The organism is Streptomyces sp. NPDC000075, assembly GCF_040301925.1.
Lineage (GTDB): Bacteria > Actinomycetota > Actinomycetes > Streptomycetales > Streptomycetaceae > Streptomyces > Streptomyces polychromogenes.
Genome location: NZ_JBEPFL010000012.1, coordinates 112731 through 169619 on the forward strand (window position 1 = coordinate 112731; position 56889 = coordinate 169619).

58 protein-coding genes (2 of these 58 running past the window's edge) are annotated in these 56889 nt (G+C 72.0%); 12 read left to right on the forward strand and 46 right to left on the reverse strand.

What is annotated here, in order from left to right:
- Both ABT403_RS16655 and ABT403_RS16660 read right to left on the reverse strand, forming a co-directional pair.
- Positions 1-250, reverse strand: partial view of a thiamine pyrophosphate-binding protein gene (locus ABT403_RS16655; RefSeq protein WP_344159495.1) — the beginning only. 1397 nt of this gene lie to the left of the window's left edge; the window shows 250 of its 1647 coding nt (coding positions 1-250); it begins with the start codon at positions 248-250; its stop codon lies off the left edge, out of view.
- A 19-nt stretch (positions 251-269) separates the two neighbouring features.
- The gene (locus tag ABT403_RS16660) at positions 270-1094 is read right to left on the reverse strand and encodes a type 1 glutamine amidotransferase domain-containing protein (RefSeq protein WP_344159492.1); all 825 of its coding nucleotides are present in this window, start codon (positions 1092-1094) and stop codon (positions 270-272) included.
- 276 nt (positions 1095-1370) lie between these two features.
- On the opposite strand from ABT403_RS16660, the gene ABT403_RS16665 reads away from it, so the two are divergent.
- The 5 genes from ABT403_RS16665 to ABT403_RS16685 all read left to right on the forward strand — a co-directional run bounded on the left by ABT403_RS16665 (position 1371) and on the right by ABT403_RS16685 (position 4819).
- Positions 1371-1643, forward strand: a complete 273-nt coding sequence (locus tag ABT403_RS16665; RefSeq protein WP_344159489.1) for a UBP-type zinc finger domain-containing protein — start codon at positions 1371-1373, stop codon at positions 1641-1643.
- Positions 1644-1738: 95 nt separating this feature from the next.
- The gene (locus tag ABT403_RS16670; protein ID WP_344159807.1) at positions 1739-3388 is read left to right on the forward strand and encodes an FAD-dependent oxidoreductase; all 1650 of its coding nucleotides are present in this window, start codon (positions 1739-1741) and stop codon (positions 3386-3388) included.
- A gap of 60 nt (positions 3389-3448) precedes the next feature.
- The gene (gene abmR / locus ABT403_RS16675) at positions 3449-3940 is read left to right on the forward strand and encodes an ATP-binding transcription factor AbmR (RefSeq protein WP_344159486.1); all 492 of its coding nucleotides are present in this window, start codon (positions 3449-3451) and stop codon (positions 3938-3940) included.
- 76 nt (positions 3941-4016) lie between these two features.
- A complete protein-coding gene (locus ABT403_RS16680) occupies positions 4017-4346 on the forward strand; it encodes a putative quinol monooxygenase (protein WP_344159483.1) in 330 nt (109 codons plus the stop codon).
- Entirely contained in the window at positions 4343-4819 is a 477-nt protein-coding gene (locus ABT403_RS16685) for a group II truncated hemoglobin (protein WP_344159480.1), read from the forward strand. The genes ABT403_RS16680 and ABT403_RS16685 overlap by 4 nt, the downstream gene beginning before the upstream one ends.
- Before the next feature lie 40 nt (positions 4820-4859).
- Here the strand turns inward: ABT403_RS16685 and ABT403_RS16690 are convergent, their stop codons facing one another.
- The 5 genes from ABT403_RS16690 to rpe form a co-directional block, all read right to left on the reverse strand.
- Complete coding sequence (locus ABT403_RS16690) at positions 4860-5222, reverse strand: barstar family protein (protein ID WP_344159477.1); 363 nt, start codon at positions 5220-5222, stop codon at positions 4860-4862.
- Positions 5219-5638 (reverse strand): guanyl-specific ribonuclease, encoded by a 420-nt coding sequence (locus ABT403_RS16695; RefSeq protein WP_344159474.1) that lies wholly within the window; start codon positions 5636-5638, stop codon positions 5219-5221. The genes ABT403_RS16690 and ABT403_RS16695 overlap by 4 nt, the downstream gene beginning before the upstream one ends.
- 49 nt (positions 5639-5687) lie before the next feature.
- Positions 5688-5909 carry a hypothetical protein gene (locus ABT403_RS16700; RefSeq protein WP_344159471.1) on the reverse strand — a complete coding sequence of 74 codons (222 nt, stop codon included), beginning with the start codon at positions 5907-5909 and terminating at the stop codon, positions 5688-5690.
- 97 nt (positions 5910-6006) lie between these two features.
- Positions 6007-7020, reverse strand: coding sequence for a sugar-binding transcriptional regulator (locus ABT403_RS16705; protein ID WP_344159804.1), 1014 nt, complete (start codon positions 7018-7020; stop codon positions 6007-6009).
- Between the two features lie 138 nt (positions 7021-7158).
- Positions 7159-7845, reverse strand: coding sequence for a ribulose-phosphate 3-epimerase (gene rpe / locus ABT403_RS16710; RefSeq protein WP_344159468.1), 687 nt, complete (start codon positions 7843-7845; stop codon positions 7159-7161).
- A gap of 133 nt (positions 7846-7978) precedes the next feature.
- Here rpe and ABT403_RS16715 point away from each other — a divergent pair, with 133 nt between their 5' ends.
- Positions 7979-9043, forward strand: coding sequence for an amidohydrolase family protein (locus tag ABT403_RS16715; protein ID WP_344159465.1), 1065 nt, complete (start codon positions 7979-7981; stop codon positions 9041-9043).
- A 10-nt stretch (positions 9044-9053) separates the two neighbouring features.
- On the opposite strand, the gene ABT403_RS16720 is transcribed toward ABT403_RS16715, so the two are convergent.
- The gene (locus tag ABT403_RS16720) at positions 9054-10520 is read right to left on the reverse strand and encodes an RsmB/NOP family class I SAM-dependent RNA methyltransferase (RefSeq protein WP_344159462.1); all 1467 of its coding nucleotides are present in this window, start codon (positions 10518-10520) and stop codon (positions 9054-9056) included.
- A 93-nt stretch (positions 10521-10613) separates the two neighbouring features.
- Positions 10614-11558 carry a methionyl-tRNA formyltransferase gene (gene fmt / locus ABT403_RS16725; RefSeq protein ID WP_344159459.1) on the reverse strand — a complete coding sequence of 315 codons (945 nt, stop codon included), beginning with the start codon at positions 11556-11558 and terminating at the stop codon, positions 10614-10616.
- A gap of 248 nt (positions 11559-11806) precedes the next feature.
- On the opposite strand from fmt, the gene ABT403_RS16730 reads away from it, so the two are divergent.
- A complete protein-coding gene (locus ABT403_RS16730) occupies positions 11807-12325 on the forward strand; it encodes a hypothetical protein (RefSeq protein WP_344159455.1) in 519 nt (172 codons plus the stop codon).
- Positions 12326-12546: 221 nt separating this feature from the next.
- Here ABT403_RS16730 and ABT403_RS16735 read toward each other — a convergent pair whose 3' ends face one another.
- The 14 genes from ABT403_RS16735 to pyrR all read right to left on the reverse strand — a co-directional run bounded on the left by ABT403_RS16735 (position 12547) and on the right by pyrR (position 29103).
- Positions 12547-14667: a primosomal protein N' gene (locus tag ABT403_RS16735; protein WP_344159452.1), complete on the reverse strand. Its 2121-nt coding sequence runs from the start codon at positions 14665-14667 to the stop codon at positions 12547-12549.
- A 104-nt stretch (positions 14668-14771) separates the two neighbouring features.
- Entirely contained in the window at positions 14772-15980 is a 1209-nt protein-coding gene (metK, locus tag ABT403_RS16740; RefSeq protein ID WP_079425003.1) for a methionine adenosyltransferase, read from the reverse strand.
- A gap of 194 nt (positions 15981-16174) precedes the next feature.
- Positions 16175-17401 (reverse strand): bifunctional phosphopantothenoylcysteine decarboxylase/phosphopantothenate--cysteine ligase CoaBC, encoded by a 1227-nt coding sequence (coaBC, locus tag ABT403_RS16745; RefSeq protein ID WP_344159445.1) that lies wholly within the window; start codon positions 17399-17401, stop codon positions 16175-16177.
- Positions 17402-17491: 90 nt separating this feature from the next.
- A complete protein-coding gene (rpoZ, locus tag ABT403_RS16750; protein WP_004948662.1) occupies positions 17492-17764 on the reverse strand; it encodes a DNA-directed RNA polymerase subunit omega in 273 nt (90 codons plus the stop codon).
- Positions 17765-17792: 28 nt separating this feature from the next.
- Complete coding sequence (gene gmk, locus ABT403_RS16755) at positions 17793-18356, reverse strand: guanylate kinase (protein ID WP_344159442.1); 564 nt, start codon at positions 18354-18356, stop codon at positions 17793-17795.
- Between the two features lie 61 nt (positions 18357-18417).
- Positions 18418-18741 carry an integration host factor gene (locus ABT403_RS16760; RefSeq protein ID WP_030234009.1) on the reverse strand — a complete coding sequence of 108 codons (324 nt, stop codon included), beginning with the start codon at positions 18739-18741 and terminating at the stop codon, positions 18418-18420.
- 282 nt (positions 18742-19023) lie between these two features.
- Entirely contained in the window at positions 19024-19875 is an 852-nt protein-coding gene (pyrF, locus tag ABT403_RS16765; protein WP_344159438.1) for an orotidine-5'-phosphate decarboxylase, read from the reverse strand.
- Positions 19872-20981, reverse strand: coding sequence for a quinone-dependent dihydroorotate dehydrogenase (locus ABT403_RS16770; RefSeq protein WP_344159435.1), 1110 nt, complete (start codon positions 20979-20981; stop codon positions 19872-19874). The genes pyrF and ABT403_RS16770 overlap by 4 nt, the downstream gene beginning before the upstream one ends.
- A gap of 81 nt (positions 20982-21062) precedes the next feature.
- Positions 21063-24371 (reverse strand): carbamoyl-phosphate synthase large subunit, encoded by a 3309-nt coding sequence (gene carB, locus ABT403_RS16775; protein WP_344159432.1) that lies wholly within the window; start codon positions 24369-24371, stop codon positions 21063-21065.
- Positions 24364-25533, reverse strand: coding sequence for a glutamine-hydrolyzing carbamoyl-phosphate synthase small subunit (carA, locus tag ABT403_RS16780; RefSeq protein WP_344159429.1), 1170 nt, complete (start codon positions 25531-25533; stop codon positions 24364-24366). The genes carB and carA overlap by 8 nt, the downstream gene beginning before the upstream one ends.
- Positions 25530-26111, reverse strand: coding sequence for a PH-like domain-containing protein (locus tag ABT403_RS16785; RefSeq protein ID WP_344159426.1), 582 nt, complete (start codon positions 26109-26111; stop codon positions 25530-25532). Before ABT403_RS16785 ends, carA begins: the two co-directional genes overlap by 4 nt.
- Positions 26108-27427, reverse strand: a complete 1320-nt coding sequence (locus ABT403_RS16790) for a dihydroorotase (RefSeq protein WP_344159423.1) — start codon at positions 27425-27427, stop codon at positions 26108-26110. Before ABT403_RS16790 ends, ABT403_RS16785 begins: the two co-directional genes overlap by 4 nt.
- A 2-nt stretch (positions 27428-27429) precedes the next feature.
- On the reverse strand, positions 27430-28410 hold the full coding sequence (locus tag ABT403_RS16795; RefSeq protein ID WP_344159420.1) for an aspartate carbamoyltransferase catalytic subunit: 981 nt from the start codon (positions 28408-28410) through the stop codon (positions 27430-27432).
- 105 nt (positions 28411-28515) lie between these two features.
- Positions 28516-29103 carry a bifunctional pyr operon transcriptional regulator/uracil phosphoribosyltransferase PyrR gene (gene pyrR, locus ABT403_RS16800; protein WP_344159416.1) on the reverse strand — a complete coding sequence of 196 codons (588 nt, stop codon included), beginning with the start codon at positions 29101-29103 and terminating at the stop codon, positions 28516-28518.
- Between the two features lie 229 nt (positions 29104-29332).
- Here pyrR and bldD point away from each other — a divergent pair, with 229 nt between their 5' ends.
- Entirely contained in the window at positions 29333-29833 is a 501-nt protein-coding gene (gene bldD / locus ABT403_RS16805; RefSeq protein ID WP_007263032.1) for a transcriptional regulator BldD, read from the forward strand.
- A gap of 171 nt (positions 29834-30004) precedes the next feature.
- Here bldD and nusB read toward each other — a convergent pair whose 3' ends face one another.
- From nusB to rpsD, 16 genes are all read right to left on the reverse strand, one after another.
- Positions 30005-30439, reverse strand: coding sequence for a transcription antitermination factor NusB (gene nusB / locus ABT403_RS16810; RefSeq protein ID WP_045947840.1), 435 nt, complete (start codon positions 30437-30439; stop codon positions 30005-30007).
- Positions 30440-30441: 2 nt separating this feature from the next.
- Positions 30442-31008, reverse strand: coding sequence for an elongation factor P (efp, locus tag ABT403_RS16815; protein WP_344159408.1), 567 nt, complete (start codon positions 31006-31008; stop codon positions 30442-30444).
- A 59-nt stretch (positions 31009-31067) separates the two neighbouring features.
- On the reverse strand, positions 31068-32174 hold the full coding sequence (locus ABT403_RS16820; RefSeq protein ID WP_344159405.1) for an aminopeptidase P family protein: 1107 nt from the start codon (positions 32172-32174) through the stop codon (positions 31068-31070).
- 80 nt (positions 32175-32254) lie between these two features.
- Positions 32255-32989 carry an AAA family ATPase gene (locus tag ABT403_RS16825; protein WP_344159402.1) on the reverse strand — a complete coding sequence of 245 codons (735 nt, stop codon included), beginning with the start codon at positions 32987-32989 and terminating at the stop codon, positions 32255-32257.
- A gap of 46 nt (positions 32990-33035) precedes the next feature.
- Positions 33036-33476: a type II 3-dehydroquinate dehydratase gene (gene aroQ / locus ABT403_RS16830; RefSeq protein ID WP_344159399.1), complete on the reverse strand. Its 441-nt coding sequence runs from the start codon at positions 33474-33476 to the stop codon at positions 33036-33038.
- Entirely contained in the window at positions 33473-34564 is a 1092-nt protein-coding gene (gene aroB, locus ABT403_RS16835; RefSeq protein WP_344159396.1) for a 3-dehydroquinate synthase, read from the reverse strand. Before aroB ends, aroQ begins: the two co-directional genes overlap by 4 nt.
- Positions 34561-35079 (reverse strand): shikimate kinase, encoded by a 519-nt coding sequence (locus ABT403_RS16840; RefSeq protein WP_344159393.1) that lies wholly within the window; start codon positions 35077-35079, stop codon positions 34561-34563. Before ABT403_RS16840 ends, aroB begins: the two co-directional genes overlap by 4 nt.
- Positions 35076-36260 carry a chorismate synthase gene (gene aroC / locus ABT403_RS16845; protein ID WP_344159390.1) on the reverse strand — a complete coding sequence of 395 codons (1185 nt, stop codon included), beginning with the start codon at positions 36258-36260 and terminating at the stop codon, positions 35076-35078. Before aroC ends, ABT403_RS16840 begins: the two co-directional genes overlap by 4 nt.
- A 114-nt stretch (positions 36261-36374) precedes the next feature.
- The gene (locus ABT403_RS16850) at positions 36375-36569 is read right to left on the reverse strand and encodes a hypothetical protein (RefSeq protein WP_344159387.1); all 195 of its coding nucleotides are present in this window, start codon (positions 36567-36569) and stop codon (positions 36375-36377) included.
- A gap of 37 nt (positions 36570-36606) precedes the next feature.
- Positions 36607-37431, reverse strand: a complete 825-nt coding sequence (locus tag ABT403_RS16855) for a shikimate dehydrogenase (RefSeq protein WP_344159384.1) — start codon at positions 37429-37431, stop codon at positions 36607-36609.
- A 6-nt stretch (positions 37432-37437) separates the two neighbouring features.
- Complete coding sequence (gene mltG / locus ABT403_RS16860; RefSeq protein ID WP_344159381.1) at positions 37438-39189, reverse strand: endolytic transglycosylase MltG; 1752 nt, start codon at positions 39187-39189, stop codon at positions 37438-37440.
- A gap of 129 nt (positions 39190-39318) precedes the next feature.
- Positions 39319-39789 (reverse strand): Holliday junction resolvase RuvX, encoded by a 471-nt coding sequence (gene ruvX, locus ABT403_RS16865; RefSeq protein ID WP_344159378.1) that lies wholly within the window; start codon positions 39787-39789, stop codon positions 39319-39321.
- A gap of 2 nt (positions 39790-39791) precedes the next feature.
- Positions 39792-42461 carry an alanine--tRNA ligase gene (gene alaS / locus ABT403_RS16870; RefSeq protein WP_344159375.1) on the reverse strand — a complete coding sequence of 890 codons (2670 nt, stop codon included), beginning with the start codon at positions 42459-42461 and terminating at the stop codon, positions 39792-39794.
- On the reverse strand, positions 42461-42805 hold the full coding sequence (locus ABT403_RS16875; RefSeq protein ID WP_344159372.1) for a DUF6167 family protein: 345 nt from the start codon (positions 42803-42805) through the stop codon (positions 42461-42463). The genes alaS and ABT403_RS16875 overlap by 1 nt, the downstream gene beginning before the upstream one ends.
- Positions 42806-42813: 8 nt before the next feature.
- Positions 42814-43242 carry a DUF948 domain-containing protein gene (locus ABT403_RS16880; RefSeq protein WP_344159369.1) on the reverse strand — a complete coding sequence of 143 codons (429 nt, stop codon included), beginning with the start codon at positions 43240-43242 and terminating at the stop codon, positions 42814-42816.
- Positions 43243-43433: 191 nt separating this feature from the next.
- The gene (gene rpsD, locus ABT403_RS16885) at positions 43434-44045 is read right to left on the reverse strand and encodes a 30S ribosomal protein S4 (RefSeq protein WP_007263048.1); all 612 of its coding nucleotides are present in this window, start codon (positions 44043-44045) and stop codon (positions 43434-43436) included.
- A gap of 259 nt (positions 44046-44304) precedes the next feature.
- Between rpsD and ABT403_RS16890 the strand changes: the two genes are divergently transcribed.
- Positions 44305-45021, forward strand: a complete 717-nt coding sequence (locus tag ABT403_RS16890) for a DUF2470 domain-containing protein (protein WP_425580197.1) — start codon at positions 44305-44307, stop codon at positions 45019-45021.
- Positions 45022-45174: 153 nt separating this feature from the next.
- Here ABT403_RS16890 and ABT403_RS16895 read toward each other — a convergent pair whose 3' ends face one another.
- From ABT403_RS16895 to ABT403_RS16910, 4 genes are all read right to left on the reverse strand, one after another.
- Entirely contained in the window at positions 45175-46527 is a 1353-nt protein-coding gene (locus ABT403_RS16895) for a replication-associated recombination protein A (protein WP_344159359.1), read from the reverse strand.
- Positions 46528-46580: 53 nt separating this feature from the next.
- Complete coding sequence (locus ABT403_RS16900; protein WP_344159356.1) at positions 46581-47195, reverse strand: vitamin K epoxide reductase family protein; 615 nt, start codon at positions 47193-47195, stop codon at positions 46581-46583.
- A gap of 167 nt (positions 47196-47362) precedes the next feature.
- Entirely contained in the window at positions 47363-48622 is a 1260-nt protein-coding gene (gene hisS, locus ABT403_RS16905; RefSeq protein ID WP_344159353.1) for a histidine--tRNA ligase, read from the reverse strand.
- A gap of 8 nt (positions 48623-48630) precedes the next feature.
- The gene (locus ABT403_RS16910; RefSeq protein WP_344159350.1) at positions 48631-49341 is read right to left on the reverse strand and encodes an MBL fold metallo-hydrolase; all 711 of its coding nucleotides are present in this window, start codon (positions 49339-49341) and stop codon (positions 48631-48633) included.
- A 152-nt stretch (positions 49342-49493) separates the two neighbouring features.
- Here ABT403_RS16910 and ABT403_RS16915 point away from each other — a divergent pair, with 152 nt between their 5' ends.
- The 3 genes from ABT403_RS16915 (at position 49494) to ABT403_RS16925 (ending at position 53126) form a co-directional block, all read left to right on the forward strand.
- Positions 49494-50273: a peptidylprolyl isomerase gene (locus tag ABT403_RS16915; RefSeq protein ID WP_344159346.1), complete on the forward strand. Its 780-nt coding sequence runs from the start codon at positions 49494-49496 to the stop codon at positions 50271-50273.
- A 190-nt stretch (positions 50274-50463) separates the two neighbouring features.
- Positions 50464-51693, forward strand: coding sequence for a DUF349 domain-containing protein (locus ABT403_RS16920; protein ID WP_344159343.1), 1230 nt, complete (start codon positions 50464-50466; stop codon positions 51691-51693).
- A gap of 182 nt (positions 51694-51875) precedes the next feature.
- Positions 51876-53126: a glycosyltransferase family protein gene (locus ABT403_RS16925; RefSeq protein ID WP_344159339.1), complete on the forward strand. Its 1251-nt coding sequence runs from the start codon at positions 51876-51878 to the stop codon at positions 53124-53126.
- Between the two features lie 92 nt (positions 53127-53218).
- On the opposite strand, the gene ABT403_RS16930 is transcribed toward ABT403_RS16925, so the two are convergent.
- From ABT403_RS16930 to secF, 3 genes are all read right to left on the reverse strand, one after another.
- A complete protein-coding gene (locus tag ABT403_RS16930) occupies positions 53219-55645 on the reverse strand; it encodes a RelA/SpoT family protein (protein ID WP_425580196.1) in 2427 nt (808 codons plus the stop codon).
- 254 nt (positions 55646-55899) lie between these two features.
- Positions 55900-56457 carry an adenine phosphoribosyltransferase gene (locus ABT403_RS16935; RefSeq protein WP_344159336.1) on the reverse strand — a complete coding sequence of 186 codons (558 nt, stop codon included), beginning with the start codon at positions 56455-56457 and terminating at the stop codon, positions 55900-55902.
- Positions 56454-56889 carry the 3' end of a protein translocase subunit SecF gene (secF, locus tag ABT403_RS16940; RefSeq protein ID WP_344159333.1) on the reverse strand. Its footprint extends 623 nt past the window's final position, so only the last 436 of its 1059 coding nucleotides appear in the window; its start codon lies beyond the right edge, outside the window — the gene reads right to left on this strand; it ends in the stop codon at positions 56454-56456. Before secF ends, ABT403_RS16935 begins: the two co-directional genes overlap by 4 nt.

Sequence of the window (56889 nt, forward strand, 5' to 3'; positions counted from 1 at the left end):
CGTTGCCCAGCCCCACCCCGGAGTGCAGCTGGAGCAGCGCCGCACCCCCGGTGGCCCGGGCGTAGCCGTCGGCGATGCCGGCGGCCACGGTCTCCTGGAGGGCCAGGACGTACTGGAAGTCCGCCGCCGCGTCGACCGCGTCGAGGAATCCCTGTTCCACCGTTCCCGGATTTCCGAACATCACCGTCAGGCCGTCGGCCTTGAACTGCTCGATCAGCCTTTCCCGTCCGGGAGTGGCTTCGGAATTCATCGGACTCCCCCTCATTCCCCTACCACCCGTAACGGGTGAGACCGTTCTCCAGGACTTCCACGATCTTCTGCCCCGTGAGATACGAGTCGGGGGTGGAGCGGCCGGTGACGAAGGGATAGTCGACTATCACCGACAGCGGGTGGCCGAAATTCCCGTGATAGGCGCCGCGCGGGCCGGTCGCGTCGCGCAGGATGTACTCCAGCGGGTACGGCGGCGGTCCCATGTTGAAGTCGGTGCCGAGGAATCCGGTGCCGTCCTTGTAGTCGTACTCCTTGCAGTGACCGGTGACGTGCTTGCCCCAGATGATGCTCCTGCGGTCGCCCCAGTCGCGGGCGAAGGCCAGGCAGGCGACGCCGTAGCACTCGGCGGCGACGACCTTGCCGGCGTTCTTGAAGGCCAGGATCAGGGCGTGGACCCGCTCGTTGTTGGCGAGGTCGACGATGGGACCGCTGCCGCCGACGATGAGGATCGCGTCGTAGCCGGCGATGTCGGCCTCAAGCTTCTCCAGGTCCCGGTGGTACTGCTCCAGCTTGCGCAGGTACTCGCCGTCGCTCGTGTACGGGCGCTCCGGCACCCACGCCTCGATGTCGAGGGGCGTGTCGAGGCGGTTGGACTGCTCGAACTCCCGGCCCAGCCGGGCGTTCTCCTCCGAGGTGACCGAGCGGCCGAGGGGAGGGTCGACGTAGTTCGGGTCGAGGCTCGGCGGAAGCGCGTGGGCGCGCTTTCCGGTCGGCGTGGCGAATGTGATCTCGTAGCCCTGCTCGTCGAACTTCGAAACGGGACCGATCAGTTCCTCGGACCAGTAACCGTGTTCGGAGACAATGACCAGAATCTTTCTGCTCACGGATTCCTCCAGGCGCGGCCTGTTGTCGTTTGCGTCCACCACACTGCGTGCGCCCGGAGCCTGCGTCAAAGGGCTGGAATGCGACTTCGTGAGGTAGCGGGCAAGGTGGTGGCGGCACCTCACCTAGTAGCCCCGGGAGGTCAGGAAGTACGTGCCGGACTTCCTGACCTCGGCCGGATCGCTGAACCATTCCAAGATCCCCGATTTATGGTCTGGACGCGCCGTGCAGGGCGGGCGCGCCGGGTCAGGAGTGCGTGAGGAGAGGGACGGGGAACGATGACGAAGGACCTGCTGTGCACACACGTCGACCAGATACGTGCCGTGAAGCCATCGGCTGACGGCTGCGAGGAGTGCCTGCGCCTGGGGGACGTCTGGGTGCACCTGCGGATGTGCCTGAGCTGCGGGCACGTCGGCTGCTGCGACTCCTCGAAGAACCGGCACGCCACCCGGCACTACCGGGCGACGACCCACCCGATCGCGGCCTCGCACGAGCCCGGTGAGGACTGGGCCTGGTGCTACGCCGACCAGCTGATGCTGGAGCCGGCGTGAGCGCGGCCCAGGGGAGCCCCGCCTCCCCCACCGCCTCCCCCGCCACGAGTGCCGCCGCGTCGGGGAGCCCCGAACGGGCCGAGAGCCGCAAGCCCGTGATCCTGGCCGTGGACGACGACCCGCAGGTGCTGCGGGCGGTCCGCCGGGACCTGCGCAGCGCCTACGGCGACCGCTACCGGGTGCTGGGCGCCTCCTCCGCCGCCGACGCCCTGAAGATCCTGGACTCCCTCGACGAGCGCGGGCACGACCCCGCGCTCTTCCTCGTCGACCAGCGGATGCCCGACGTGACCGGCGTGGAGTTCCTGCTGGAGGCGGTCAGCCGGTTCCCGGACGCCCGCCGGGTGCTGCTGACGGCGTACGCGGAGACGGACGCGGCCATCACCGCCATCAACCGGGTCCGGCTGGACTACTACCTGCTCAAGCCCTGGGACCCGCCGCACGAGCGGCTCTTCCCGGTCCTGGACGACCTGCTCTCGGACTGGCTGGCCACCTACCGTCCGGCCTACGACGGGATCATCGTCGCGGGCCACCTGGTCTCCCCCGGGACCCACGCCGTCCGCGACTTCTTCACCCGCAACGGGCAGCCGTTCCGCTTCCTGAACGTCGAGCGTGACCCCGAGGCGCTGACGGTGATCGCCGACGCGCAGGCCGGGGCGGCGCTGCCGCTGGTGCGCTTCCCCGACGGCTCGGTGCTCACCGCGCCGACCGACGCCGAACTCGCCCGGCACCTGGGCCTGGCCACCACCGCCTCGCGCCCGCACTACGAGTGCGTGATCGTCGGCGCCGGGCCTGCCGGGCTCGCCGCCGGGGTGTACGCGGCCTCCGAGGGCCTGTCCACGCTGATGCTGGACTCCCGCGCCCCGGGCGGCCAGGCCGGCACCTCCAGCCTGATCGAGAACTACCTCGGCTTCCCCTCGGGCCTCTCCGGCGGGGACCTGACCCGCCGGGCCACCATCCAGGCCTCCCGCTTCGGCGCGGAGATCCTGCACCCGGTGGAGGTGGTCTCCCTCACCCGGGACGACCCGGCGAAGATCCTGACCCTCGCGGACGGTACGGAGATCAGCGCCGAGACGGTGCTGCTGGCGACCGGGGTCTCGTACAACCGCCTGGAGGCCCCCGGCGCGGACCGCTTCGAGGGCGCCGGCCTGTACTACGGGGCGGCGACCACGGAGAGTTCGGCCTGCATCTCCCAGCACGTGTTCATCGTGGGCGGCGCCAACTCGGCCGGGCAGGCCGCGGTGCACTTCGCCAAGTACGCGGCCCGGGTGACCATCCTGGTCCGCGCGGCCTCCCTGGACGCGAGCATGTCCCGCTACCTGATCGACGAGATCGAGCGCACCCCGAACATCGAGGTGAAGGTGCGCACGACCGTCACCGCCCTGGACGGCGGGGAGCACCTGGAGCGGATCACCCTGCACGACGCGGACACCGGCGAGGACCGGGAGGTCCCGGCCCGGTTCATGTTCACCTTCATCGGGGCCCGCCCGCACACGGACTGGCTGTCGGGGGTGGTGGAGCGCGACGAGTACGGCTTCGTCCTCACCGGCTCCGACCTGATCGCCAACGGCGGCGAGCTCCCGGCGGAGTGGAGCCTGGAGCGCGCCCCCTACCCGCTGGAGACCAGCGTCCCCGGCGTCTTCGCGGCCGGCGACGTACGGGCCCACTCGGTCAAGCGGGTCGCCTCGGGCGTGGGCGAGGGGGCGATGGCGGTCTCGCTGATCCACCGCTACCGCTCGATGGGCTGAGCTGAGGGCGAACGCCCGGAGCCTTGCGATCAAGAGGAGAGCGGACGCAACGTTGATTACATGATTACAGCCGAACAGAGCGAGAAGCTCCGCGCGTGGTTCGCCGAGCGCCTGCCGGTGGACGTCTACGAGTCCCTCGTCTCGGTCACGGTCGACCGGGAGGAGATCACCGTCGTCGGCGCCGTCCCGGCGTCCGAGTCGGTCAAGGAGTTCCGCGAGCGCACCCGCGAGCAGCGGGTCGAGGTGGCCCGCGAGGCCGAGGAGCTCTACCGCCGCAAGGTCGCCTGGGGCGTGAAGTCGGGTGAGGAGACCGTGCTCTTCACCCACCTCGCCGTCCCCGTCATGACCCGGCTGCGCCAGTCCGAGCGCCAGGTGCTCGACACCCTGGTCGCCGGCGGCGTCGCGCGCAGCCGGGCGGACGCGCTGGCCTGGTGCGTGCGCCTCGTCGGGGAGAACGCCGACGAGTGGCTCCGGGAGCTGCGCGAGTCCCTCGACAAGGTCCGTCAGGTGCGCGCGCAGGGCCCCGACATCCAGAAGTCTCGGCCGGAGTGACGGAAATCCCCACCGGGCACTGAAGATCCCGGAAAGTATCCGGGACGACCTGATCCCAGGGAGAGGCACGCACACCATGACCACCACCGTCGAGTACATCCGCTACCGGATCGCCTCGCAGGACCAGCAGGCCTTCGAGGAGTCGTACGCCCGCGCGGCCGAGGCCCTGGCCGCCTCGCCCGAGTGCATCGACTACGAGCTGGCCCACAACACCGAGGACACCGAGCGCTACATCCTGCGGATCCGCTGGACCTCGGTCGACGCCCACCTCAACGGCTTCCGCAAGGGCGAGCACTTCCCGGCGTTCTTCCAGGCGATCCGTCCGTACGTGACGAACATCGAGGAGATGCAGCACTACTCCGTCACCGACGTCGTCGGCCCGGGAAAGGCCGCCGGACAGTCATGAGCACCACGCCCACGATCTACGAGTGGATGGGCGGCGCGGAGGCGATGGGGCGCCTGACGGACGCCTTCTACGGCCACGCCCTCCAGGACGAGATCCTCGCCCCGGTCTTCGCGGGCATGGACGCGGAGCACCCGCAGCACGTCGCGGTCTGGCTGTCGGAGGTGTTCGGCGGCCCGTCCGACTACTCGGCGCACCACGGCGGCCACATGCACATGGCCACCAAGCACCTGGGGCGCGGTATCACCGAGCGGCAGCGCCGCCGCTGGGTGGACCTGCTGATGGACACCGCCGACGAGGTCGGCCTCCCGGCGGACCCCGAGTTCCGGGCGGTGTTCGCCTACTACATCGAGTGGGGCACCCGGATGGCACTGATCTACTCGGGCCCCAACCCGCCGCCGGTGGACGCGGCCAAGGTCCCGGTCTGGTCCTGGGGCCAGACCCCGCCGTGGATCCCCAAGACGGCGGCCGAATGAGACGAGCGGGCCCCGCGGCCGGGCAGGACGCGGGGCCCGCTCAGCCGGCCACCACCACCGTGAGCGGCGGCGCCCCGTCCTGGCCCCGCCAGAAGTCCACGGCCTCCTCCAGGACCTCCCCGAGCGTCTCCCAGTCCTCGGCCCGCTCCGCGGCGTAGCCCCGCCACGAGGTCACCGCCAGCAGCCGTCCCGGCGCGTCCGGCAGCCAGGACAGGTCGGTCAGCGCGTCGGCGAGCGCGTCCCAGTTGCCGCCGAACCACTCCGGCACCCGCAGGGCCGCCGCGCAGCGCCGCATCAGCGCCGCCTTGCCGCGCACCCCGTCCAGGTCCAGCCGTACGGTCGTCCAGCCCGCCTCCTCGGCGGTGGCCAGGGCGGGGGCGAGCGGCTGCGGGGCGAGGGTCATCGGAGAACCGCCTTGAACGTCTCGTAGTGGTCGTCCGTGTAGTAGAACTCCCCGCTCCCGCCCGTGACGATCCGGCGGGCCCCCCGGTCGCGCTCCCCCGGGGTCCTGACCGTGTACTCGTGGTAGTAGCCGCGCTTCTGCTGCGGCAGGACCTTCTCGAAGTTCCCGAAGACGGTCCCGTCCTGCCGGTACGGGTAGGGCCCGCCCTTGTCGATCAGCGCGAGCACCTCGCGGGCCTGAGGGGGCAGCGCGTCGGCCCGTACGGTGGCCATCCCCTTCGCCCACGCGGGCGTGCTCGCGGCCGGCGCGGCGGACCCGGGCTTCGCCCCGCAACCCACCGCACCGGCCAGCGCGACGCACAGGAACAGGGCGCCCAGCGCGCGGAACAACGACCGGGGCACGTTCCGAAGAATCATGCGCCGATCGTGCCAAACATCCGCTTTGCCCGCGAATCGCCGGGCGGCCTCAGAGCACGGACATCCTGGTGTACGGACTGAGCACGCGCTTGCGTACCGAGCCGAAGTCGACGCAGACGGCCACGCCCTCCTCGACGTCGACCACCCGGCCGAGGCCGTAGGCGTCGTGACTCACCCGGTCGCCCACGCCGAATCGCCGCACGGGCGGCTCCACGGGGGGCGCGAAGGGACTGGACGACAAATGGCGGCGCGACGCCGCGGGTCTGGTCATCGGACTCAGTATGCGCCCTGGGAGCCGTCCCCGGGCCGCAGTTCGGGTCTCGATTGCGGCACGGGCACGCCCGGGGGACCGCCCGGTGCCGCTCCGGTCAGTCGTCCGGGTCCGCCCGCTCCAGCGCCGGCCGCAGCCCCGGGGCGGACTCGGTCAGCAGGTAGTCCGCCACCGCCGTGTCCGTCACCAGGCTGGTCACCAGCCCGGAGCGGAGCACCGCGCCGATCGCCGCGGCCTTGCGCAGCCCGCCCGCGATCGCCACGACCTCGGGGATCCGGCGCAGCCGGTCCGCCTCGACGGTGATGCACCGCTCGCCGAGGTCCCGCCCGACCCGGCGGCCCTCCGCGTCGAAGAGGTGGGCCGACATCTCGGCCGCCACGCCCAGGGAGGCGTAGTGCGCCCGCTCCTCGTCGGTGAGCATGTCGTGGACGGTCGAGATCCCCGGCTCCCAGGAGCCGATGGACACGGCCGCCACCGTGACCTTGTCGAAGTACTCGAAGGCCCGCGCGATGCCCGTCTGGTTGCGCAGCGCCGCCGCCGTGGCCGGGTCGGGCAGCAGCATCGGCGCGTAGATGGGGTGCGCGTCCCCGCCGGAGACCTGCGCGGCGCGCCGTACGGCCTCCACCGACCCGCGCTCGGCCGTCCCGGCGTCGTACACGCCGGTCAGCTGGACGACGGTGCACGGCGGCAGCCGGTGCAGCGAGGCGGCCATGTGGATGGTCGAGCGCCCCCAGGCCAGCCCGAGGACGTCGCCCTCGTTGACCAGCTCGCCCAGCAGGTCGGCCGCGACCGCCCCGAGGTTCTCCGGATCGGGCGCGTCCTCGCTCGCGTCGGCCGGGGACTCGACCACGACGGCGTGCCGCAGCCCGTACCGGGCCCGGAGCGCGTCCGAGCGCTCCGCGTCCAGTTCCGCCGGTACCCGGATCTCGATGCGGACGAGGTCGCGTTCGAGCGCGGTCTCCAGGACCCGGGCCACCTTGAAGCGGCTCACGCCGAACTCCTCGGCGATCTGGATCTTGGACTTGCCCTCCAGGTAGAAGCGGCGCGCCATGGCCGCCGCCTGTACCAGCTCCGCGGGTCCCATCCGCAGGGCTGACCGTCCCGCCGACATTGCAGACACCGCGCTCTCCTCACTGCTCTTCACACTGTCGTGTTCACACTCTCGACTCGCCGTTCATCCTGTCAGATCCGACGGCCGTTGATCAGCCTGGACGACTTCCGTTCACCGAGCCGTTCACCAACGCTCGGCTCAGTGGTCGCAGGCCCAGGGCGCCGCCGCGATCGCCGCACCCGCCTGGTCACGCAGAGTCCGCACCGCGGCGGCCGGGTCGACCGCCCCGTAGACCGCGCTGCCGGCCACGAACACGTCCGCACCGGCCTCCGCGACCCGCTCGATGGTGGTGGCCGAGACCCCGCCGTCGACCTGGAGCCACAGGTCCAGTCCGTGCTTGGCGATCAGCTCCCGGGTCCGGCGGACCTTGGGCAGCATGATGTCGAGGAAGGACTGGCCGCCGAAGCCGGGCTCGACGGTCATGATCAGCACCATGTCGAGCTCGGGGAGGATGTCCTCGTACTGCTCGATCGGGGTGCCGGGCTTGAGCGCCATGGCCGCCCGGGCCCCCTTGGCGCGGATCTCGCGCGCGAGGCGCACCGGGGCCGCGGCGGCCTCGGCGTGGAAGGTCACCGAGCCGGCGCCCGCCTCCACGTACTGGGGCGCCCAGCGGTCGGGGTCCTCGATCATCAGGTGCAGGTCCAGCGGGATGTCCGTGGCACGGCTCAGGGACTCCACGACCGGTACCCCGAGGGTGAGGTTCGGGACGAAGTGGTTGTCCATGACGTCGACGTGCAGCCAGTCGGCCCCCTCGACGGCCCTCGCCTCCTCGGCGAGACGGGCGAAGTCGGCGGACAGGATGCTGGGATTGATCTGAACGGCCATGCCCCAAGCCTGCCATGCCCCCGGCCACTTCAGGCCACGGCCCTGGAACTCCGGCTCCCCGCAGTGCCGCCTGCCGCTCCGGGGCGCCGGGAAGCGCGACAATGGCCCTCCCCGCGCGTGCCTGGAGGACTGTGTGAAGACGGCTCTGACGAACGTCCGGGTCTTCGACGGAAGGCGGCTCCTCGAACCGGCCACGGTCGTCGTCGAGGGAGCCCTCATCGGGACCGGTCCGGACGGCGCCCGGGTGGTCGACGGCGGCGGCGCCGTCCTGCTGCCCGGGCTCATCGACGCCCACGTCCACCTGCACGGCCCCGAGAACCTCCGCCAGCTGCGCGACCACGGGGTCACCACCGCCCTGGACATGGCCACCTGGCCCCCGGCCCTGGTCGACTCGCTGCGCGCGGTCCCCGGGCTCACGGACGTCCGCAGCCCGGGCACCCTCGCCATCGCGGCGGGCGGCCTGCACTCGGGGATGCCCGGGGTGCCCCCGGACAGCGTGGTGACGGGCCCCGGGGACGCGGAGCGGTTCGTCGCGGCGCGGGTGGCGGAGGGCGCGGACTACATCAAGATCGTCGCCGACCGGCCCGGGCCCGGGGCCCTGGACCAGCCCACCCTCGACGCCCTGGTCGCCGCCGCGCACGCGCACGGCAGGCTGGTCGTCGCCCACGCGGCGTCCGTCGGGGCCTACGCCATGGCCCAGGAGGCCGGGGCCGACGTGCTCACCCACGTCCCCGGCGACCGCGCCCTCGACGCGGCCGCCTCGGCCCGTGTGCACGCCGCCGGACGGGCCGTCGTGCCGACGCTGACCATGATGGAGGGGCTGGCCGCGGCCGGGCTGCCGGGTGTGGACTACGCGGCGGCCCGGGGCAGCGTCGCCGCCCTGCACCGGGCGGGGGTCCCGGTCCTCGCCGGAACCGATTCCAACGCCACCCCCGGCGTCCCCTTCACCCCGCCCCACGGCAGCAGCCTCCACCACGAGCTGGAACTGCTCGTGGACGCCGGCCTGTCCCCCCTGGACGCCCTGCGCGCCGCCACCGTCCTGCCCGCCCGCCACTTCGGCCTCACCGACCGGGGTGCGATCCGCCCCGGCCGCCGCGCCGACCTCGTCCTGATCGACGGCGACCCCCTCGCCGACGTCCGCGCCACCCGCAGGATCCTGCGGGTCTGGTGCGGCGGCGCCGAGCACGTCGCCGGCTGAGCCGGGCCCGCTACGCGGTGCGGCGCAGCAGGGCCAGGTACATCGCGTCCGTGCCGTGCAGGTGCGGCCACAGCTGGACGTCCGGGCCGTCGCCGAGGGCCGGGACGCCCTCCATGTACGGGCGGGCGTCGATCAGTTCGGCCGCGACGGGCTGGTTGCCCGCACCCCGGCCCTTGAGGACGTCCTCCACCACGACCCGGGTCTCCGCCAGGTGCGGGGAACAGGTCGCGTAGCCCACGACGCCGCCGACCCGCACCGCGGACAGGGCCTCGCGCAGCAGGGCGCGCTGGAGCGGCGCGAAGCCCTCCAGGTCCTGCGGGCGGCGCCGCCAGCGGGCCTCCGGGCGGCGCCGGAGCGCGCCCAGCCCGGAGCAGGGGACGTCCATGAGCACCCGGTCGAAGGAGCCCGGGCGCCACGGCGGGCGGGTGCCGTCGGCGGCGATGACCTGGTACGGGCCCGGGTTGCCGGCCAGCGCCCGCTCCACCAGGCGCGCCCGGTGCGGCTGCTTCTCGGACGCCAGCAGGAAGGCCCCGCGCTCCGCGGCCAGCGCGCCCAGCAGCGCCGCCTTGCCGCCGGGGCCCGCGCAGCCGTCCAGCCAGCGCTCGTCGCGGCCCTCGACCGGGGCCGCCGCCAGGGCCATGGCCACCAGTTGGCTGCCCTCGTCCTGGACACCGGCGCGCCCCTCGCGGACCGCCTCCAGTGCGCCCGGCTCGCCGCCCTCGGCCATCCGCACCGCGTACGGGGACCAGCGGCCCGGCAGCGCCGACTCCTCGCCGAGCGCCTCCACCAGCTCCTCGGGGGTGGACCGGCCGGGACGGGCCACCAGCGTGACCTCGGGGCGCTCGTTGTCGGCCTCCAGGAGGTCCTCGATCCCGGCGCGGCCGCCGCCCAGGGCGTCCCACAGGGCGCTGACCACCCAGCGGGGGTGGGAGTGGTAGACCGCGAGGTGCTCCTCGGCGTCCTCCTCGTACGGCGGCGCGACCCGCTCCAGCCAGCCGTCCAGGTCATGGGCGGCGATCTTGCGCAGGACGGCGTTGACGAACTTCGCCCGCCCGTCGCCGAGCACCACCCGGGCCAGCTCCACGCTCGCGGAGACCGCGGCGTGGGTGGGGATGCGGGTGCCCAGCAGCTGGTGCGCGCCGAGCGACAGCACGTCCAGGACCGGCGGGTCCACCTCGCGCAGCGGCCGGTCGACGCAGGCGGAGATGATCGCGTCGTACGTGCCCTGGCGGCGCAGGGTCCCGTAGACCAGCTCGGTGGCCAGGGCGGCGTCGCGGGCCTGGAAGGACTCGTTCTGGCGGGCCTTCTTCAGCAGCGGGGGCAGGACGAGGTTCGCGTACGCGTCGCGCTCGTCCACCGCCCGCAGCGCCTCGAAGGCCAGCATCCGGACGGGGTCCTTCTGGGGCCTGCGGTAAGGCTTGGCCGGCCGGCCGCCCGCTGCGGGGCTGCGACGGGGCTGGGGGGACTTTTCGCTCACGTGGAAGGTGCTCCGGAGGTACGAGGTGCTACGGGGGTTCTGCCGTGGACCGGGGTGGTGCGGTGCCCCCGGCGGGCGGGGGCGCGGATGGGATCAGCCTACGTCGGTGCCGCCCAGGCGCTCGCCGGGAGCGATGCGCACCCCGCGCGCCCAGTCGGCGCCCTTCATCGGCTTCTTGCCCTGCGGCTGCACCCAGAGCAGCTCGACGGCGTGCGAGCCGGTGCCGACGTACACGTTGTTCTTGGCCGGGGCCAGGACGCCCGGCGCGAGGTCGGTGCGGTCGGGGACGAGCCCGACGGAGATCAGCTTGAGGCGCTCGCCGCGGAAGACCGTCCACGCGCCCGGCGCCGGGGTGCAGCCGCGCACGACGCGGTCGGCGCGCAGCGCGGGGGCGTTCCAGTCGACCCGGGCGTCCTCGACGGTGATCTTCGGCGCGAGGGAGACCCCGTCGGCGGGCTGCTCGACGGCGCGCAGGGAGCCGTCCTCGATGCCGTCCATGGTCGCGGTCAGCAGCCCGGCGCCGGCGAAGGCGAGGCGGGTCAGCAGGTCGCCGCTGGTGTCGGTCGGGCGGATGTCCTCGGTGAGGACCCCGAAGACGGGGCCGGTGTCGAGCCCCTCCTCGATCCGGAAGGTGGAGGCCCCGGTGACCTGGTCACCCGCCATGATCGACTGCTGGACGGGCGCGGCGCCGCGCCAGGCGGGCAGCAGCGAGAAGTGCAGGTTGACCCAGCCGTGGACGGGGATGTCGAGGGCGCTCTTGGGGATCAGCGCGCCGTACGCGACGACCGGACAGCAGTCCGGGGCGATCTCGCGCAGCCGCTCCTGGAACTCCGGGTCGCGCGGGCGGACCGGCTTGAGGACCTCGATGCCGGCCTCCTCGGCGCGCTCGGCGACGGGGCTGGCGACCAGCCGCCGGCCGCGGCCGGCCGGTGCGTCGGGCCGGGTGACGACGGCCGCGACCTCGTGCCGCCCGGAGGCGATCAGGGCGTCCAGGGCGGGCACGGCGACCTCGGGGGTGCCTGCGAAGACGAGCTTCACTGGGTCCTACCTCGCTATCTCGGCGTCAGCAACGGTCCAGTCTAGGGTGCGTGCTCCCCCGGGCCCACCTGCGGGATCGGGGGCGTACGCACACACGCGCGCCTCTCGCATATGCCGACACGCCCCCAGGGCGTGACCTGGGCGCACGTTGGCGCGTTGGTCAAGAGAGATTGACCGAAACGGGCCGCGATCAAGAACGGTGTCTGCGGCCCGATCCGCTCTTCAGCACCGGTTCGAGAGGCTTCTCCATGGCCGACCACGCCACCCATGACGCCCAAGCACGGGCCAGTCTGCACCTCCTGGTGCGGGACATCGAGCGGGTTCGCCGGCAGGTGGACGCACTGCGTACGCTCACCGCCCAGCTCGGCAACGTGTACCGCCCCCGCCGCTCCGGGCCCTCCACGGGCTTCGTCGTCTACGGCAGGGCGCCCGCGCCCACCGTCCGCCTCGCGCAGGAGCTGCGGGACAGCGTCGAGACGCTCGTCACCGCGGCGGTGGACTTCGACCGCTCCCTGGGCTTCTCCTGGGACGCGGTCGGCTCGGCGCTCGGCGTCACCAAGCAGGCGGTGCACCGCCGCTACGGAGCGCGGCGCGCGCAGGCCGTCGAGGCCGCGGAGCCGGTGGCCGAGGCCGGCGCGACCCGGACGCTGGGGCCGTTGCCGACGATTCCGGCGGCGCGTTCGGTGCCGCCGCAGCCGGTCCGCGAGGACGCCCAGGCCGTCCCGGCGGCCCGCCAGTCGGCGTTCCCCGGCCCCCGCAACGGCTGACCCCGCCCGCCGCCGGGACGCCGACCCCCGACGGCACCGGCCCCGCGGGAGCCGCCCCCTCGTGGCGGCCCTGCGGGGCTTTCCCCTGCCCGCAGGGCAATTCCAGCCCCGCCGGCGTTTGAGGCGCGGGGTCCGGGGGCGGAGCCCCCGGGAAACGGAGAAAGGGCGGGGCGGGGAGACCGGCTCCGCGCAGCGGCACCCGCACCCACCGCCGGACGGCCTCAGCCGATGTCCGGCGGGTCGACGCGGATGCGGACCGCGTCGGCGACCGGCACCCCCCGGGCCATCCGCGCGGCCTGGGCGGACTTGAGCGCGGCGGCCAGCGCCGCCCCGCTGCCGGGCGGTACCCGGATCAGGGCCCGCTCCCCCGCCGAGTCCTCACCCCGCCGCCCCGGCAGCGGCACGGGCCCCAGCACCTCCGCGTCCGCAGGCAGGTCGGCGGCCTCCAGGAAGGCCTCCAGGGCCTCGGCCCGCCCCGCCACCGCCGCCATCCGGGACACCGGCGGGAACCCCAGCTGGGCCCGCTCCGCGAGCTCCCGCAGGGCGTGCCCGACGGGGTCCCACCGCACCAGGGCCTGGACCGGCCGCAGCGTCGGCTCGGCGACGACCACCACCTGGCCCCCGGCCCGGACCAGGGAGGCGGCGCCGATCCAGCGGCGCAGCGCGTCCTCCCCCGCCCGCAGGTCGGGCCGGGTCAGCATCGCCCAGCCGTCCAGCAGCAGCGCCGCCGCGTACCCGGCGCCCGCCGCGACCGGCTCGGCGCCGGGGGTGGAGACCACCAGGGCCGGGCGGTCCGGCACCTCGTCCAGCACGTGGTCGCGCCCCGAGGTCCGCACCGGCACGGCCGGGAAGGCCCGGCCCAGCTCCTCGGCGGTCCGCCGGGCGCCCACCACCCGGGCCCGCAGCCGGAACGACCCGCACTCCTCGCAGTGCCAGGCCGGCTCGCCCCGCCCGCACCAGCCGCAGTGCAGGTCCCGCTCGTCGGGGGCCTCCAGCGGGCCGGCGCACACCCGGCAGCGGGCCGGGGTCCTGCAGCGCTCGCACGCCAGCCTCGGCACGTACCCGCGACGGGGCACCTGGACCAGCACGGGCCCGCTCTTCAGCCCCTCCCGGACGGTCTCCCAGGCCAGGCTCGGCAGCCGCGCGGCGCGGGCGGCCCCGTCGCGCGCCAGCAGTTCGTCGCCGACGGTCCGGATGCGGGGGGCGGCGGCGCGGACCGTCTCGCGGTCGGCGGTCAGCGGCCGGGCCCAGCCCGACTCGACCAGCTGGGCGGCCTCGACGGTGCAGCTGGTGCCGCCGACCAGGAATCCGCACCCGTCCGTGACCGCGCGCAGCTCCAGCACCTCACGGACGTGCGGGAAGGGGGCGTGGTCGGCGCCGTGGCTGGAGTCCCCGTCGTCCCAGACCGCGACCAGCCCGAGGTCCCGTACGGGCGCGAACATGGCGGCCCGGGTGCCGACCACGGCCCGCACGGAGCCCCGGTTGACCGCGAGCCACTCCCGGTAGCGCTTCTCCGGCCCGGAGTCGGCGGTCAGCAGGGCGTGCCGCCCCTCGCCCAGCAGGGCGGTGAGGGCGGCGTCGACGCGGGCGGCGGTGCGCCCGTCGGGCACGACGGCGAGGGCGCCGCGCCCGGAGGAGAGGGTGGCCGCCATGGCCCGGGCCAGCTCGTCGGCCCAGCCGGGGCCCGGCAGGGCGGTCCACACGGCGCGCGGGGTGCCGCCGCCGGCCAGGGCGCGCAGGAAGGCGGGGCCGGCGTCGTACCGGCTCCAGCCGCCCGGCTCGGGCGCGGCGGGCGGGGGCAGCGGATCCGGGGAGGGCCTGGACTCGGCACGGGCGTTGCGCGGGGGCAGGGCCAGCTGGAGGACGTCGGCCAGGCTGCCCGCGTACCGGTCGGCGACGGCGCGGGTGAGGGCGAGCATGCGGGGGCCGAGGACCACCTCGGGCGAGACGACCTGGGCGAGGGCGGCCAGCGCCCCCTCGTAATCGGACTCGGCGCGCCGCTCGACGATGAAACCGTCGATGAGCCCGCCGCCCTCACGCCGGCCTCCGTGCACCCGGTGGGCGCCGGCCCCGAAGCGGACGCGGACGCGGACGCCGGGGCGGGCGGTCTCGGACAGCTCGGCGGGGACGGCGTAGTCGAAGAGCCGGTCGAGGTGGAGCACGCCCTTGTTCACGAGGACGCGGGCCACCGGCAGCTCCTCGGCGAGGGCCGCCCCGCGCCAGGTGCGCGGCTTGGCCTTGGGCGCCTTGGCCTTCGCCTCGGCGACCATCTCCCGGATGAGCGCGAGCTGCTGCGGCGGGCCGCCGGGGCCTTCTGCGTCGGGTGCGTTGTCGCTGCTCACAGCAGCATTCTTACCAAAGGGCACCGACAGGCGGACGCCGCCCGCAACGCGATACCGCCCCGGACCTGCGGGTCCGGGGCGGTATCGGGTGGAACGGGTGCCGTTTACAGACCGGCGGCGGCGCGCAGGGCGTCGACGCGGTCGGTGCGCTCCCAGGTGAAGTCGGGGAGCTCGCGGCCGAAGTGGCCGTACGCGGCGGTCTGGGCGTAGATCGGGCGCAGCAGGTCCAGGTCGCGGATGATCGCGGCCGGGCGGAGGTCGAAGACCTCGCCGATCGCGTCCTCGATCTTCTGGACGTCGACCTTGGCGGTGCCGAAGGTCTCCACGAACAGGCCGACGGGCTCGGCCTTGCCGATCGCGTACGCGACCTGGACCTCGCAGCGGGCCGCGAGGCCGGCGGCGACGACGTTCTTGGCCACCCACCGCATCGCGTACGCGGCGGAGCGGTCCACCTTCGACGGGTCCTTGCCCGAGAACGCGCCGCCGCCGTGGCGGGCCATGCCGCCGTACGTGTCGATGATGATCTTGCGGCCGGTCAGGCCGGCGTCGCCCATCGGGCCGCCGATCTCGAAGCGGCCGGTCGGGTTGACCAGCAGGCGGTAGCCCTCGGTGTCCAGCTTGATGCCGTCCTCGACGAGCTGCGCGAGCACGTGCTCGACGACGAACTCGCGGATGTCGGGGGCGAGCAGCGAGTCCAGGTCGATGTCCGCCGCGTGCTGCGTGGAGACGACGACCGTGTCCAGGCGCACGGCCTTGTCACCGTCGTACTCGATGGTGACCTGGGTCTTGCCGTCGGGGCGCAGGTACGGGATGGTCCCGTTCTTGCGGACCTCGGACAGGCGGCGGGAGAGCCGGTGCGCGATGTGGATCGGCAGCGGCATCAGCTCGGGGGTCTCGTCGCAGGCGTAGCCGAACATCAGGCCCTGGTCGCCGGCGCCCTGCTTGTCGAGCTCGTCCTCGTCGCCCTCGACCCGGGACTCGTAGGCCGTGTCGACACCCTGGGCGATGTCCGGGGACTGGGCGCCGATGGACACCGACACGCCGCAGGAGGCGCCGTCGAAGCCCTTCTTCGAGGAGTCGTAGCCGATCTCGAGGATCTTGTCGCGGACGAGCTGGGCGATCGGGGCGTACGCCTTCGTCGTCACCTCGCCCGCGATGTGCACCAGACCGGTGGTGATGAGGGTCTCCACGGCCACGCGCGAGGTCGGGTCCTCGGTGAGGAGGGCGTCGAGGATCGTGTCGCTGATCTGGTCAGCGATCTTGTCGGGGTGACCCTCGGTCACGGACTCCGAGGTGAACAGACGACGGGACACAATGCTCCCTGGGGTTGCAGCGGCTGCTGGCTGATCATTTGGCGGAACGATACCGGGGGCTGCGCCCGAACACGTTCCAGATGCAGTTTATCGGTCGCCACCGTTTGCCGGACCACCCGTCTCGCCTTATGGGAGCCGTGTGACCTGCGGCACTCCATTCTGACGCACGGATTTCCCGTCGAGAAGGGAAACGCTCAGGCGCGCCGGTGCTCGCTGCGCGGCGCGAGGCGCGGGGCGACCTGGTCCCAAATGACGTCCGCCAGGGCTTCCTTCGGACCATAGGGCACCTGCACCTCGCCGCCATCGGAGGCGAGGATGACGGCCTCGTTCTCCTCGGATCCGAAGGTCTTGCTCTCTCCGACCTCGTTGACGACGAGAAGGTCACAGCCCTTGCGGCGGAGCTTGGCCCGGCCGTTGTCGAGCACGTCGTCCGTCTCGGCGGCGAATCCGACGACGACCTGGCCCTCCAGGGCCCGCTCCGCGGAGATCTCCGCGAGCACGTCGGGGTTGCGCACGAGGACCACCGGATCGGGCTCGCGCCCCTCCTGCTTCTTGATCTTGCCGTCGGCGTACGAGGACGGCCGGAAGTCGGCCACGGCGGCGGCCATCACCACGGCGTCGGCGTCGGCGGCCGCCTTGAGCACCGCCTCGCGCAGCTGGAGGGCGGTGCCCACCCGGACGACGTCCGCCCCGGCCGGGTCGGCCAGCGCGGTGTTCGCGGCCACCAGGGTGACCCGGGCCCCGCGCGCCACGGCGGTGCGGGCCAGCGCGTAGCCCTGCTTGCCGGAGGAGCGGTTGCCGAGGAAGCGGACCGGGTCCAGGGGCTCGCGGGTGCCGCCGGCGCTGATGACCACGTGGCGTCCGGCCAGGTCGGGGGCGGCCGCGCCGCGGGCGAGGACCGCCCGGCAGACCTCGAAGATCTCCTCCGGGTCGGGCAGCCGGCCCTTGCCGGTGTCCTTGCCGGTCAGCCGCCCGACGGCGGGCTCGATGACGACCGCGCCCCGGCGGCGCAGGGTGGCCACGTTCTCCCGCGTGGCGGGGTGCTCCCACATCTCGGTGTGCATCGCGGGCGCGAAGACCACCGGGCAGCGGGCGGTGAGCAGGGTGTTGGTGAGGAGGTCGTCGGCGAGGCCGTGGGCCGCCTTGGCCAGCATGTCGGCGGTGGCCGGGGCGACGACGACGAGGTCGGCGCTCTGGCCGATGCGCACGTGGGGCACCTCGTCGACGCTCTCCCAGACCTCGGTGGAGGCCGGGTTTCCGGAGAGCGCGGCCCAGGTGGCCTCGCCGACGAAGTTCAGGGACGCCGCCGTGGGCACCACCCGCACCTCGTGCCCGGACTCGGTCAGCCGGCGCAGCAGCTCGCACGCCTTGTACGCGGCGATCCCGCCGCTGACCCCCAGCACGACCTTCGGCTTGTCCACTGCTTCTCCCGTGATCGGTTGCGTCGGTACCTATGACACACCACAGGCCCGGCAGCCGTGCTGCCGGGCCTGTGGTGACGATGTCGTGCCTTACTGGGCCGGGGCCTCGATGGCCTCGGAGGTCAGCAGACCCGCGTTGATCTCGCGCAGTGCGATCGAGAGCGGCTTCTCGTGGACGTGGGTGTCCACCAGGGGGCCGACGTACTCCAGCAGGCCCTCACCGAGCTGCGAGTAGTACGCGTTGATCTGACGCGCGCGCTTGGCCGCGTAGATCACGAGGCTGTACTTCGAGTCCGTGGCCTCGAGCAGCTCGTCGATCGGCGGGTTGATGATGCCCTCGGGCGCGGTGATGGAAGAGGACACGCTCTACCTTCCGAAGATGGATAAAAGATCAGACAACTGCCATCAAGGCTAGCAGCTCACGTGCTACGTCCTCGACGGAGGTGTTGACCAGGGTGGTGTCGAACTCGGACTCGGCGGCGAGCTCGACCTTCGCGGTGTCGAGCCGCCGCTCGATGACCTCGGGCGACTCGGTGCCCCGGCCGGTGAGCCGGCGGACCAGCTCGTCCCAGCTCGGCGGGGCCAGGAAGACCAGTTGTGCGTCGGGCATCGACTCGCGGACGAGCCGGGCGCCCTGGAGGTCGATCTCCAGCAGTACCGGCTCGCCGTTGTCGAGGCGTTCCAGCACCGCGCCGCGCGGTGTGCCGTAGCGGTTGCCCGCGAACTCGGCCCACTCCAGCAGCTCGCCGTTGGCGATCAGCTTGTCGAACTCGTCGTCGTTGACGAAGAAGTACTGGACTCCGTGTCGCTCACCGGGCCGCGGCTTGCGGGTGGTGGCCGACACCGAGAGCCAGACCTCGGGGTGGACCTTGCGCATATGCGCGACGACCGTGCTCTTGCCGACCCCCGAGGGGCCGGAGAGCACGGTCAGCCGCGGACGAACCTCTGCTGCCATAGAGCGATTATCCAGGTTCTCGGGACTGCCTGAGAACGCCGGGAGAACTTCGGGCGACGCCTCAGGCGCCGCTACCGCCGAACTCGCGCTCCAGAGAGGCGATCTGGTTGGAGCCGAGACCTCGGACACGCCGGGACTCGGAGATGCCGAGGCGCTCCATGATCTGCTTGGCGCGGACCTTGCCCACGCCGGGCAGCGACTCGAGAAGGGCGGAGACCTTCATCTTGCCGATGACGTCGTTCTCCTGGCCCGTCTTGATGACGTCGTGGAGGGAGGCGCCGGAGTGCTTGAGTCGATTCTTCACCTCGGCCCGCTCCCGGCGAGCCGCGGCGGCCTTTTCGAGCGCTGCTGCGCGCTGTTCAGGGGTAAGGGGCGGAAGAGCCACGCCTACGTCACCTCGGATGTCGAACTGTCGGATACGGACCGGCGGGGAGCCCTCGGGCACCACGCCGGGCGAGCTCCCGAACAGCGATGGAACTCCTTCGCTGCGCGTTCACTCTGGTCGGAGACTAGCGGCCAAGGCCGCTCCAGTCAGCGAGAACGGACGAAAAGTCCTGGTCAGCCTCCACTGAACCGTACATCACGGGCAAAACACCCCGGTTTTGTCCGGGGAAAGACGTTCGATTTTCGTCAGCCCGTGCTCCGCGCCGGTCCGCGACCCCTCCGGTCAGGCCGCGACGGCCTCTCGGATCTCCTCCGCGAACCGCTTCGCGGAGGCCCGCAGGGCGGCGGTGTCCGGTCCGTGCTTGAGGACGCCCCGGGAGACGTTCGGGACCACGTTGCCCACGGCCGCGCCGAAGACCGCCGGGAGGTCGGCCGCCGTCGCGCCCTGGGCGCCGATGCCGGGGGCCAGGAGCGGGCCGTTGATGTCCAGGTCGAAGGAGGACAGGTCGCCCAGGGTGGCGCCGACCACCGCGCCGAAGGAGCCCATCGGGTCCGCTCCGGCGTTCTCGGCCGCCAGGTGCGCCAGCATGGTCGCCCCGATCGAGCGGCCGTCCTCGCGCACCGCCCGCTGGACCTCCGCGCCCTCCGGGTTGGAGGTGAGGGCCAGGACGAACAGGCCCGCGCCGGACTCGCGCGCCAGGTCCACGGCCGGCTTCAGCGAGCCGTAGCCCAGGTACGGGGAGACCGTGAGCGCGTCCGAGAAGAGCGGGGAGGCCGGGTCCAGGAAGGCGGAGGCGTACGCGGCCATCGTGGAGCCGATGTCACCCCGCTTGGCGTCCATGACGACCAGGGTGCCCGCCGCGCGGGCGTCCGCCACGGTGCGCTCCAGCACCGCGACGCCGCGCGAGCCGAAGCGCTCGAAGAAGGCGGCCTGCGGCTTGAAGACCGCCACCGAGTCGGCGAGCGCCTCCACGACGGTGCGGGAGAACCGCTCCAGGCCCGCGATGTCGTCCGCCAGGCCCCAGGAGTCCAGCAGGGCGGCGTGAGGGTCGATGCCGACGCACAGGGGGCCGCGGGCGTCCATGGCGGCGCGCAGGCGGGCCCCGAAGGGGGTCACAGGGGTCTGGGAGGTCACTGGGCGGCCTTCCGGGTCTCGGCGCCCACGGCCTCGGCCAGGGTCGCGTACGGGCTGGCGGCCAGGCGCGCGGCCAGGCCCTTGTGGATGGCGCGGGCGTAGAACGGGCCCTCGTAGATGAAGGCGCTGTAGCCCTGGATCAGGGTGGCGCCCGCCAGGATGCGCTGCCAGGCGTCCTCGGCGTTCTCGATGCCGCCCACCCCGACCAGGGTGATCCGGTCGCCCACACGGGCGTACAGGCGGCGCAGGACCTCCAGGGAGCGCTCCTTGACGGGCGCGCCGGACAGCCCGCCGGTCTCCTTGACCAGGGCCGGGTCGGACTTCAGGCCCAGGCCCTCGCGGGCGATGGTGGTGTTCGTGGCGATGATGCCGTCCAGGCCCAGCTCCAGGGCGAGGTCGGCGACGGCGTCCACGTCCTCGTCGGCCAGGTCCGGGGCGATCTTGACCAGCAGCGGGACGCGGCGGCCGGTGACCGAGCGGTCGGCGGCCTCCCGTACGGCGGTCAGCAGCGGGCGCAGGGACTCGGTGGCCTGGAGGTTGCGCAGGCCCGGGGTGTTCGGCGAGGAGACGTTGACGACGAGGTAGTCGGCGTGACGGGCGAGGCGCTCGGTGGAGACCACGTAGTCGGCGGCGGCCTCGGTCTCCGGCACCACCTTGGTCTTGCCGATGTTGACGCCGACCACGGTCTTGAAGACCGGGTTGCGGGCGGCCAGGCGGGCCGCGACGGCCTCGGAGCCCTCGTTGTTGAAGCCCATGCGGTTGATCAGCGCGCGGTCGGGCACCAGGCGGAAGAGCCGCTTCTTGGGGTTGCCGGGCTGCGCCTGGCCGGTGACCGTGCCGATCTCGACGTGGTCGAAGCCGAGCATCGCCATGCCGTCGATGGCGACGGCGTTCTTGTCGAAGCCGGCCGCGAGCCCGAAGGGGCCGTGCATACGCAGGCCCAGGGCCTCCGTGCGCAGCCCCTCGTAGCGGGGGGCCAGGGCCGCCGCCACGAAGGTGCGCAGCACCGGGGTGCGGGCGGCGAGGCGGATCCAGCGGAAGGCCGTGTAGTGGGCCTTCTCGGCGTCCATCCGCTTGAAGACGAGGTTGAAGAACAGTTTGTACATCGTCCGGAATATCCCTTGTGCGCTCATGAAAGGGGGGACACCGATCGCTGCTGCGTCGGTGCCCCCCTGTCGGACGGGCTGCTAGTCGCGGGAGGCGTTCAGGTGCTCCGCGTGCTCCTGGAGGGAGCGCACGCCGACCTCGCCGCGGCCGAGCGCCTCGATGCCCTGGACGGCGGCGGCGAGCGCCTGGACCGTCGTCAGGCACGGGACGCCGCGCGCCACGGCCGCCGTGCGGATCTCGTAGCCGTCGAGGCGGCCGCCGGTGCCGTACGGGGTGTTGACGATCAGGTCGACCTGGCCGTCGTGGATGAGCTGGACGACGGTCTTCTCGCCGTTCGGCCCCTCGCCCTCGCTGAGCTTGCGCACGACGGTGGCGTTGATGCCGTTGCGCTTGAGGACCTCGGCGGTGCCGGAGGTGGCCATCAGCTCGAAGCCGTGGGCGACCAGCTCGCGGGCCGGGAAGACCATCGAGCGCTTGTCGCGGTTGGCGACCGAGATGAAGGCGCGGCCCTTGGTCGGCAGCGGGCCGTAGGCGCCGGCCTGCGACTTGGCGTACGCCGTGCCGAAGACGGAGTCGATGCCCATGACCTCGCCGGTGGAGCGCATCTCCGGGCCGAGGACGGTGTCGACGCCGCGGCCGTGGATGTCGCGGAAGCGCGACCACGGCATGACGGCCTCCTTGACGGAGATCGGCGCGTCCAGCGGCAGGGTGCCGCCGTCGCCCTCCTTGGGGAGCATGCCCTCGGCGCGCAGCTCGGCGATGGTGGCGCCGAGCCCGATGCGGGCGGCGGCCTTCGCGAGCGGGACGGCGGTGGCCTTCGAGGTGAAGGGGACCGTCCGGGAGGCGCGCGGGTTGGCCTCCAGGACGTAGAGGATGTCACCCGCCATCGCGAACTGGATGTTGATCAGGCCGCGGACGCCGACGCCCTTGGCGATGGCCTCGGTGGAGGCGCGCAGGCGCTTGATGTCGAAGCCGCCGAGGGTGATCGGGGGCAGGGCGCAGGCCGAGTCGCCGGAGTGGATGCCGGCTTCCTCGATGTGCTCCATGACGCCGCCGAGGTAGAGCTCCTCGCCGTCGTAGAGGGCGTCCACGTCGATCTCGATGGCGTCGTCGAGGAACCGGTCGACCAGCACGGGGCGGGTCGGGGAGATCTCGGTCGACTCCGCGATGTACGACTCCAGGCGGGTCTCGTCGTAGACGATCTCCATGCCGCGGCCGCCGAGCACGTAGGACGGGCGGACGAGGACCGGGTAGCCGATCTCGTCGGCGATCGCCTTGGCACCCGCGAAGGTGGTGGCGGTGCCGTGCTTGGGGGCCGGGAGGCCGGCCTCGGCCAGGACGCGGCCGAAGGCGCCGCGGTCCTCGGCGGCGTGGATGGCCTCGGGCGAAGTGCCGACGACCGGGACGCCGTTGTCCTTGAGGGCCTGGGCGAGACCCAGGGGGGTCTGGCCGCCGAGCTGGACGACGACACCGGCGATGGGGCCGGCCAGCGACTCGGCGTGGACGATCTCCAGCACGTCCTCGAGCGTCAGCGGCTCGAAGTACAGGCGGTCGGAGGTGTCGTAGTCCGTCGAGACGGTCTCGGGGTTGCAGTTGACCATCACGGTCTCGTAGCCGGCGTCGCTGAGGGCGAAGGAGGCGTGGACGCAGGAGTAGTCGAACTCGATGCCCTGGCCGATGCGGTTCGGGCCGGAGCCCAGGATGATCACCGCGGGCTTGGTGCGCGGGGCGACCTCGGACTCCTCGTCGTAGGACGAGTAGAAGTACGGGGTCTTCGCCGCGAACTCGGCGGCGCAGGTGTCGACCGTCTTGTAGACCGGGCGGACGCCGAGGGCGTGGCGGACCTCGCGGACGACGTCCTCGCGCAGGCCGCGGATCTCGGCGATCTGGGCGTCGGAGAAGCCGTGGCGCTTGGCCTCGGCGAGGAGCTCGGGCTCCAGCTTCTCGACGGAGGCGATCTCGTCCGCGATCTCCTTGATCAGGAAGAGCTGGTCGACGAACCACGGGTCGATCTTCGTGGCCTCGAACACCTCCTCCTGGGTGGCGCCGGCGCGGATGGCCTGCATGACGGTGTTGATGCGGCCGTCGGTCGGGCGGACCGCGACGCGCAGCAGCTCCTCCTTGTCGCCGGGCTCGCCGACGAAGGTGAACTGCGAGCCCTTCTTCTCCAGGGAGCGCAGGGCCTTCTGGAGGGCCTCGGTGAAGTTGCGGCCGATGGCCATGGCCTCGCCCACCGACTTCATGGTGGTGGTGAGGGTGGCGTCGGCGGCCGGGAACTTCTCGAAGGCGAAGCGTGGGGCCTTGACGACGACGTAGTCGAGGGTCGGCTCGAAGGAGGCCGGGGTCTTCTCGGTGATGTCGTTGGGGACCTCGTCCAGCGTGTAGCCGATGGCCAGCTTGGCGGCGATCTTGGCGATCGGGAAGCCGGTGGCCTTCGAGGCGAGCGCGGAGGAGCGGGAGACGCGCGGGTTCATCTCGATGACGATGACGCGGCCGTCGTCCGGGTTGATCGCGAACTGGATGTTGCAGCCGCCGGTGTCGACGCCGACCTCGCGGATGATCGCGATGCCGATGTCGCGCAGCCGCTGGTACTCGCGGTCGGTCAGCGTCATCGCCGGGGCGACGGTGATGGAGTCGCCGGTGTGGACGCCCATCGGGTCGAAGTTCTCGATGGAGCAGACGACGACCACGTTGTCCTTGGTGTCGCGCATCAGCTCCAGCTCGTACTCCTTCCAGCCGAGGATGGACTCCTCCAGGAGCACCTCGGTGGTCGGGGAGAGCGTGAGGCCCTGGCCGGCGATGCGGCGCAGCTCGTCCTCGTCGTGGGCGAAGCCGGAGCCGGCGCCGCCCATGGTGAAGGAGGGGCGCACGACGACGGGGTAGCCGCCGAGGGTCTCGACGCCCTTGAGGACGTCGTCCATCGAGTGGCAGATGACCGAGCGGGCGGACTCGCCGTGGCCGATCTTGGCCTTGACGGCCTCGACGACGCCCTTGAAGAGGTCGCGGTCCTCACCCTTGTTGATGGCCTCGACGTTGGCGCCGATGAGCTCGACGCCGTACTTCTCCAGCACACCCTGCTCGTGCATGGAGATCGCGGTGTTCAGCGCGGTCTGGCCGCCGAGGGTGGGCAGGAGCGCGTCGGGGCGCTCCTTGGCGATGATCTTCTCGACGAACTCGGGGGTGATCGGCTCGACGTACGTGGCGTCGGCGATCTCCGGGTCGGTCATGATCGTCGCGGGGTTGGAGTTCACCAGGATGACCCGCAGGCCCTCGGCCTTGAGGATGCGGCAGGCCTGGGTGCCGGAGTAGTCGAACTCGGCGGCCTGGCCGATGACGATCGGGCCGGAGCCGATGACCAGGACGGACTGGATATCGGTGCGCTTAGGCACGCTCGGCCTCCATAAGGCTGACGAAGCGGTCGAAGAGGTAGGCGGCGTCGTGCGGGCCGGCTGCCGCTTCGGGGTGGTACTGGACGCTGAAGGCCGGCTGGTCGAGCAGCTGGAGGCCTTCGACGACGTTGTCGTTCAGGCAGACGTGGGAGACCTCGGCGCGGCCGAAGGGGGTCTCGGACACCTTGTCGAGGGGCGCGTCGACGGCGAAGCCGTGGTTGTGCGCGGTGACCTCGACCTTGCCGGTGGTGCGGTCCTGGACCGGCTGGTTGATGCCGCGGTGGCCGTACTTCAGCTTGTAGGTGCCGAAGCCGAGCGCGCGGCCCAGGATCTGGTTGCCGAAGCAGATGCCGAAGAGCGGGGTCTTGCGCTCCAGGACGCCCCGCATGACGGCGACGGGGCCGTCGGCGGTGGCCGGGTCGCCCGGGCCGTTGGAGAAGAAGACGCCGTCGGGGTTGACCGCGTACACGTCCTCGACGGTGGCGGTGGCGGGCAGCACGTGCACCTCGATGCCGCGCTCGGCCATCCGGTGCGGGGTCATGCCCTTGATGCCGAGGTCGACGGCGGCGACGGTGAAGCGCGCGGTGCCAATCGGGACGGCTTCGCCGTCGGGGCCGATCGCGGGGACGACGTACGCCTCCTTGGTGGCGACCTCGGCGGAGAGGTTGGCGCCCTTCATCTGCGGCTGCGCCTGGACCTTCGCGAGCAGGGCCGCGTCGTCGGCGACCGCCTCGCCGGAGAAGATGCCGACGCGCATGGCGCCGCGCTCGCGCAGGTGGCGGGTCAGGGCGCGGGTGTCGATGCCGCTGATGCCCACGACGCCCTGCTTGACGAGCTCCTCGTCCAGCGAGCGCCGCGAGCGCCAGTTGGACGGGATGCGCGCGGGGTCGCGCACGACGTAGCCGGAGACCCAGATGCGGGAGGACTCGGGGTCCTCGTCGTTGACACCGGTGTTGCCCACGTGGGGGGCGGTCATCACGACGACCTGCCGGTGGTACGACGGGTCGGTGAGGGTCTCCTGGTAGCCGGTCATGCCGGTGGAGAACACGGCCTCGCCGAAGGTCTCCCCCACTGCGCCGTAGGCGCGGCCGCGGAAGATCCGGCCGTCCTCCAGGACGAGTACGGCGGGAGCTTTGGCTGCTCCCCTGGTGGAGGTCGTCATCGTTCGGCGCCTTCCGTCGTGATGGATTGGTTCATGGAGTTGATGGCCTCGACCCAGGCGGCGTGCTCGGCCGCGCGGTCGGAGCGGAATCCGGAGTCGATCAGCTTGTCGCCGTGCGCCCAGGTGACGACGAGCAGACCGCCCTCGGTGAGTACCTTGCCCGCGATTCCCTTGTCGAGGCGGGCGCCGCGCAGTTGCGGGGCCGGTACGAAGAAGTCGGTGGCACCCGGACGGACCACGTCGAGGCCCGCGTCGGTGAGGGTGAGTTCCACCCGGCTGCGCACTCCCAGACCGTGGGCGACGATCCGGTCGAGCCACTGCCCGGCGGTGGTGGACCCGTGGTACCGGCCGGTCAGGGCCAGCCGGTGCTCGGGGAGACCGCCGGGGGCGGCGGGCAGCTCCGGCAGATCGCTCTGCAGGGCTCCGCGCCATTTCCAGCCCTGCCGCATCAGCCAGTACACGAAGGCGATGAAGACGAGCAGACCGATCACCCACGCGATGCGGGCGCCCCAGTCCGTCACCTCCGCCGACTGTCGCCCGGCGGCCTCGGCGGCCAGTTGGATCACTGCAGGTGTCACGCGAGTTTCCCGTCCACGACCGTTGCACGGCCCCGCAGGAAGGTGTGAGTGACGCGCCCCGGCAGCTCGCGGCCCTCGTAGGGCGTGTTGCGGCTGCGGGAGGCGAAGTGTGCGGGGTCCACGACACCACGGTACGAGGTATCGACCAAGGTCAGGTTCGCGGGTTCACCTGCCGAGACGGGCCGGCCGTGCTGGTGGGACAGGCCGCCGATGCGGGCCGGGGCGAAGGACATGCGCTCCGCGACGCCCGCCCAGTCGAGCATCCCGGTCTCCACCATCGTCTGCTGGACGACGGAGAGCGCGGTCTCCAGGCCGACCATGCCCATGGCGGCGGCGGCCCACTCGCAGTCCTTGTCCTCGTGCGGGTGCGGGGCGTGGTCGGTGGCGACGATGTCGATCGTGCCGTCGGCGAGCGCCTCGCGCAGGGCCATCACGTCGCGCTCGGTGCGCAGCGGCGGGTTGACCTTGTAGACCGGGTCGTACGAGCGGACCAGCTCGTCGGTGAGGAGCAGGTGGTGCGGGGTGACCTCGGCGGTGACGTCGATGCCGCGGGACTTGGCCCAGCGGACGATCTCGACGGAGCCGGCGGTGGAGAGGTGGCAGATGTGCACGCGGGAGCCGACGTGCTCGGCGAGCAGGACGTCGCGGGCGATGATCGACTCCTCGGCCACGGCCGGCCAGCCGCCCAGGCCCAGCTCCGCGGAGACGACGCCCTCGTTCATCTGGGCGCCCTCGGTGAGGCGGGGCTCCTGGGCGTGCTGGGCGACGACGCCGCCGAAGGCCTTCACGTACTCCAGGGCGCGGCGCATGATCACGGCGTCGTCCACGCACTTGCCGTCGTCGGAGAAGACGGTGACGCGGGCGGCGGACTCGTGCATGGCGCCCAGCTCGGAGAGCTTCTTGCCCTCCAGGCCGACGGTGACGGCGCCGATGGGCTGCACGTCGCAGTAGCCGGACTCCTTGCCCAGGCGCCAGACCTGCTCGACGACGCCGGCGGTGTCGGCGACCGGGAAGGTGTTGGCCATGGCGAAGACGGCGGTGTAGCCGCCGGAGGCGGCGGCGCGGGTGCCGGTCAGGACGGTCTCGGAGTCCTCGCGGCCCGGCTCGCGCAGGTGGGTGTGGAGGTCGACGAGGCCCGGGAGGAGGACCTGGCCGGCCGCCTCGACGACGGTGTCGACGCCTTCGGCGGACAGTCCGGTGCCACTCCAGTCGATTTCGCCCGTCCGGGCGGTGGCGGCGATGGTCTCGCCGTCGATCAGGACGTCCTGCGCCTCGCCGCCGAGGACCTGCGCACCGCGGATAAGGATCTTGCTCATGGTTACTTGTTCTCCTCGGTGCGGGACGTGGTGACGGCGGGCTCGGAGCCTCCGAGCAGCAGGTACAGGACGGCCATGCGGATCGAGACCCCGTTGGCGACCTGCTCGACGACCGTGCAGCGGTCGGAGTCGGCGACCTCGGCGGTGATCTCCATGCCGCGGACCATGGGGCCGGGGTGCATGACGACGGCGTGCTCGGGCATCCGCGCCATGCGGGCGGCGTCCAGGCCGTAGCGGCGGGAGTACTCGCGCTCGGTCGGGAAGAAGGCGGCGTTCATGCGCTCGCGCTGCACACGCAGCATCATGACGGCGTCGGACTTCGGCAGCACCTCGTCCAGGCTGTACGAGATCTCGCAGGGCCAGTTCTCGACGCCGACCGGCACCAGGGTGGGCGGGGCCACGAGGGTGACCTCGGCGCCGAGGGTGTGCAGCAGCTGGACGTTGGAACGGGCGACCCGGCTGTGCAGGACGTCACCGACGATGGTGATCCGGCGGCCGCCCAGGTCCTTGCCGAGGCCCGCGTCGCGGCCGACCAGGCGGCGGCGCATGGTGAAGGCGTCGAGGAGCGCCTGCGTGGGGTGCTCGTGGGTGCCGTCGCCGGCGTTGATCACCGGGGCGTCGATCCAGCCGGAGTTGGCGAGCCGGTAGGGGGCGCCGGAGGCGTGGTGGCGGATGACGACCGCGTCGACGCCCATGGCCTCCAGGGTCTGGGCGGTGTCCTTGAGGGACTCGCCCTTGGAGACGCTGGAGCCCTTCGCGGCGAAGTTGATGACGTCGGCGGAGAGGCGCTTCTCGGCGGCTTCGAAGGAGATCCGGGTACGGGTCGAGTCCTCGAAGAACAGGTTGCAGATCGTGCGGCCGCGGAGGGTGGGCAGCTTCTTTATCGGCCGGTCGGCGACGCGGGCCATCTCCTCGGCGGTGTCGAGGATGAGGACGGCGTCGTCGCGCGTGAGGTCGGCGGCCGAGATGAGGTGGCGCTTCATCTGGGTGCTCCGTAAGTCGGGAGGGCAGGCAGGCGGGGCTGACGGTGGTGCGGGCAGGGCAGGCCGGGGCGCGGGCCCCGCCGCGGGAGCCCGTGACCGGGTGGGTTACTGCGCTGCTGCCTGGACGGTCCGCTGGCCGAGCAGTACGGCGTCGCGGCCGTCCTCCTCCTGGAGCTGGACCTTGACGGTCTCCCGCAGCGAGGTGGGCAGGTTCTTGCCCACGTAGTCGGCGCGGATCGGAAGTTCGCGGTGGCCGCGGTCGACGAGGACCGCGAGCTGGACGGCGCGGGGGCGGCCGAGGTCGCCGAGGGCGTCGAGGGCGGCGCGGATGGTGCGGCCGGAGAAGAGCACGTCGTCGACGAGGACCACGAGACGGCCGTCGATGTCGTCGCCGGGGATCTCGGTGCGGCCGATGGCCCGGGCGGGCTTCATCCGCAGGTCGTCGCGGTACATGGTGATGTCGAGGGAGCCGACCGGGATCTTCGTCCCGGTGATCTCCTCCAGCTTGGCGGCCAGCCGGCGGGCGATGTGGACGCCGCGGGTGGGGATGCCGAGGAGCACCACGTCGTCGGCGCCCTTGGCGCGTTCGACGATCTCGTGGGCGATGCGGGTCAGCACCCGGGCGATGTCCTGCGCCTCCAGTACGGAGCGCGTCGCTTCATCGGGAGAGACCTGGGAAACCTGGCTGTCCATGAAAAGGACCTCCTTCTCCGCCTCACGGGACGGACCTTAAAGGACGTCTGATGTACGCCGTCCACGGTACCAGGGCGGGGCGGGCACCCGCGCACCGGGGGCGCGCGCTCCCCCTCGTACGAGGGCGTCGATGACCATTCGGCTTGACGCATCCACGTAACGCTGCGTAACCTCACAGTGAGTTACCAGCCGCGCGGCGGAGCCGCACGTCACAGCGTCCGGGAGCGTTATGTCCAGCGAATACGCCAAACAGCTCGGGGCCAAGCTCCGCGCCATCCGCACCCAGCAGGGCCTCTCCCTCCACGGTGTCGAGGAGAAGTCCCAGGGCCGTTGGAAGGCCGTGGTGGTCGGTTCTTACGAGCGCGGGGACCGCGCCGTGACCGTCCAGCGCCTCGCCGAGCTGGCGGACTTCTACGGGGTGCCGGTCCAGGAGCTGCTGCCGGGCACCACCCCCGGCGGAGCCGCCGAGCCGCCGCCGAAGCTGCGCCTCGACCTGGAGCGCCTGGCGGGCGTGCCCGCCGAGAAGGCCGGCCCGCTCCAGCGTTACGCCGCGACCATCCAGAGCCAGCGCGGCGACTACAACGGCAAGGTGCTGTCGATCCGCCAGGACGACCTGCGCACCCTGGCCGTCATCTACGACCAGTCCCCCTCGGTCCTGACCGAGCAGCTGATCAGCTGGGGCGTCCTGGACGCCGACGCGCGCCGCGCCGTCGCCCACGAGGACATCTAGTCCCCGGGCCGGGAACGGCCGTACCAGCAGAAACGTACCGGCGGGTGCCGGGACCCTCACGGGGGTCCCGGCACCCGCCGGTTTTTTCGCGTGGACCCGCCGGGGCGGGCATACGGAAGGGCCCGCGACGCGGACGTCGCGGGCCCTTCCGTGTGTGCGCGGTGCGCGTCGTCAGCCCTCGCCGCGGCGCAGGCTCGGCTTCAGGTCCTTGAAGCGGGCCAGCAGGCCGTTGACGAACGCCGGGGAGTCGTCCGTGGAGAACTCCTTCGCCAGCTGCACCGCCTCGTCGATCGCCACGGCGTCCGGGGTCTCGTCGACCCAGATCAGCTCGTAGGCGCCCAGCCGCAGGATGTTCCGGTCGGCGACCGGCATGCGGTCGAGCTCCCAGTCCACGGCGTAGGTGACGATCAGGTCGTCGATGCGGTTCACCTTCTCGGCGTACCCCTCGACGAGGTCCATCGTGAAGGCGTTGACCGGCGGCTGCCGGACGTCCGCGTTCGCGTGGCGGATCCAGTCCGCGAGGACCTCGCGCACGGGAACGTCCCGCTGGTCGGCCTCGAAGAGGATCTGGAAGGCGCGCTTGCGCGCGTTGCTCCGGGCAGCCACGGTTAGCTGTTCACCCGGCCGAGGTAGGCGCTGGTGCGGGTGTCGACCTTGATCTTCTCGCCGGTGGTGACGAAGAGCGGGACCTGGATCTCGTGGCCGGTCTCCAGCTTGGCGGGCTTGGTGCCACCGGTGGAGCGGTCGCCCTGGACGCCCGGGTCGGTGTGCTCGATGGTCAGCTCGACGGCGGCCGGGAGCTCGACGTAGAGCACCTCGCCCTCGTGCTGGGCCACGGAGGCGGTGAAGCCCTCGATGAGGAAGTTGGCGGCGTCGCCGACGGCGGCGCGCGAGACCATCAGCTGGTCGTAGGTCTGCATGTCCATGAAGACGAAGTAGTCGCCGTCCATGTACGAGAACTGCATGTCACGGCGGTCGATCGTGGCGGTGTCGACCTTCGTGCCGGCGTTGAAGGTCTTGTCGACGACCTTGCCGGAGAGCACGTGCTTGAGCTTGGTGCGCACGAAGGCCGGGCCCTTGCCGGGCTTGACGTGCTGGAACTCGACGACGGACCAGAGCTGGTCACCGTCGAGCTTGAGCACCATGCCGTTCTTGAGGTCGTTCGTGGAAGCCACGGTTGCGGAATCTCCTGCACTGGAAGACCAGGGAGGCGCACACGGCCCGGCACAGCGGACTACAGTGCGAGCAGCTCCTTGGTCGTAATGGTGAGTAGCTCGGGACCGCCGTCCGCCTCGGGGCGCACGACGAGCGTGTCATCGATCCGGACACCTCCCCGGCCGGGGAGGTGAACCCCCGGTTCGACGGTGACCGGCACGCAAGCGTCCAGTTTACCCATTGCCGTAGGTGCAAGCTGCGGGTCCTCGTCGATTTCGAGGCCGACCCCGTGTCCCATGCACCCGGCGAGGGCCTCGCCGTACCCCGCCGAGTCCAGTACGGACCGCGCCGCGTGGTCCACGTCCCGGTACGTGGCACCGGGCAGCAGCGCCTCCCGGCCGGCCCGCTGGGCGGCGAAGACCAGGTCGTACAGCTCGATCTGCCAGTCGGCCGGAGTGGTTCCGATCACGAAGGTGCGGCCGATCTCGCAGCGGTAGCCCCGGTAGTTGGCGCCGAGGCAGACGGAGAGGAAGTCGCCCTCCTCCACCCGCCGGTCCGAGGGCCGGTGCCGGGAGCGGCCGGAGTGCGGGCCGGTGCCGACGGAGGTCGGGAAGGCGGGGCCGTCCGCGCCGTGGTCGACGAGCCGGCGCTCCAGCTCCAGGGCCAGGTGGCGTTCGGTGCGCCCGACCAGGATCGACTCCAGCAGCTCGCCGAGGGCCTGGTCGGCGATCTCGGCGGCGATCCGCAGGCAGGCGATCTCCTCCTCGTCCTTGACCAGCCGCTGCTGCTCCACGGCCGAGCCCAGGTCGGCCAGCCGCAGGCGGGGGGCGACGGAGGACACCGCGCGGTGCCGGGCGACCGTGAGGTGGTGCTCCTCGACGGCGAGGGAGTCCGCCCGTACGGCGGCGGCGCGGTCGGCCGCGGCCACCGCCGGATCCGCCCCGGGCCCACCCAGCAGGCTGAGCGTCAGCCCCTCGTCCAGCCGCCCCTCGTCGGCCTCGCCGGTGGGCGGGGCCGCGCAGAACAGCTCGTCGTCGGCGGGCCCGACCAGCAGGACGGCGCCCAGCGGGGACGCCCCGGCGAGGTAGCGGACGTTCGCCGGACGCGTGATCAGGGCGGCGGAGTTGCCCGCGGCGGCGCAGCGCTCGCGGAGCAGGCCCCTGCGGGCCGCGTACACGTCTGACATGTCTTCGAGCCTACGAGCGAGCCGCGCATCCGGCCCGGCGAGCGCGTCCGGACGGGCCGTCCCCGGCCTCCCCCGCGCCGCTACCAGCGGGGAGGACTCGCCAGGGCCCGGGCGAGCGCCTCGTCCAGGGCGCGCGCGGTGGCCTCCACGTCGAGGTGGGAGTTGTCGATGATCGGCAGCCCGGAGCCGTACCAGCCGGCCATCCGGCCGTGGATGCGGGCGACTTCCTCGTCGGACAGGCGCCGGTTTCCGGAGCGGGCGGCGTTGCGGTCCAGGACGATCTCCAGGCCGGGGAGCAGCACCACCGGCAGGAGGGCGGGACCCACGTGGCGCTTCCAGCCGCCGAGGCCGACCACGGGCCGGTCGGGGAAGACGGCGTCGTCGAGGATGCAGGAGATCCCGTTGGCCAGGAAGTTGCGGGCCGCGAAGCCGCAGGTGCGGCGGGCCAGGCGGTACTGGGCCTCGGAGTGGTCGTTCCAGCCGGCCTGCGGGTCGGCGAAGCCCGAGCGGACCCATTCGCGGACGTCGTCGAGGCTGATGTGCGCGGTCGGCACCGGACGCGTCTGCGCCCAGTGCCGGGCCACGGTCGTCTTGCCGGCGCCCGCCGGGCCGATGAGCAGGACGGCGAGCACGGCGCCGCCCGTCCCCCCGGCGGGGGGAGCGGGCGGGGCGGGCGCGGCGGGGGGCAGCGGGATGTGACCCGTCGCCTCGGGCACCGGGGGCGCCGGCCAGCCCTGCGCAGGGGGTATCGGCGGTGGCGGGGGCGGTGCCGGGTGCTGTCCCGGCGGACCCCAGCCCCCCACTCCGTGCTGCATCCTCGCCACTCCGTCTCGTTCAGGCGACTGATGCGTGAACGTTATCTCAGGCCGTGACCTCTTCGGCCAGCGCGCGCAGCGCCAGCCGGTAAGAGCCCAGGCCGAAGCCCGCGACGGTGCCGGTGGCCACGGCCGCGATGACCGAGGTGTGCCGGAACTCCTCCCGGGCGTACGGGTTGGAGATGTGCACCTCGATCAGCGGCGCGGTCCGCTGCGCGGCCGCGTCCCGCATGGCGTACGAGTAGTGCGTGAAGGCACCCGGGTTGATCACGACCGGGATCTTGCCGTCCGCCGCCTCGTGCAGCCAGCGCACGAGCTCGCCCTCGTCGTTGGTCTCGCGGACCTCGACGTCGAACCCGAGCTCGGCGCCCAGGGTGCGGCAGCTCTCGACCAGGCCGGCGTACGAGGTGGCCCCGTAGACGTCGGGCTCGCGGGAGCCGAGCCGGCCCAGGTTCGGGCCGTTCAGCACCAGGACGGGGCGGCTCACGCCGACACCTCGCCGTACGCGGCGATCAGGTGGGCCGGGTCGGGGCCCTCCAGCACGGTCGGCTTGCCCAGTCCGTCGAGGACGATGAAGCGCAGCAGGTTGCCGCGGGACTTCTTGTCGACCTGCATGGTCTGGAGCAGCTTGGGCCACTGGTCGCCGCGGTAGGTCAGCGGCAGCCCGACGGAGGCCAGCACCGCCTTGTGCCGGTCGGCCGTCGCGTCGTCCAGGCGCCCGGCCAGGCGGCCGAGTTCGGCGGCGAAGACCATGCCGACGGAGACGGCCGCGCCGTGGCGCCACTTGTAGCGCTCGTTCTTCTCGATGGCGTGCGCGAGGGTGTGCCCGTAGTTGAGGACCTCCCGCAGGCCCGACTCCTTGAGGTCGCTGGAGACCACGTCGGCCTTGACCTGGATGGAGCGGACGATCAGCTCGGCCGTGTGGGGGCCCTCGGGCGTGCGCGCGGCCTGCGGGTCCGCCTCGATCAGGTCGAGGATCACCGGGTCGGAGATGAAACCGGCCTTGATGATCTCGGCGAGACCGCTGACGTAGTCGTTGACGGGCAGCGAGTCCAGCGCGGCGAGGTCGCACAGCACCCCGGCCGGCGGGTGGAAGGCGCCGACGAGGTTCTTGCCCTCGGCGGTGTTGATGCCGGTCTTGCCGCCGACGGCCGCGTCCACCATCGCCAGGACGGTGGTCGGGACCGCGATCCAGCGCACCCCGCGCAGCCAGGAGGCCGCGACGAAGCCCGCCAGGTCGGTGGTGGCGCCGCCGCCCACGCCGACGATCACGTCGGTGCGGGTGAAGTTCGACTGGCCCAGCGCCTTCCAGCAGTAGGCCGCCACCTCGACGGTCTTGGCCTCCTCCGCGTTGGGCACCTGGATGGCGATGGCCTCGTAGCCCTGATCGGCCAGGTCCGCGCGAAGCGCCTCGCCGGTCTCGGCGAGGGCCTCCGGGTGGATCACGGCGACCCGCTGGGCCTTCGTCCCGATCAGGCCGCCGAGCTCGCCGAGCAGCTGCCGGCCGACCAGCACGTCGTACGCGTCGTGTCCGGCGCTGGCGCCGACCTGGATCCGCGTCACCTGGTCTGTCATACGTCCTTCAACTCCAGAGCGTCGAGGATCGCCTGGGCGACCTCTTCGGGGGTGCGTTCGTCCGTGGCCACCACGACGCGCGCGACTTCGGTGTACAGGGGGCGCCGGGCCTCCATCAGCTCACGCCACTGCCGGCGCGGGTTGACGGCCAGCAGCGGGCGGGCCGCGCCGAGGCCGACGCGGCGCACGGCCTCCTCGACGTCCATCGACAGATAGGCGACGGGCAGGCCGGCCAGCAGGGCGCGGGTGCCCGGGTCGAGGACGGCGCCGCCGCCGAGGGCGAGGACGCCCGTGTGCTCGGCGACGGCGGTGGCGACCGCCTGCCGCTCCAGCTCACGGAAGTGGGGCTCGCCCTCGTCGACGAAGATGTCGGAGATCTCCCGGCCCTGGGCCGCGACGATGTCCGCGTCCGTGTCCCGGTAGGCGACGCCGAGCCGCTCGGCGAGCAGCGCCCCCACCGTGGACTTGCCGGACCCCATGGGGCCGACGAGGACGACGAGCGGTCCGCCCGTCACCGGATCTGCAGGTTGTCGAGGTAGGAGCGCACGTTGCGCCGGGTCTCGGGGACGGAGTCGCCGCCGAACTTCTCGACGACCGCGTCGGCCAGCACGAGCGCCACCATGGCCTCGGCGACGATGCCCGCGGCGGGCACGGCGCAGACGTCGGAGCGCTGGTGGTGCGCCACCGCCGCCTCACCGGTGGCCACGTCGACGGTGGCCAGGGCGCGCGGCACGGTCGCGATGGGCTTCATCGCGGCGCGGACGCGCAGCAGCTCACCGGTGGTCAGGCCGCCCTCGGTGCCGCCGGAGCGGCCGGAGGTGCGCTTGATGCCCTCGGGGGTGGAGACGATCTCGTCATGCGCCTGGGAGCCGGGCACGCGGGCCAGCTCGAAGCCGTCGCCGACCTCGACGCCCTTGATGGCCTGGATGCCCATGAGCGCCGCGGCGAGGCGTGCGTCGAGGCGGCGGTCCCAGTGGACGTGGGAGCCGAGGCCGACGGGCACGCCGTAGGCGAGGACCTCGACGACGCCGCCGAGGGTGTCGCCGTCCTTGTGGGCCTGGTCGATCTCCGCGACCATCGCCTTCGACGCGTCGGCGTCGAGGCAGCGCACCGGGTCGGCGTCGAGCTTCTCGACGTCGGCGGGGGTCGGGTAGACGCCGTAGGGGGCCTTGGCCGAGGCCAGTTCCACCACGTGCGAGACGATCTCGATGCCCGCGACCTCCTTCAGGAAGGAGCGGGCGACGGCGCCGAGGGCGACGCGGGCGGCGGTCTCACGGGCGCTGGCGCGCTCCAGGATCGGCCGGGCCTCGTCGAAGCCGTACTTCTGCATGCCCGCGAGGTCGGCGTGGCCGGGGCGGGGGCGGGTCAGCGGCGCGTTGCGGCCGGTGTCCTTGAGCAGCGAGGGGTCGACGGGGTCGGCCGACATGACCGTCTCCCACTTGGGCCACTCGGTGTTGCCGACCATGACGGCGATCGGGGAGCCCTGGGAGAGCCCGTGGCGGACGCCGCCGAGGAAGGTGATCTCGTCCTGCTCGAACTTCATCCGGGCACCGCGTCCATAGCCGAGCCGGCGCCGGGCCAGGTGGTCGGCCACCAGCTCGGTGGTGACCGGGACGCCGGCGGGAAGGCCCTCCAGCGTCGCGACCAGGGCCGGTCCGTGCGACTCTCCTGCGGTCAGCCAACGCAACCTGCTCAACGATGCTCCTCATGCTCGCGCCTGGCACTGCCACGGCGAGTCCGGTGCGCGGACCGCAACCGCCGGTACCCGAATCCTCCCACGTCCCCGGGGTTCCTCCGTGATCCGGTCCAGCTATCGGACGGCCGTCTCACGGCGGCGGCGCCACCACCGGTAGCCCTCCAGGACGACCACCACGGACACCAGCGAGCCGACGATCCACTTCGCCCAGTCGGGCAGGTCGCCGATCAGCACCTTGACGAACATCAGGACGGCGTACCCGGCGTCCCACTTGGAAGCCAGCGTCTGGCCCGTTCCGAACGCGTCCACGCGCCCCCCTCACCCCGAAGAACAGCAGGTGGGAAGCCTAACGCGCGGCCAGCGCCCGCTCTCCCGCGGCCCGCATGGCCGCCAGGGGGCCGGGGGCGCGGCCGGTCATCAGCTCGACCTGGAGCACGGCCTGGTGGACGAGGAGGTCCAGCCCGCCGAGCAGGGTGCCGCCGCGGCCGGACCAGGCGGCGGCGAGTGCGGTGGGCCAGGGGTCGTACAGGACGTCGAAGAGTGCGCCCGGGGCCGCGGGTACGGCGGCGGCGAGTGCGTCGGTGGCGCCCGCCGGTGTGGTGGCGATCACCAGCGGGGCGTGGAGGGCCTCGGCGGCCCGGGACCAGTCGGCGGTGCGGACGTCCACGCCGAGCCGCTCGCCCCAGCCGCGCATCTCGTCGGCGCGGGCCTCGGAGCGGACGTACGCGGTGATCTCGCCGGTGCAGATCCGGGCGAGGGCCGCGAGCGCCGAGGAGGCGGTGGCCCCCGCCCCGAGGACGGCGGCGGCGGGCACCTCGTCGACCCCGCGCTCGTGCAGGGCCGCGACTATGCCGGGGATGTCGGTGTTGTCGCCGACGCGGCGGCCGTCCTCGGTGAGGACGAGGGTGTTGACCGCCTCCACCGAGGCGGCGGTGTCGCTGATCTCGTCCAGCAGCGGGATGACCGCCCGCTTGAGCGGCATCGTCAGGGAGAAGCCGGCCCACTCGGGGCCCAGGTCCGCCACGAACCCCGGGAGCGAGGCCTCGTCGATCTCGAACCGGTCGTAGGACCAGTCGCCGAGGCCGAGCTCCCGGTAGGCCGCCCGGTGCAGTACCGGTGAGAGGGAGTGCTCGATGGGAGATCCCAGCACCGCGGCCCGTGTCCGTGACATGTCCTGCTACCCGCCGTTCTTCTTCTGCGCCTGACGCTCCTGGAACTCCGCGACGAGCTTCAGGTGCTCGTCGTAGGTCTTCGTGAAGGTCGTCTTGTTGCCGTCGACCGACACGAAGAACATCCAGCCGCCGTGATCGGGGTTGAGCGTAGCGGTCAGCGCGTCCAGACCGGGATTGTCGATCGGACCGGGCGGGAGGCCCTTGACGAAGTGCGTGTTGTACGGGTTGTCGAAGGCCTGGGCTTCCTTCAGGTTGAAGTTGATCTCGCTCTGGTTCTTGACGTAGTTGTACGTCGAGTCGAACTGGAGCTTCTGGTTCGTGACGTCGTTGGTCTTCTTGAGGCGGTTGTAGACCACCTCGGCCATCTTGCGGAAGTCGTCGTGGTTCTTGCCCTCGGCGTTGACGAGGCTCGCGACGGTGATCACCTGGAGCGGGTTCTCCAGGTTGAGCTCCTTGGCCTTGGCCTCGACGCCCAGCTCCGCGTACTTGTCGGAGGCGTTCTTGACCATCTGCTTGAGCAGGGACTCGGGCGTGCTGTCCTTCTTGAGGTCGTACCGCATCGGGTACAGGAAGCCCTCGAGCGGGTCCGTGATCTTCGGGTTGCTCGCGGCCCAGGCCGGCAGGCCGAGGTTCTTGGCCTCGCGCGAGGCGATCTCGCGGGTGGTGCCGTCCGGTTTGCCGAGCTTCTTGTCGATCGCCTTGTAGATCTCGGAGTTGCGCATGCCCTCGGGGACGGTGATGACCGCGAGCTTGCTCGGGTCGATCATCAGCGCGACGGCGGCCGTCCCCGACATCTTCTTCTTCAGCGGGTAGATGCCCGGCTGGATCGACTTGCCCTTGGGGTTGGCGTTCGCGGCGTCCACGAAGGCCTGGGCGCTGGCGACCACGCCGGCTTCCTTCAGGATGCGGCCCATCTGGCCCAGGCCCGCGTTCTTGGGGATCTCGACGTCGACGGTCTCGTCCGTGCCCTCGCCCGCGAAGTCCTCGGTCGCGCCGAACCGGTCCTTCAGGTAGCCGTAGCCGTAGTAGCCGCCACCGCCGACGATGCCGAGGATCACGACGGCGGCGACCAGGCAGGCCGCGCCGCTGCGCTTCTTCTGCTTCTTCTTGCCCGCCTTGCCGCCCTTGCCGCGGCCCGCCCGGCGGCCGCCGGCCACGGGCTCGCCGGCGTCGTCCGCGCCGCCGCCCACGGGCAGGACGGACTCCTCGGGCTCCTCCTCCGGTTCCGGCTCCAGGTGGCGCTGGTTCGGGGGCTGCGGCGGCGGGAAGGCGTCCGGCGTCGCGTACAGGTCGGGGGCCTCACCGGGGAACGCCCCGGCGGACTGCTGGGCGTACGGGTCGGCGCCCGCGTAGGGGTCGGTCTGGACGGCGGCCATGTACTGCTGCTCGTGGGCGCCGTCCCAGCCCTGGCCCTGGCCCTGGCCCTGGCCCTGGCCCTCGTACAGCGGCTGCTGCTGGAGCTGCTGCTGGACGTGGGCCTGGGCCTGGGCGTGCTGCGCCGCGTACACCTGCTGTTCGGCGTACTGCGGCTGCTGCTGGGGGTACTGCGCGGGGTATTCCTGCTGGTACTGAGGCTGCTGCTGGTACGTCAGATCCTGCTGCTGCGGATCCAGGGGGTGCTGGTACTGCTGCTGTGGGTCACCGCCGTAGGGCACCTGCGCCTGCTGCGTCTGGTGCGCGGTCCACCCCTGGTCCCCGTAGAGGGGGTCCTGGGGGTTCCACGGTTCGGAGCCGTGGCCCCGGCCATAGTCAGTCATCGGTCCCCTAGAGCCGCGAGACGAAGAGCCTCGGCTCACATCGGCCGCGGCACCCGGTTCCGCCTCTTGAGTGGTGGGCGACGGCTGTTCGAATGCCGTCTCATCGCGCGGAACGTTACCGTACCGCGATCAGACAACCACTTCGACGCACTCACCAGGCGGATTACCTGATACCCGTTCGGTCTCAAGAGCGTTCTGAAGGATGACCACAGCGGCGGCCTGGTCGATGACCGACCGGCCCTTCTTCGCGTTCTTCCCGGAGGCGCGCAGGCCCTGGGCGGCGGTGACCGTGGTCATCCGCTCGTCCACCAGGCGGACCGTCACCGGCTTGATCCCCTTGGCCAGTTCGTTCGCGAAGGCACGTACCTTGGCCGCGGCCGGCCCCTCCCGCCCGCTGAGCGAGCGGGGGAGGCCGACGACGACTTCGAGGGGCTCGTACTCCGCGACGAGCTGCCGCAGCCGCCGGTGGGCGGCCGGGACGTCCCGGCCCGGGACGGTCTCCACCGGCGTGGCCAGCACCCCGTCGGGGTCGCACGAGGCGACCCCGATCCGGGCGTCTCCGACATCGATGGCCAGACGGCGGCCACGGCGCAGGCTCATCGTCAGGCCGTCTCGACGACGAGACGCTCGACCGCGGCGATGGCCTCCGGCACGGCGGCCGGGTTCTGGCCGCCGCCCTGGGCCACGTCCGGCTTGCCGCCACCGCCGCCGCCGAGGGTCTTGGCGGCGGTGCGGACCAGGTCGCCGGCCTTGAGGCCGCGCTCGCGGGCCGCCTCGTTGGTGGCGATCACGGTCAGCGGGCGGTCGTTCGCCACGGCGAACAGCGCGACGACGACCGGACGGTCGCCCGGGATGCGGCCGCGGACGTCCAGGACCAGCTTGCGCAGGTCGTGGGCGCCCGTGCCGTCCGGCACCTGGCCGACGACGAGGGCGACGCCGCGGATGTCCTGGGCGCCGGCGGCGAGGCCGGCCGCGGCCTGGAGGACCTTCTCCGCGCGGAACCTCTCGATCTCCTTCTCGGCGTCCTTCAGCTTGCCGAGCATGGAGGCGATCTTCTCCGGCAGCTCCTCCGGACGGCCCTTGACCAGCTCCTGGAGCTGGGCGACGACCGTGTGCTCCTTGGCGAGGAAGTTGTACGCGTCCACGCCGACGAGGGCCTCGACGCGGCGCACGCCGGAGCCGATGGAGGACTCGCCGAGCAGCTTCACCAGGCCCAGCTGGGCGGTGTTGCCGACGTGCGTGCCGCCGCACAGCTCCTTGGAGAAGTCGCCGATGGTCACGACGCGGACCCGCTCGCCGTACTTCTCGCCGAACTCGGCGATGGCGCCCTGCTTCTTCGCCTCGTCGATGCTCATGATCTCGGCGGTGACGTCGAGCTCGCGGGAGAGCACATCGTTGATCTTCTGCTCGACGTCGGTGAGGACCGTGCCGGGGACGGCGTTCGGCGAGCCGAAGTCGAAGCGGAAGCGGCCGGGGCTGTTCTCGGAGCCGGCCTGGGCGGCCGTCGGGCCGAGGGCGTCGCGCAGCGCCTGGTGGGTCAGGTGGGTGGCCGAGTGGGCGCGGGCGATGGCCCGGCGGCGCTTGACGTCGATCGCGGCGTACGCGGAGGCGCCGACCGTGACCTCGCCGACCTGGACGGAGCCCTTGTGGACGGAGACGCCCGGGACGGGCTGCTGGACGTCGCGGACCTCGATGACGGCACCGGTGTCGAGCTTGATGCGGCCCTGGTCGGCGAGCTGGCCGCCGCCCTCGGCGTAGAAGGGGGTGCGGTCGAGGACGACCTCGACCTCGTCGCCCTCGGAGGCGGCGGGCGCGGAGACGCCGTTGACCAGGAGGCCGACGATGGTGGCCTCGCCCTGGTTGGTGGCGTAGCCGGTGAACTCGGTGGCTCCGGAGCCGTCGGCGATCTCGCGGTAGGCGGAGACGTCGGCGTGGCCGGTCTTCTTGGCCTTGGCGTCGGCCTTGGCGCGGTCGCGCTGTTCCTGCATCAGGCGGCGGAAGCCGGTCTCGTCCACGGAGAGGCCCTGCTCGGCGGCCATCTCCAGGGTGAGGTCGATCGGGAAGCCCCAGGTGTCGTGGAGCAGGAACGCCTTGTCGCCGGAGAGGACCGTGCCGCCGGCGGCCTTGGTCTCGGTCACGGCGGTGTCGAGGATGTTGGTGCCGCCCTTGATGGCCTTGAGGAAGGCGGCTTCCTCGGCGATGGCGACGGTCTCGATGCGCTTGCGGTCGGTGACGAGCTCCGGGTACTGCTGCCCCATCGTCTCGATGACGACGTTGATCAGGTCCTGGACGACCGGGCCGGTGGCGCCCATGAGGCGCATGTTGCGGATGGCGCGGCGCATGATGCGGCGCAGCACGTAGCCGCGGCCCTCGTTGCCGGGGGTGACGCCGTCGCCGATGAGCATGGTCGAGGTGCGGATGTGGTCGGCGACCACGCGCAGGGAGACGTCCGTGTGGTCGGCGGCGCCGTAGGCGACACCGGTCAGCTCGGTGGCCTTGTCCATGACCACGCGCAGGGTGTCGGTCTCGTACATGTTCCGCACGCCCTGGAGGATCATCGCGAGGCGTTCGAGGCCGAGGCCGGTGTCGATGTTCTTCGACGGCAGGTCGCCGAGGATCGGGAAGTCCTCCTTGCCGTCGCCGGCACCCCGCTCGTACTGCATGAAGACGAGGTTCCAGATCTCCACGTACCGCTCGTCGTTGACGGCCGGGCCGCCCTCGACGCCGAACTCGGGGCCGCGGTCGTAGTTGATCTCGGAGCAGGGGCCGCAGGGGCCGGGGACGCCCATGGACCAGAAGTTGTCCTTCTTGCCCAGGCGCTGGATGCGCTCGGCCGGGACGCCGATCTTGTCGCGCCAGATGGCCTCGGCCTCGTCGTCGTCGAGGTAGACCGTGATCCAGAGCTTCTCGGGCTCCAGGCCGTAGCCGCCGTCCGCCACGGAGCTGGTCAGCAGCTCCCAGGCGTACGTGATGGCGCCTTCCTTGAAGTAGTCGCCGAAGGAGAAGTTGCCGCACATCTGGAAGAACGTGCCGTGGCGGGTGGTCTTGCCGACCTCTTCGATGTCCGGCGTGCGGACGCACTTCTGCACGCTGGTCAGCGTGGGCGCCGGCGGCTTGGTCTCACCCAGGAAGTAGGGCTTGAAGGGGACCATGCCCGCGGGCACCAGCAGCAGAGTCGGGTCGTCCGCGATGAGCGACGCCGAAGGGACAACGGTGTGACCGCGCTCCTCGAAGAAGCTCAGCCAGCGGCGGCGGATTTCAGCCGACTCCATCAGTGGTCCTCATTCCGGTTGTACGAGAGATTCGATCGGTGGGTGGTGCTGTCGGGTCCGATGGCCCGCAGCCGCCGCGGCCCGGGGAGGGCGGTGACGTTGTCGGGCCGGTCGGGGTCCTGGGTCAGGCCCAGGGCGTCGTTCAGCTCGTCCTCGCGCTGCGTCATTCCCGCCTTGACGTCGAGGGCGAAGTCCTTGAGGCGGTGGCCCGCCTCCACGGCCTTGTCGGCCGCCTGGGCCGCGAGGCTCTCCGGCGTCAGCTTCTTCAGCTGGCGGTTGACCTTGGTGGTGGCCCAGACGCCGGCGGCGGCGCCGGCGGTGAACCAGAAGGCTCGGCGGAACATCGGAGGTCTCAGCCCTTCTGCTTGCGGCGCCGCGGAGCCGGCACCGTACGGCCGACGATCACGGTGCGCCGGGGGGTGCGCTCGGTTCCGGCGTCGGTCCTGCCCATGGCCTTGCGTACCCCGTAGCCGAAGGCCGCGACCTTGACGAGGGGGCCGCCGAAGGTGGAGGCGACGGTGGAGGACAGCGCGGAGGCGTTGGAGGTGACCTCCTGGACGTCGCTCGCGATGGCGTCGACCCGGTCGAGCTGGGTGCGCGCGGAGCGGACGGTCGTGGAGGCGTCCGCGAGCAGCGGGACGGCCTGCTCGGTGACCTCGGCCACGAGCTTGGTGGTGGCCCTGAGCACCTGGGCGAGCCTGGCCAGCGCCACCGCGAGGAAGGAGACCAGGATGGCCCAGAAGACGGCCACGATGATCCCGGCCACCTCTCCACCGGACACGTTGCACCGCTTCCTGAAATCTGGAAACCCGACGGGTTCACGTCTGCTGGTTAAGTCTGCTCCGACCCTATCGCGCCGGAGATCCGCCGCAGTACCGGATTCCGGTGCGGCTGCGACGGATACGGCAAAGCCCGCCGCCCCCTGAGGGGACGGCGGGCCGGACCAGCCTGTGAGTGGCTACGTCCGCTGGATCAGCGGGCGTAGTACTCGACGACGAGCTGCTCGTCGCAGATGACCGGGATCTCCTTGCGGTTCGGGTCGCGGTCGAGGCGGAAGGCCAGGGCCTTCAGGTTGACCTGCAGGTAACGCGGGGTCTCACCCTCACCGGCGTAGCCACCCTCGCGGGCGACCTGGAAGGGGTGCTTCTCGCGGCTGCGCTCGCGAACCGTGATGACGTCGTCGGGACGCACGCGGAACGACGGCTTGTCGACCTTGCCGCCGTTGACCTCGATGTGGCCGTGGACGACCATCTGGCGGGCCTGGTAGATGGTGCGGGCGATGCCCGCACGCAGGACCAGGGCGTCCAGACGACGCTCGAGCTCGACGACCAGCGCCTCGCCCGTCTTGCCCTCGGCCTTCTTCGCGCGGTCGTACGCGCGGGCCATCTGGCGCTCGGAGATGTCGTACTGGGCGCGCAGACGCTGCTTCTCGAGCAGACGGACCTTGTAGTCCGAGTTCTGCTTGCGGCCACGGCCGTGCTCGCCCGGCGGGTAGGGGCGGGCCTCGAAGTACTTGACGGCCTTCGGCGTCAGGGCGATGCCGAGGGCGCGAGACTTCTTGACCTTGGGTCGCTTCTGGTTCACGGGGAACCTACCTCCATGTAAGTTAGGTGAGGCTTACCTTAGCGAGGAGGACGTAATGTCTCGACCACATGGGATCCCCCTGCCCAGTGCGCGCCGCAGTTCGGATTCCAACGAAACGGAATCCGCTTTCGACGACGATAAGCAAGGTCAGCCGCGTCCCAGGGAAGGCGTTCGGCAGCTCACCGGAGCCGAACGCGTACGAACCCTCGTAGAGTCCAACGCCTCAGTATCCCTCACGCTGCCGGGTGCTCGGGACCAGGTGTGGACCCGTGACCAGGGAGAGTGCGGGACAGGGGCGCCGGTCGCTCGGACCGTCACCCCGGACGGGGACGTGATTCTCCTTGTGCCAGGGGAATCCGCGGCGGCCAGGGCCGCCGCTCACGCCCAGGACGACGACCTCCCCGCCGTGATCGAGATCACGGACGTGGCGCCGGTGTCCGTCCCCCATCGTATACGCGGCCGCGCCCGGCTCGCCGGATGGCTGACCCCGGTGCGCGGGGACGACCGCGCCCCCTGCGCCGCGCTCATGGCCGAGCGCCAGCCGGTGGGCGAGCTGCTCGGGCTGAGGGAGTCCCTCGACGCCCCGTACAGCGGCCGTCCGGCCTGGATGCTGCTGCGGCTGGAGGTCGGCGAGATCTTCGTGGACGACCTGTGGGGCGCCGGGCGGGTGGACCCGGAGGAGCTGGCGGCGGCCGAACCGGACCCGATGACGGCGCACGAGGCGGAGCTCCTCCAGCACCTGGCCTCCGTCCACCCCGAACGCCTCGCCGCCCTGTGCGGGCTGCTGGGCTCCCGGGAGGCGGCCGGGCTGACCCCCGTGCCGCTGGCCCTGGACCGGCTCGGGCTGCGCGTCCGCTTCACCCGCGGGCCCGGCCGGGCCGCCTTCGACGCCCGCTTCGACTTCCCCGAGCCGGTCACGGACGTCTGCGGCCTGCGCCGGGCCATGCGCTCCCTGTTCACGGCGGCCGCTCACTGAGGGCAGGTACCGAGCAGTTCCTGCCGGGGCGGCCGCCACTTGTCGGCTGTGAATAGCCCCGCCGGCGCTTGAGGCGAATCTTGTAGCCGCGCCGGCGATTGAGGCGGGGACGGAGGAAGGGCGGGGCGGGGAGAAGCGCCGCAGGCGGGCGGGTCAGCCCGCGCCGCGGAGGCGTTCGCGGACCTTCTCCACCACGTCCGCGTAGCGGGCCTCCGCCCCGTACCGCGTCGGCTCGTAGTACCGCTTGCCGTGGATCTCGTCCGGCGCGTACTGCTGCGCGGCGATCGCCCCCGGCACGTCGTGCGGGTACACGTACCCCACCGCGTGGCCCAGCTTGGCCGCGCCCTTGTAGTGCCCGTCCCGCAGGTGCGCCGGTACCGTCCCGGCCAGTCCGGCCCGGACGTCGGCCAGCGCCGCGCCGATCGCCGTCGTGGCGGTGTTCGACTTCGGGGCCAGCGCCAGCGCGATCGTCGCGTGGGAGAGGGTCAGCGCGGCCTCCGGGAAGCCGATCATCGCCACCGCCTGGGCCGCCGCCACCGCCAGCGGCAGGGCGGTGGGGTCCGCCAGGCCGATGTCCTCGCTCGCCGAGATCATCAGCCGCCGCGCGATGAACCGGGGGTCCTCGCCGGCCTCGATCATCCTGGCCAGGTAGTGCAGCGCCGCGTCCACGTCGGAGCCCCGGATCGACTTGATCAGGGCGCTGGCCACGTCGTAGTGCTGGTCGCCGTCCCGGTCGTAGCGGACCGCCGCCCGGTCGACGGCCTCCTCCAGCGTCTGGAGGGTGATCTCCCCCTCGCCCTTGGCGATGGCCGATCCGGCCCCCGCCTCCAGCGCGGTCAGCGCGCGGCGGGCGTCGCCCCCGGCGATCCGCAGCAGGTGCGCCTCGGCGTCGGCGGGCAGCGAGACCGCGCCGCCCAGCCCCCGCTCCTCCTCCAGGGCCCGCCGCAGCAGCCCGCTCAGGTCGGCGTCGGTCAGCGGCTCCAGCGTCAGCAGCAGGGAGCGCGACAGCAGCGGGGAGATGATCGAGAAGTACGGGTTCTCCGTGGTCGCCGCGATCAGGGTGACCCAGCGGTTCTCCACGGCGGGCAGCAGGGAGTCCTGCTGGGCCTTGCTGAAGCGGTGGATCTCGTCGAGGAAGAGGACGGTCTCCTTGCCGTAGCCGCCGGCGGCGCGCTTGGCGCCCTCGATGACGGCCCTGACCTCCTTGACCCCCGCCGTGATCGCCGACAGTTCGACGAACCGCTTCTGCGTGGCCTGGCTGACCACGTACGCGAGGGTGGTCTTGCCGATCCCCGGCGGCCCCCAGAGGATCACCGACGAGGCTCCGGCCGGTCCCCCGGCGCCCTCCCCCACCAGCCGGCGCAGCGGTGAGCCGGGCTTCAGCAGGTGCTGCTGGCCGACCACCTCGTCCAGGGTGCGCGGGCGCATCCGGACGGCCAGCGGGGAACTGGCCGGGTCCTTCTCCTGGCGTTCCTCGGCGGCTGCGGTGAAGAGGTCTGGTTCCACACCCAGAGCCTATGCCAGCCCACCGACAGACCCGCCGGGACGGCCCCCGAGGCTCAGGAGGTCCAGAAGTCCCACCAGCGGGTCAGGATCAGCATCCCGATGATCCCGATGTGCAGGACGGGCAGCACCCAGGTGAACTCGTCCAGGAAGCCGCGCAGCCAGCCGGGGGCGGGCAGCAGGCCCTGGCGGACGTTGTGCGAGGTGACGTACCAGAACATCAGGATCGTGCAGACCCAGGCCAGGCAGCACCACAGGCACAGGGAGTTGATGTTGTACAGCGACTGGTACATCAGCCAGGCGCAGAACCCGACGCCGAAGAGCATGCCGGCGTTCAGGGTGAGCCAGTACCAGCGGCCGAAGCGGGCCCCGGCGAGCAGGCTCATGCCGACGCAGATGACGATGCCGTAGGCGACGAGCCCCAGCATCGGGTTGGGGAACCCGAAGGCCGAGGCCTGCTCGCTCTTCATGATGTTGCCGCAGGAGACGACCGGGTTCAGGCTGCAGCCCGGGGTGAAGTTCGGGTCCTCCAGCAGCTTGAACTTGTCGATGGTGATCACCCAGGCGGCGAGCAGCGCCGCCGCTCCGGTGATGACCAGCAGCAGGGCAAGCGCCCGGCTGCCGCCGTAGGTCCGCGGAGAGGTGTCCGCGCCAGCGCCCGTCGTCGTCATCCCGCCCGCTCCACATCACACATCGGCAAGGTCATCAAGCACGGGCCATTGTGCCGTACCCGGGGGACCGCCTTCCGTTCGATCGGTATAAGGACGGTCGAAACGCGCCGGGGGCGGGACGGAGGGCGCTCCCCCGTCCCGCCCCCGGCGGTGTCCCGTGTCCCGCGTCAGGCCAGGCGGGCCCGGACCTCGGCGACGAGGTCGGCCACCGGCACGGCGCTCTGCTCGCCGGACTCCATGTCCTTGAGCTGGACCACGCCCTCGGCGAGGTCGCGGTCGCCCGCGACGACCGCGAAGCGCGCCCCGCTGCGGTTGGCGTCCTTCATGGCACCCTTCAGGCCCTTGCCGCCGTACGACATGTCGGCCGCGACGCCCGCCTTGCGCAGCTCGGTCACCAGTCCGAAGACCGCCGGCTTGGCCTCGCCCAGCGCGACGGCGAAGACCGACGTGGCCGCCGGGATGTCCAGCTCCACGCCCTCGGCCTCCAGGGCCAGCACGGTCCGGTCGACGCCCAGCGCCCAGCCGACGGACGGCAGGGCCGGCCCGCCGATCATCTCGGACAGGCCGTCGTAGCGGCCGCCGCCGCCGACCGCGGACTGCGAGCCCAGGCCGTCGTGGACGAACTCGAAGGTGGTGCGGGTGTAGTAGTCGAGGCCGCGCACCAGCTTCTCGTCGTCCTCGAAGGCGACCCCGGCGGCCGTGACCAGCGCCCGGACCTCCTCGTGGTACGCCTTGCACGCGTCGCACAGGTAGTCGCGCAGCACGGGCGCGCCGACCAGCTGCTTCTGGACGTCGGGCCGCTTGTCGTCGAGGACGCGCAGCGGGTTGATCTCGGCCCGGCGGACGGTCTCCTCGTCGAGGTCGAGGCCGCGCAGGAAGCCCTGGAGCGCCTCCCGGTACACCGGGCGGCACTCCTTGTCGCCGAGCGAGTTCAGCAGGATGCGGAAGTCGCGCAGGCCCAGCGAGCGGTACGCCTGGTCGGCGAGGATGATCAGCTCGGCGTCCAGCGCCGGGTCCTCGGCGCCGATCGCCTCGGCGCCGACCTGGGAGAAGTGGCGGTAGCGGCCCGCCTGGGCGCGCTCGTAGCGGTAGTACGAGCCGGAGTACCAGAGCTTGACGGGCAGGCTGCCGAGCTTGTGCAGGTTGCCCTGGAGGGCCGCGCGCAGCACGGAGGCGGTGCCCTCGGGGCGCAGGGCGAGCTCGTCGCCGCCCTTCGTGGTGAGGGTGTACATCTCCTTGGAGACGATGTCGGTGGACTCGCCGACGCCGCGGGAGAACAGCTTCACGTCCTCGAAGCCGGGGGTCTCCACGTATCCGTAGCCCGAGTTCTTCAGGGGCGCGGCGATCGCCTCGCGCACCGCCAGGAAGCGGGCGGAGCGGGGCGGCAGCAGGTCGTACGTGCCCTTGGGGGCCTTGAAGGTGCTCACGAAACTCGTCACATTCCTCGTCGTGGGGCGGCGGTGCCGTCCCCCAGCCCGGCCGCCACTTCCCGCAGGTACGGGTTGGTGGCGCGCTCGCGGCCGATGGTGGTCTGGGGACCGTGGCCGGACAGCACCACCGTCGAGTCCTCCAGCGGCAGGCACACGCGGGCCAGCGACTGGAGCATCTCAGCGTGGGAGCCGCCGGGCAGGTCGGTGCGTCCGATGGAGCCGGCGAAGAGCAGGTCGCCCGAGAAGAAGACCGGCGGAACGTCGGCCTGCTCGGGCATCCCGAAGGTCACCGACCCCTTGGTATGCCCGGGCGCGTGCGCCACGGAGAACTCCATCCCGGCCAGCTTCAGGGCGCTGCCGTCGGTCAGCTCGCGGACGTCGTCCGGCTCGCCGACGGTGAGCTCCCCCATGAGGGGCATCCCGATGGAGCGGCCGAGGGCCTTCTCCGGGTCGCTCATCATGTAGCGGTCCTCGGGGTGGATCCAGGCGGGAACGTCGTGCGCTCCGCACACCGGGACCACCGAGGCCACATGATCGATGTGGCCGTGGGTCAGGACGACCGCGACGGGCTTGAGACGGTGCTTCCTCAGCGTCTCCTCGACTCCCTGGGCGGCCTGGTGGCCCGGGTCGATGATGACGCACTCCTCACCCGCGGCGGGGGCGACCAGGTAGCAGTTGGTCCCCCAGGCCCCGGCGGGGAACCCGGCAATCAGCACGTTCGTCCTCAATCGTCGTCCGGCGGGCGGCAGCAGTTCGGAATCTGCTGCTCAGAGCCTACCGGCGCCCCTCATTACACAGCGAACCCATATACGGTACGGCCTAACCGAGCCCGGACAGCGGTACCAGAGACGTACAAGGAGACGACCCGGTGGTCACGAGCGATCAGCGGCGGCGACAGCTCGCCAGGGAGAAGTACGAGCGCCAGCAGAAGCGCCGCGCGGAGGCCCGCCGCAAGTCGCGGCAGCGCCTCGCGATCATCGGTGCGGCCTCGGCCGCGGTGATCGCGGCGCTGATCGGCCTGATCGCGGGCGGCGTCTTCGACTCCAAGGACAAGAACGATTCCGCGGCCGAGCCCTCGGCCTCCCCGTCCCCCGAGCCGAAGAAGTCGCCCTCCCCGGCGATGGCGATCGACGACAAGGCGAAGTACACCTTCGACCTGAAGACCAGCGCGGGCGAGATCAAGTTCGGGATGGACGCCTCGAAGACCCCGCAGACGGTCAACTCCTTCAAGTCGCTCGCCGACAAGGGCTTCTTCGACAAGACCAAGTGCCACCGCCTGGTGACCTCGGGGATCTACGTGCTCCAGTGCGGCGACCCCGAGGGCACCGGCCGGGGCGGCCCGGGCTACACCATCCCGGACGAGAACCTGGACTCCCTGGGCAAGCCGAACGAGCAGGGGCAGGTGATCTACCCGGCCGGCACGGTGGCGATGGCCAACACCGGGCAGCCCGGTACCGGCGGCAGCCAGTTCTTCCTCGTCTACAAGGACAGCCCCCTCGCCCCCTCGTACACCCCGTTCGGGAAGATCGACGCGGCCGGGCTGAAGGCGCTGGAGGAGGTCGCCAAGGCGGGGACCGCCGACGGCGCCCAGGACGGCGCCCCGAAGACCCCCGTGAACATCGAGAAGGCCACCGTCACGAAGGACTGACGGGACCAGGCGCCCCCGCCCCGGCCGGCCCCGCGGCCCGTACGCCGAGATTCCGTCGTGCGGGATGCGGACAGCCGGCCCGGCGGTCGCCTATGTTGGCGTTGTGCAGGGCGGGCGCTGCCCGCCCCAGGAAACTGTGGACGATGCCGGGGGGTCACGACCCCGCGCGGCATCAGGTGGAGGAGGCGCTGTGAGCAGCGACCCGTGGGGCCGAGTCGACGAGACCGGCACCGTGTACGTGCGTACTTCCGAGGGCGAGCAGGTCGTCGGCTCGTGGCAGGCGGGCACCCCTGAGGAGGCCCTGGCCTACTTCGAGCGCAAGTACGAGGGCTTGGTGGTCGAGATCGGCCTCCTCGAACGGCGGGTGCGGACCACCGATCTGTCCGCCAAGGACGCCCAGACGGCCATCGATCACCTGCGGACCCAGGTGGACGAGCACCACGCCGTCGGTGACCTCGACGCGCTGCGCGTCCGGCTCGACAAGCTGGTCGCGTCGGTGGACTCGCGGCGCGAGGAGCGCAAGGTCCAGAAGGCCAAGCAGGCGGACGAGGCCCGTACGGCCAAGGACGCCCTGGTGACCGAGGCCGAGCAGCTGGCGCAGAGCGACCAGTGGCGCAGCGCCGGCGAGCGGCTGCGCGCGCTGGTGGACATCTGGAAGGGGCTGCCCCGTCTCGACCGCAAGTCGGACGACGAGCTGTGGCACCGCTTCTCGCACGCCCGGTCCGCCTTCTCCAAGCGCCGCAAGGCGCACTTCGCCGCGCTGGACGCCCAGCGCGAGGACGCCCGTAAGGCGAAGGAGAAGCTGGTCGCCGAGGCCGAGTCGCTGTCGAAGTCGACGGACTGGGGTCCGACGGCCGCCCGCTACCGCGAGCTGATGGACAGCTGGAAGGCGGCGGGCCGGGCGCAGCGCGAGGCCGAGGACGACCTGTGGAACCGCTTCCGCGGTGCGCAGGACGTGTTCTTCGCGGCGCGCGGCGAGGTCTTCGCGGAGCGGGACGCCGAGCAGGTCGAGAACCTGAAGCTGAAGGAGGAGCTGGCCGTCGAGGCGGAGCGGATCCTCCCGGTGACGGACCTGAAGGCGGCCCGGGCCGCGTTCCGCTCGGTCAACGAGCGCTGGGAGGCCATCGGCCACGTGCCGCGGGACGCCCGTCCCAAGGTCGAGGGCCGGATGCACGCCGTGGAGCGGGCCATCCAGGAGGCCGAGGAGGGCGAGTGGCGCCGTACGAACCCGGAGGCGCGGGCGCGTGCCGCCGGTCTGACGGGGCAGCTCCAGGCGGCCGTCGACAAGCTGCGCGGTGAGATCGACGCCGCGCGCGCGGCCGGGAACAACTCCAAGGCCGACAAGCTGTCCCGTGAGCTGGAGGGCCGCCAGGCCCTGCTGGACCAGGCGCTGAAGGGCCTGGAGGAGTTCGGCGGCTGACGCCCCTGAGGGACTTCGGACGGGCACCACCGGTCACCCCCGGTGGTGCCCGTCCGCCGTATATGGGTCCGATTCGTTACGCGGATTCAACACAGGGTGCGCGCGGGTTGCACCCTCCACCTGTGTAACGTTGTACGGTGCCGCCTCGGCGGCCTTCTGCCGGGCGACGACCAGGATCGAATGTGACGCATACCCAGATACGCGCTGATGTCCCCGACTCACTTCTCGTCGCCGAACCGGTGTCCGGCGAGAAGGACTCCGGACTCCGCGGTGTCGGACGGCGCGTACTCGCCAACCTGAAGCGGGCCCGCAAGGCGCTGCTGATCCACATCGCCCTGCGCGCGACCGGGCTCGCCGTGATGGCCATCTGGGCCGTGCGCAAGGACGTGCGGCCGCTGGAGATCCTGGGCGGGCGCTGGGACGCCGTCTACTACCTGCACATCGCCGAGAACGGTCTGACGACCCCGCTGGCGACGCCGTCGCCGTGCGCGTTCGCGGGGCCGAGCTGCCAGATGGCGTTCTTCCCCGTCTACCCGATGCTGGTGCGGTACACCTCGTTCGTCACGCACCTGCCCATGAACTGGGTGGCGATGGGGCTGGCGCTGCTGGCGTCGGTGGTCGCCGCGTGGGGCATCTTCGCCGTCACCGACAAGATCTACGGACGCCGGGTCGCGCTCTTCACCTGCGCCCTGTTCGCGATCGTGCCGGCGGCGCTCGTCCAGTCGATGGCGTACACCGAGCCGCTGTTCCTCGCCCTGTCCGTGTGGGCGATGTACGCGGTGATGACGAAGTCCTGGCTGACGGCCGGTGTGCTGGCCTTCTTCGCGGGGGCCACCCGGCCCTCGGGTTCGGCGATCGTCGCGGCCGTGGTGCTGGCGGGGGTCTGGGAGTACGTGCAGTGGCGCCGCGGGCGCCGCTCGCAGCGGCCCCCGGTGGGGCGGATCGTGACCGCCTCGCTGATCGCCCCGCTGGGCTGGTTCGGGTACGTGGGCTACGTCGGCTGGCACTTCGGGCGCTGGGACGGCTACTTCGAGCTCCAGCGCCGCTGGGGTTCGGTGTACGACGGCGGGTTCGACACCCTCAGCGAGCTGAAGAAGACCTTCACCGAGGTGCACACGACCCTCAACCACGTGGTGGTCTCGCTGACCGTGGTCACGGCGGTGGTGCTGTTCGTGCTGATGACGCGCCGGCGCCGGCCCCCCATGGTGGTGTGGATCTTCGCAGCCATGATCATGCTGATGGCGCTGGGCGGGGCGGGCTTCTACTTCTCGAAGATGCGCTTCATCATGCCGGCGTTCCCGCTGCTGTTCCCCTTCGCGCTGGCCCTGGCCAGGGCCCGGCGGAGCACCGTGGTGTGGATCGTCGGCTCGGCCACGGCGGTGTCCGCGCTCTTCGGCGGCAACCTCAACTTCGTGTGGTGGGGCTGCCCCTGACCGGGCCGCCGCGCCGGAGGTGAACGTGGGCGCCACCCCCTCGGGGGTGGCGCCCACGTCCGTTGGCCGGTCCGGGCCCGGCCGGGCGGGTGCTACGGCCTGCGGGCCGAGGTCACGCGGTAGACGTCGTAGACGCCCTCGACGCCCCGTACGGCCTTCAGGACGTGTCCCAGGTGCTTCGGGTCGCCCATCTCGAAGGTGAACCGGGAGGTGGCCACCCGGTCACGGGAGGTCTGCACGGCCGCCGAGAGGATGTTGACGTGCTGGTCCGACAGGACCCGGGTGACGTCCGACAGCAGCCGGGACCGGTCCAGCGCCTCGACCTGGATGGCGACGAGGAAGACGGAGGACTGGGTCGGGGCCCACTCCACCTCCAGCATCCGCTCGGGCTGCTGGGAGAGGGAGTCGACGTTGACGCAGTCGGCGCGGTGAACCGATACGCCACTGCCGCGGGTGACGAAGCCGATGATCGGGTCGCCCGGGACCGGCGTGCAGCAGCGGGCCAGCTTCACCCACACGTCGTCGACGCCCTTGACGACCACGCCCGGGTCGGCGTTGCCGCGCCGCTTGGTGCGGGCGCGGGACGGCGGGACGCTCTCCTCGATGTCCTCGTTGGCGGCCTCCTCGCCGCCGAGGGCCTGGACCAGCTTCTGCACGACGCCCTGCGCGGCCACGTGGCCCTCGCCGATCGCCGCGTAGAGGGAGGAGATGTCGGGGTAGCGCATCTCGTGCGCGAGGGTGACGAGGGAGTCGCCGGTCAGGATCCGCTGGATGGGCAGGTTCTGCTTGCGCATGGCCCGCGCGATGGCGTCCTTGCCGTGCTCGATGGCCTCGTCGCGGCGCTCCTTGGAGAACCAGGCGCGGATCTTGTTGCGGGCCCGCGGGGACTTGACGAAGCCCAGCCAGTCGCGGGACGGGCCGGCGCCCTCGGCCTTGGAGGTGAAGACCTCGACCAGGTCACCGTTGTCGAGGGTCGACTCGAGCGGCACGAGCCGCCCGTTGACCCGCGCCCCTATGGTGCGGTGGCCGACCTCGGTGTGGACGGCGTACGCGAAGTCCACGGAGGTGGCCCCGGCGGGCAGGGCGATGACGTCGCCCTTGGGGGTGAAGACGAAGACCTCGTTGCGGGAGAGGTCGAAGCGCAGGGAGTCGAGGAACTCGCCCGGGTCCTCCGTCTCCTTCTGCCAGTCGAGGAGCTGGCGCAGCCAGGCCATGTCGTTGACCGTGTCCTGGCCGGCGCTGCCCTTGGCGGCCTGCGGGACGTCGGTGCGGATCTTGGAGGCGCCGGCGACGGTCTGCTGCTTGTACTTCCAGTGGGCGGCGATGCCGTACTCGGCGCGGCGGTGCATGTCGAAGGTGCGGATCTGGAGTTCGACCGGCTTGCCGTTGGGTCCGATGACCGTCGTGTGGAGCGACTGGTACATGTTGAACTTGGGCATCGCGATGTAGTCCTTGAACCGGCCGGGGACCGGGTTCCAGCGCGCGTGCACGGTACCGAGGGCCGCGTAGCAGTCCCGGACGGTGTCCACGAGGACGCGGATGCCCACCAGGTCGTAGATCTCCGCGAAGTCACGGCCGCGGACGATCATCTTCTGGTAGACGCTGTAGTAGTGCTTGGGTCTGCCCGTGACGGTGGCCTTGATCCGGGCCGCGCGCAGGTCGACCATCACCTCGTCGGTGACGACGGCGAGGTACTCGTCGCGCTTGGGGGCGCGCTCGGCCACGAGGCGCACGATCTCGTCGTACATCTTGGGGTAGAGGATCGCGAAGGCGAGGTCCTCCAGCTCCCACTTGATCGTGTTCATGCCGAGGCGGTGGGCCAGCGGCGCGTAGATCTCGAGGGTCTCGCGGGCCTTCTTCTCCTGCTTCTCCCGCTTGAGGTAGCGCATGGTGCGCATGTTGTGCAGGCGGTCGGCGAGCTTGATGACCAGGACGCGCGGGTCCTTGGCCATGGCGACGACCATCTTGCGGACGGTCTCCGCCTGGGCCGCCTCACCGAACTTGACCCGGTCGAGCTTGGTGACCCCGTCGACGAGGAGGGCCACGGCGTCGCCGAAGTCGCGGCGGAGCTGGTCGAGGCCGTACTCGGTGTCCTCGACGGTGTCGTGCAGGAGGCCCGCCATCAGGGTGGCGGGGTCCATGCCGAGCTCGGCGAGGATCGTGGTCACCGCGAGCGGGTGGGTGATGTACGGGTCGCCGCTCTTGCGCTTCTGGCCGCGGTGCCAGCGTTCGGCGACCTGGTACGCCTGCTCGATCTGGCGCAGCGTCGCCGTCTCGATCTTCGGGTCGTTGCTGCGGACTATACGGAGCAGGGGCTCCAGTACCGGGTTGTACGGGTTGGAACGCTGCACGCCGAGACGGGCCAGCCGGGCGCGCACCCGGTTGGAAGACCCGGCCGGCTTGGCCGGAAGGGGCTTGACCGGCGGGGCCGGCTGGGGCGTCGCTGCTGCCGCCGCGGCCGGCTCGGCCTTGGGGTCGGGCTGCGAGGCAGAGAGTGGCGGCTGGACCTCGTCTGGCAAGAGCGCTCCTCTGGGGGTCCCCCCGGACGGAGTCTGGGGGAGGTTCCGGGGCCCCGGTCAGGTCCGGATAAACCATGGTAGCGAGGGTTCCGCCGACCCGTTCTCCCCGGCCGCTCCGCGAGATACGGCCCCAGCCCCGTTCCACCCCGCCTCAGCCTCCGACGGCCCGGGGGCAGCGCCCCGGCAGCGGTGCCGCACACGAAAGCGGCGGGTACCCGGGATTCCCGGGCACCCGCCGCTTCGGCACAGCGGGGTCAGACCACGATCAGCGCGTCCAGCGGAGCCCCGGCGAGGGCCCCGGACAGCTTCTCGCGCCCCGGGAGGAACGACAGCTCCATCAGGACCGCCACACCGGCGACCTCGGCACCGGCCCGCCGGATCAGTTCCAGCGAGGCCTCGGCGGTGCCGCCGGTGGCCAGGACGTCGTCGATGACCATGACCCGGTCACCGGCCGACAGGTCCTCCGCGTGGACCTCGATCTCCGCCGTCCCGTACTCCAGCTCGTACGCCTGGGCGAGCGTGGCGCCCGGCAGCTTGCCGGCCTTGCGCACGGGGATGAAGCCGATGCCCGCCTTCACGGCGACCGGGGCCGCGAGGATGAACCCGCGCGCCTCCAGCCCGACGATCTTCGTCGCGCCGTACCGGCCGGCCAGCTCCACCAGGGTGTCGGTCAGCGCGCCGAACGCCTTCGGGTCGGCGAGCAGCGGGGTGATGTCCTTGAACACCACGCCCGGCTTCGGGTAGTCCACGACGTCCGTGATCCGGCTGAGCAGCAGCTCGCGGACCTCGGGGGTGCAGGATGCGGTGGTCACCGGCGCCGCCTCCCCTGGCCGCCCTGGGCCACGACCTCGGGGGTGTCGTCCCCTTCGGCGCCGCCCTCGACGTCCTCGCCCTTGGCGGCCGCGGCCGCCCGCTTGGCGAGCACGCGCTTCTTCAGCGCCTTCATCGCCGGCTCGCGCTCCTTCAGGTCCACGACCAGCGGGGTGGCGATGAAGATCGAGGAGTACGCGCCGGCCGCCAGACCGACGAACAGCGACAGCGAGATGTCGTTGAGCATGCCCGCGCCGAGGAAGCCGCCGCCGATGAACAGCAGGGCCGCGACCGGCAGCAGCGCCACGACGGTGGTGTTGATCGAGCGGACCAGCGTGCCGTTGATGCTGCGGTTGGCGACGTCGCTGAAGGTCCAGCGGGTCTGCTTGGTGATGTCCTTCGCGCCCTCCTTGAGACCGTCGAAGACGACGACG

Excerpts from the sequence above, each read along its gene's own strand:
- ABT403_RS16790 (WP_344159423.1), bottom strand. The coding sequence starts at position 27,427 with ATGAGCAAGATCCTTATCCGCGGTGCGCAGGTCCTCGGCGGCGAGGCG.
- ABT403_RS16770 (WP_344159435.1), bottom strand. The coding sequence starts at position 20,981 with ATGTACAAACTGTTCTTCAACCTCGTCTTCAAGCGGATGGACGCCGAG.
- ABT403_RS16665 (WP_344159489.1), top strand. The coding sequence starts at position 1,371 with ATGACGAAGGACCTGCTGTGCACACACGTCGACCAGATACGTGCCGTG.
- ruvX (WP_344159378.1), bottom strand. The coding sequence starts at position 39,789 with ATGAGCCTGCGCCGTGGCCGCCGTCTGGCCATCGATGTCGGAGACGCC.
- rpe (WP_344159468.1), bottom strand. The coding sequence starts at position 7,845 with ATGGCCGTTCAGATCAATCCCAGCATCCTGTCCGCCGACTTCGCCCGT.
- pyrR (WP_344159416.1), bottom strand. The coding sequence starts at position 29,103 with ATGGACAGCCAGGTTTCCCAGGTCTCTCCCGATGAAGCGACGCGCTCC.
- carA (WP_344159429.1), bottom strand. The coding sequence starts at position 25,533 with ATGACGACCTCCACCAGGGGAGCAGCCAAAGCTCCCGCCGTACTCGTC.
- mltG (WP_344159381.1), bottom strand. The coding sequence starts at position 39,189 with ATGACTGACTATGGCCGGGGCCACGGCTCCGAACCGTGGAACCCCCAG.
- gmk (WP_344159442.1), bottom strand. The coding sequence starts at position 18,356 with ATGGCAGCAGAGGTTCGTCCGCGGCTGACCGTGCTCTCCGGCCCCTCG.
- aroB (WP_344159396.1), bottom strand. The coding sequence starts at position 34,564 with ATGACAGACCAGGTGACGCGGATCCAGGTCGGCGCCAGCGCCGGACAC.
- ABT403_RS16900 (WP_344159356.1), bottom strand. The coding sequence starts at position 47,195 with ATGACGACGACGGGCGCTGGCGCGGACACCTCTCCGCGGACCTACGGC.
- ABT403_RS16825 (WP_344159402.1), bottom strand. The coding sequence starts at position 32,989 with ATGCAGCACGGAGTGGGGGGCTGGGGTCCGCCGGGACAGCACCCGGCA.
- ABT403_RS16795 (WP_344159420.1), bottom strand. The coding sequence starts at position 28,410 with ATGAAGCGCCACCTCATCTCGGCCGCCGACCTCACGCGCGACGACGCC.
- ABT403_RS16820 (WP_344159405.1), bottom strand. The coding sequence starts at position 32,174 with ATGTCAGACGTGTACGCGGCCCGCAGGGGCCTGCTCCGCGAGCGCTGC.
- ABT403_RS16705 (WP_344159804.1), bottom strand. The coding sequence starts at position 7,020 with ATGTCGGCGGGACGGTCAGCCCTGCGGATGGGACCCGCGGAGCTGGTA.
- ABT403_RS16730 (WP_344159455.1), top strand. The coding sequence starts at position 11,807 with ATGGCCGACCACGCCACCCATGACGCCCAAGCACGGGCCAGTCTGCAC.
- ABT403_RS16690 (WP_344159477.1), bottom strand. The coding sequence starts at position 5,222 with ATGACCCTCGCCCCGCAGCCGCTCGCCCCCGCCCTGGCCACCGCCGAG.
- bldD (WP_007263032.1), top strand. The coding sequence starts at position 29,333 with ATGTCCAGCGAATACGCCAAACAGCTCGGGGCCAAGCTCCGCGCCATC.
- ABT403_RS16700 (WP_344159471.1), bottom strand. The coding sequence starts at position 5,909 with ATGACCAGACCCGCGGCGTCGCGCCGCCATTTGTCGTCCAGTCCCTTC.
- abmR (WP_344159486.1), top strand. The coding sequence starts at position 3,449 with ATGATTACAGCCGAACAGAGCGAGAAGCTCCGCGCGTGGTTCGCCGAG.
- ABT403_RS16695 (WP_344159474.1), bottom strand. The coding sequence starts at position 5,638 with ATGATTCTTCGGAACGTGCCCCGGTCGTTGTTCCGCGCGCTGGGCGCC.
- ABT403_RS16685 (WP_344159480.1), top strand. The coding sequence starts at position 4,343 with ATGAGCACCACGCCCACGATCTACGAGTGGATGGGCGGCGCGGAGGCG.
- ABT403_RS16875 (WP_344159372.1), bottom strand. The coding sequence starts at position 42,805 with ATGTTCCGCCGAGCCTTCTGGTTCACCGCCGGCGCCGCCGCCGGCGTC.
- ABT403_RS16680 (WP_344159483.1), top strand. The coding sequence starts at position 4,017 with ATGACCACCACCGTCGAGTACATCCGCTACCGGATCGCCTCGCAGGAC.
- ABT403_RS16855 (WP_344159384.1), bottom strand. The coding sequence starts at position 37,431 with ATGTCACGGACACGGGCCGCGGTGCTGGGATCTCCCATCGAGCACTCC.
- alaS (WP_344159375.1), bottom strand. The coding sequence starts at position 42,461 with ATGGAGTCGGCTGAAATCCGCCGCCGCTGGCTGAGCTTCTTCGAGGAG.